Origin of the sequence: Micromonospora psammae (assembly GCF_036902725.1) — a bacterium.
GTDB lineage: Bacteria > Actinomycetota > Actinomycetes > Mycobacteriales > Micromonosporaceae > Micromonospora.
In genome coordinates, this window is record NZ_JBAKHM010000002.1 from 394,882 (window position 1) to 451,680 (window position 56,799).

Annotated in this window: 52 protein-coding genes, 1 pseudogene and 1 riboswitch (2 of these 54 cut by a window edge); of the genes and pseudogenes, 35 read left to right on the top strand and 18 right to left on the bottom strand. The window is 72.0% G+C overall.

Annotation, left to right across the window (positions count from 1 at the left end; translation table 11 throughout):
• Nucleotides 1-345 carry the 5' portion of a LysR family transcriptional regulator gene (locus V6U79_RS05190; protein ID WP_334613656.1) on the bottom strand. 546 nt of this gene lie to the left of the window's left edge, so only the first 345 of its 891 coding nucleotides appear in the window; it begins with the start codon at nt 343-345; its stop codon lies off the left edge, out of view.
• Between the two features lie 254 nt (nt 346-599).
• Between V6U79_RS05190 and V6U79_RS05195 the strand changes: the two genes are divergently transcribed.
• Genes V6U79_RS05195 through V6U79_RS05205 form a run of 3 tightly spaced genes read left to right on the top strand, consistent with a single transcriptional unit; the run spans nt 600 to nt 2,423 of the window.
• Nucleotides 600-1,178, top strand: a complete 579-nt coding sequence (locus tag V6U79_RS05195) for a dihydrofolate reductase family protein (protein ID WP_334613658.1) — start codon at nt 600-602, stop codon at nt 1,176-1,178.
• Between the two features lie 14 nt (nt 1,179-1,192).
• The gene (locus V6U79_RS05200; protein ID WP_334532408.1) at nt 1,193-1,594 is read left to right on the top strand and encodes a VOC family protein; all 402 of its coding nucleotides are present in this window, start codon (nt 1,193-1,195) and stop codon (nt 1,592-1,594) included.
• A gap of 1 nt (nt 1,595) precedes the next feature.
• On the top strand, nt 1,596-2,423 hold the full coding sequence (locus tag V6U79_RS05205) for an NAD(P)H-binding protein (RefSeq protein WP_334613661.1): 828 nt from the start codon (nt 1,596-1,598) through the stop codon (nt 2,421-2,423).
• A gap of 183 nt (nt 2,424-2,606) precedes the next feature.
• Here V6U79_RS05205 and V6U79_RS05210 read toward each other — a convergent pair whose 3' ends face one another.
• Nucleotides 2,607-3,524: a RecB family exonuclease gene (locus V6U79_RS05210; RefSeq protein ID WP_334532403.1), complete on the bottom strand. Its 918-nt coding sequence runs from the start codon at nt 3,522-3,524 to the stop codon at nt 2,607-2,609.
• 177 nt (nt 3,525-3,701) lie between these two features.
• Here V6U79_RS05210 and V6U79_RS05215 point away from each other — a divergent pair, with 177 nt between their 5' ends.
• From V6U79_RS05215 to V6U79_RS05225, 3 genes are all read left to right on the top strand, one after another.
• Entirely contained in the window at nt 3,702-4,760 is a 1,059-nt protein-coding gene (locus V6U79_RS05215; protein ID WP_334613844.1) for a site-2 protease family protein, read from the top strand.
• A gap of 44 nt (nt 4,761-4,804) precedes the next feature.
• Nucleotides 4,805-5,779 carry a tRNA (adenine-N1)-methyltransferase gene (locus tag V6U79_RS05220; RefSeq protein WP_334532432.1) on the top strand — a complete coding sequence of 325 codons (975 nt, stop codon included), beginning with the start codon at nt 4,805-4,807 and terminating at the stop codon, nt 5,777-5,779.
• Between the two features lie 81 nt (nt 5,780-5,860).
• Complete coding sequence (locus tag V6U79_RS05225) at nt 5,861-6,442, top strand: hypothetical protein (protein ID WP_334532401.1); 582 nt, start codon at nt 5,861-5,863, stop codon at nt 6,440-6,442.
• A 211-nt stretch (nt 6,443-6,653) separates the two neighbouring features.
• Here the strand turns inward: V6U79_RS05225 and V6U79_RS05230 are convergent, their stop codons facing one another.
• Entirely contained in the window at nt 6,654-6,950 is a 297-nt protein-coding gene (locus V6U79_RS05230) for a ferredoxin (RefSeq protein WP_334532430.1), read from the bottom strand.
• A 178-nt stretch (nt 6,951-7,128) separates the two neighbouring features.
• On the opposite strand from V6U79_RS05230, the gene arc reads away from it, so the two are divergent.
• From arc to prcA, 6 genes are all read left to right on the top strand, one after another.
• Entirely contained in the window at nt 7,129-8,910 is a 1,782-nt protein-coding gene (arc, locus tag V6U79_RS05235) for a proteasome ATPase (protein ID WP_334532399.1), read from the top strand.
• Between the two features lie 268 nt (nt 8,911-9,178).
• The gene (gene dop / locus V6U79_RS05240) at nt 9,179-10,696 is read left to right on the top strand and encodes a depupylase/deamidase Dop (protein ID WP_442933744.1); all 1,518 of its coding nucleotides are present in this window, start codon (nt 9,179-9,181) and stop codon (nt 10,694-10,696) included.
• Nucleotides 10,697-10,927: 231 nt separating this feature from the next.
• Nucleotides 10,928-11,143, top strand: coding sequence for a ubiquitin-like protein Pup (locus tag V6U79_RS05245; RefSeq protein ID WP_091438891.1), 216 nt, complete (start codon nt 10,928-10,930; stop codon nt 11,141-11,143).
• 211 nt (nt 11,144-11,354) lie between these two features.
• Entirely contained in the window at nt 11,355-11,852 is a 498-nt protein-coding gene (locus V6U79_RS05250) for an endonuclease VII domain-containing protein (RefSeq protein ID WP_334613662.1), read from the top strand.
• Complete coding sequence (gene prcB / locus V6U79_RS05255; RefSeq protein WP_334532388.1) at nt 11,771-12,610, top strand: proteasome subunit beta; 840 nt, start codon at nt 11,771-11,773, stop codon at nt 12,608-12,610. The genes V6U79_RS05250 and prcB overlap by 82 nt, the downstream gene beginning before the upstream one ends.
• A gap of 66 nt (nt 12,611-12,676) precedes the next feature.
• The gene (prcA, locus tag V6U79_RS05260; protein ID WP_334613663.1) at nt 12,677-13,483 is read left to right on the top strand and encodes a proteasome subunit alpha; all 807 of its coding nucleotides are present in this window, start codon (nt 12,677-12,679) and stop codon (nt 13,481-13,483) included.
• A gap of 216 nt (nt 13,484-13,699) precedes the next feature.
• Here prcA and rfbD read toward each other — a convergent pair whose 3' ends face one another.
• A complete protein-coding gene (gene rfbD, locus V6U79_RS05265) occupies nt 13,700-14,587 on the bottom strand; it encodes a dTDP-4-dehydrorhamnose reductase (RefSeq protein WP_334613664.1) in 888 nt (295 codons plus the stop codon).
• Complete coding sequence (gene rfbB, locus V6U79_RS05270) at nt 14,584-15,573, bottom strand: dTDP-glucose 4,6-dehydratase (protein WP_334613666.1); 990 nt, start codon at nt 15,571-15,573, stop codon at nt 14,584-14,586. Before rfbB ends, rfbD begins: the two co-directional genes overlap by 4 nt.
• Before the next feature lie 74 nt (nt 15,574-15,647).
• On the opposite strand from rfbB, the gene rfbA reads away from it, so the two are divergent.
• The 4 genes from rfbA (at nt 15,648) to V6U79_RS05290 (ending at nt 18,826) form a co-directional block, all read left to right on the top strand.
• Nucleotides 15,648-16,529, top strand: coding sequence for a glucose-1-phosphate thymidylyltransferase RfbA (gene rfbA, locus V6U79_RS05275; RefSeq protein ID WP_334532376.1), 882 nt, complete (start codon nt 15,648-15,650; stop codon nt 16,527-16,529).
• Entirely contained in the window at nt 16,526-17,149 is a 624-nt protein-coding gene (locus V6U79_RS05280) for a dTDP-4-dehydrorhamnose 3,5-epimerase family protein (RefSeq protein ID WP_334532373.1), read from the top strand. The genes rfbA and V6U79_RS05280 overlap by 4 nt, the downstream gene beginning before the upstream one ends.
• 68 nt (nt 17,150-17,217) lie before the next feature.
• Nucleotides 17,218-18,576, top strand: a complete 1,359-nt coding sequence (pafA, locus tag V6U79_RS05285) for a Pup--protein ligase (protein WP_334532370.1) — start codon at nt 17,218-17,220, stop codon at nt 18,574-18,576.
• A 58-nt stretch (nt 18,577-18,634) separates the two neighbouring features.
• On the top strand, nt 18,635-18,826 hold the full coding sequence (locus V6U79_RS05290; protein WP_334532367.1) for a hypothetical protein: 192 nt from the start codon (nt 18,635-18,637) through the stop codon (nt 18,824-18,826).
• A 35-nt stretch (nt 18,827-18,861) separates the two neighbouring features.
• Here the strand turns inward: V6U79_RS05290 and V6U79_RS05295 are convergent, their stop codons facing one another.
• Nucleotides 18,862-19,947: a DUF3866 family protein gene (locus V6U79_RS05295; protein ID WP_334532365.1), complete on the bottom strand. Its 1,086-nt coding sequence runs from the start codon at nt 19,945-19,947 to the stop codon at nt 18,862-18,864.
• 225 nt (nt 19,948-20,172) lie between these two features.
• Here V6U79_RS05295 and V6U79_RS05300 point away from each other — a divergent pair, with 225 nt between their 5' ends.
• The 5 genes from V6U79_RS05300 (at nt 20,173) to tatC (ending at nt 23,969) form a co-directional block, all read left to right on the top strand.
• Complete coding sequence (locus tag V6U79_RS05300) at nt 20,173-21,171, top strand: helix-turn-helix transcriptional regulator (protein WP_334613668.1); 999 nt, start codon at nt 20,173-20,175, stop codon at nt 21,169-21,171.
• On the top strand, nt 21,168-22,190 hold the full coding sequence (locus V6U79_RS05305; protein WP_334521706.1) for a helix-turn-helix transcriptional regulator: 1,023 nt from the start codon (nt 21,168-21,170) through the stop codon (nt 22,188-22,190). The genes V6U79_RS05300 and V6U79_RS05305 overlap by 4 nt, the downstream gene beginning before the upstream one ends.
• A 10-nt stretch (nt 22,191-22,200) precedes the next feature.
• On the top strand, nt 22,201-22,449 hold the full coding sequence (locus V6U79_RS05310; protein ID WP_334613670.1) for a hypothetical protein: 249 nt from the start codon (nt 22,201-22,203) through the stop codon (nt 22,447-22,449).
• 213 nt (nt 22,450-22,662) lie between these two features.
• Nucleotides 22,663-22,995: a Sec-independent protein translocase subunit TatA gene (gene tatA, locus V6U79_RS05315; protein WP_334613672.1), complete on the top strand. Its 333-nt coding sequence runs from the start codon at nt 22,663-22,665 to the stop codon at nt 22,993-22,995.
• Between the two features lie 20 nt (nt 22,996-23,015).
• Complete coding sequence (tatC, locus tag V6U79_RS05320; protein WP_334613674.1) at nt 23,016-23,969, top strand: twin-arginine translocase subunit TatC; 954 nt, start codon at nt 23,016-23,018, stop codon at nt 23,967-23,969.
• Nucleotides 23,970-24,069: 100 nt separating this feature from the next.
• Here the strand turns inward: tatC and V6U79_RS05325 are convergent, their stop codons facing one another.
• Nucleotides 24,070-24,840, bottom strand: coding sequence for a DUF4253 domain-containing protein (locus tag V6U79_RS05325; protein WP_334613676.1), 771 nt, complete (start codon nt 24,838-24,840; stop codon nt 24,070-24,072).
• Nucleotides 24,841-24,930: 90 nt separating this feature from the next.
• On the opposite strand from V6U79_RS05325, the gene V6U79_RS05330 reads away from it, so the two are divergent.
• Nucleotides 24,931-25,350 carry a hypothetical protein gene (locus V6U79_RS05330; protein ID WP_334613678.1) on the top strand — a complete coding sequence of 140 codons (420 nt, stop codon included), beginning with the start codon at nt 24,931-24,933 and terminating at the stop codon, nt 25,348-25,350.
• A 21-nt stretch (nt 25,351-25,371) separates the two neighbouring features.
• Here the strand turns inward: V6U79_RS05330 and V6U79_RS05335 are convergent, their stop codons facing one another.
• The 4 genes from V6U79_RS05335 to V6U79_RS05350 form a co-directional block, all read right to left on the bottom strand.
• Entirely contained in the window at nt 25,372-26,118 is a 747-nt protein-coding gene (locus V6U79_RS05335) for an amino acid ABC transporter ATP-binding protein (protein WP_334613679.1), read from the bottom strand.
• Entirely contained in the window at nt 26,115-26,912 is a 798-nt protein-coding gene (locus tag V6U79_RS05340; RefSeq protein WP_334613681.1) for an amino acid ABC transporter permease, read from the bottom strand. Before V6U79_RS05340 ends, V6U79_RS05335 begins: the two co-directional genes overlap by 4 nt.
• A 43-nt stretch (nt 26,913-26,955) precedes the next feature.
• Entirely contained in the window at nt 26,956-27,810 is an 855-nt protein-coding gene (locus V6U79_RS05345; RefSeq protein WP_334613683.1) for an ABC transporter substrate-binding protein, read from the bottom strand.
• Between the two features lie 104 nt (nt 27,811-27,914).
• On the bottom strand, nt 27,915-28,061 hold the full coding sequence (locus V6U79_RS05350) for a hypothetical protein (RefSeq protein ID WP_334613685.1): 147 nt from the start codon (nt 28,059-28,061) through the stop codon (nt 27,915-27,917).
• A 33-nt stretch (nt 28,062-28,094) separates the two neighbouring features.
• A riboswitch (SAM riboswitch) is annotated at nt 28,095-28,205 on the bottom strand.
• 190 nt (nt 28,206-28,395) lie between these two features.
• Here V6U79_RS05350 and V6U79_RS05355 point away from each other — a divergent pair.
• The gene (locus V6U79_RS05355; RefSeq protein WP_334613686.1) at nt 28,396-29,862 is read left to right on the top strand and encodes a pyridoxal phosphate-dependent decarboxylase family protein; all 1,467 of its coding nucleotides are present in this window, start codon (nt 28,396-28,398) and stop codon (nt 29,860-29,862) included.
• Between the two features lie 88 nt (nt 29,863-29,950).
• A complete protein-coding gene (locus tag V6U79_RS05360) occupies nt 29,951-30,604 on the top strand; it encodes a fasciclin domain-containing protein (protein ID WP_334613687.1) in 654 nt (217 codons plus the stop codon).
• Between the two features lie 176 nt (nt 30,605-30,780).
• Here the strand turns inward: V6U79_RS05360 and V6U79_RS05365 are convergent, their stop codons facing one another.
• Nucleotides 30,781-32,010, bottom strand: a complete 1,230-nt coding sequence (locus tag V6U79_RS05365) for a trypsin-like serine peptidase (protein ID WP_334613690.1) — start codon at nt 32,008-32,010, stop codon at nt 30,781-30,783.
• 296 nt (nt 32,011-32,306) lie between these two features.
• Between V6U79_RS05365 and V6U79_RS05370 the strand changes: the two genes are divergently transcribed.
• The 5 genes from V6U79_RS05370 (at nt 32,307) to V6U79_RS05390 (ending at nt 42,228) form a co-directional block, all read left to right on the top strand.
• Nucleotides 32,307-37,922, top strand: coding sequence for a DUF6443 domain-containing protein (locus V6U79_RS05370; RefSeq protein ID WP_334613692.1), 5,616 nt, complete (start codon nt 32,307-32,309; stop codon nt 37,920-37,922).
• A gap of 1,217 nt (nt 37,923-39,139) precedes the next feature.
• Nucleotides 39,140-40,435, top strand: coding sequence for an RHS repeat-associated core domain-containing protein (locus V6U79_RS05375; protein ID WP_334613846.1), 1,296 nt, complete (start codon nt 39,140-39,142; stop codon nt 40,433-40,435).
• Nucleotides 40,436-40,450: 15 nt separating this feature from the next.
• A complete protein-coding gene (locus V6U79_RS05380) occupies nt 40,451-41,011 on the top strand; it encodes a phage tail protein (RefSeq protein ID WP_334613694.1) in 561 nt (186 codons plus the stop codon).
• 7 nt (nt 41,012-41,018) lie between these two features.
• A complete protein-coding gene (locus V6U79_RS05385) occupies nt 41,019-41,624 on the top strand; it encodes a phage tail protein (protein ID WP_334613696.1) in 606 nt (201 codons plus the stop codon).
• Nucleotides 41,625-41,634: 10 nt separating this feature from the next.
• Entirely contained in the window at nt 41,635-42,228 is a 594-nt protein-coding gene (locus V6U79_RS05390; protein WP_334613698.1) for a tail fiber protein, read from the top strand.
• Between the two features lie 135 nt (nt 42,229-42,363).
• Here the strand turns inward: V6U79_RS05390 and V6U79_RS05395 are convergent, their stop codons facing one another.
• Entirely contained in the window at nt 42,364-43,353 is a 990-nt protein-coding gene (locus tag V6U79_RS05395; protein ID WP_334613700.1) for a sigma-70 family RNA polymerase sigma factor, read from the bottom strand.
• Nucleotides 43,354-43,457: 104 nt separating this feature from the next.
• On the opposite strand from V6U79_RS05395, the gene V6U79_RS05400 reads away from it, so the two are divergent.
• On the top strand, nt 43,458-44,087 hold the full coding sequence (locus tag V6U79_RS05400) for a maleylpyruvate isomerase family mycothiol-dependent enzyme (RefSeq protein WP_334613702.1): 630 nt from the start codon (nt 43,458-43,460) through the stop codon (nt 44,085-44,087).
• Nucleotides 44,088-44,201: 114 nt separating this feature from the next.
• The gene (locus V6U79_RS05405; RefSeq protein WP_334613704.1) at nt 44,202-44,738 is read left to right on the top strand and encodes an RNA 2'-phosphotransferase; all 537 of its coding nucleotides are present in this window, start codon (nt 44,202-44,204) and stop codon (nt 44,736-44,738) included.
• Here V6U79_RS05405 and V6U79_RS05410 read toward each other — a convergent pair.
• From V6U79_RS05410 to V6U79_RS05420, 3 genes are all read right to left on the bottom strand, one after another.
• Nucleotides 44,726-44,929: a hypothetical protein gene (locus V6U79_RS05410; protein WP_334613706.1), complete on the bottom strand. Its 204-nt coding sequence runs from the start codon at nt 44,927-44,929 to the stop codon at nt 44,726-44,728. The genes V6U79_RS05405 and V6U79_RS05410 overlap by 13 nt on opposite strands.
• A gap of 42 nt (nt 44,930-44,971) precedes the next feature.
• A complete protein-coding gene (locus V6U79_RS05415; RefSeq protein ID WP_334613708.1) occupies nt 44,972-46,204 on the bottom strand; it encodes an RNA-guided endonuclease InsQ/TnpB family protein in 1,233 nt (410 codons plus the stop codon).
• Nucleotides 46,205-46,467: 263 nt separating this feature from the next.
• Complete coding sequence (locus V6U79_RS05420) at nt 46,468-46,848, bottom strand: STAS domain-containing protein (RefSeq protein ID WP_334613710.1); 381 nt, start codon at nt 46,846-46,848, stop codon at nt 46,468-46,470.
• 258 nt (nt 46,849-47,106) lie between these two features.
• Between V6U79_RS05420 and V6U79_RS05425 the strand changes: the two genes are divergently transcribed.
• Entirely contained in the window at nt 47,107-47,817 is a 711-nt protein-coding gene (locus tag V6U79_RS05425) for a GAF and ANTAR domain-containing protein (RefSeq protein ID WP_334613712.1), read from the top strand.
• Between the two features lie 9 nt (nt 47,818-47,826).
• Here V6U79_RS05425 and V6U79_RS05430 read toward each other — a convergent pair whose 3' ends face one another.
• A complete protein-coding gene (locus tag V6U79_RS05430; protein ID WP_334613715.1) occupies nt 47,827-48,606 on the bottom strand; it encodes a GAF and ANTAR domain-containing protein in 780 nt (259 codons plus the stop codon).
• A gap of 492 nt (nt 48,607-49,098) precedes the next feature.
• Here V6U79_RS05430 and V6U79_RS05435 point away from each other — a divergent pair, with 492 nt between their 5' ends.
• Nucleotides 49,099-49,932, top strand: coding sequence for a SigB/SigF/SigG family RNA polymerase sigma factor (locus V6U79_RS05435; protein ID WP_442933277.1), 834 nt, complete (start codon nt 49,099-49,101; stop codon nt 49,930-49,932).
• Nucleotides 49,933-50,204: 272 nt separating this feature from the next.
• Nucleotides 50,205-54,668, top strand: coding sequence for a HAMP domain-containing hybrid sensor histidine kinase/response regulator (locus tag V6U79_RS05440; protein WP_334613847.1), 4,464 nt, complete (start codon nt 50,205-50,207; stop codon nt 54,666-54,668).
• A gap of 32 nt (nt 54,669-54,700) precedes the next feature.
• Here V6U79_RS05440 and V6U79_RS29760 read toward each other — a convergent pair.
• A pseudogene (locus V6U79_RS29760) lies at nt 54,701-55,158 on the bottom strand (kynureninase/PvdN C-terminal domain-containing protein).
• 620 nt (nt 55,159-55,778) lie between these two features.
• On the opposite strand from V6U79_RS29760, the gene V6U79_RS05450 reads away from it, so the two are divergent.
• Nucleotides 55,779-56,799 carry the 5' portion of a tryptophan dimethylallyltransferase family protein gene (locus V6U79_RS05450; protein ID WP_334613717.1) on the top strand. 107 nt of this gene lie beyond the right edge of the window, so 1,021 of the gene's 1,128 nt are visible here — the first part of the coding sequence; its start codon is at nt 55,779-55,781; its stop codon lies off the right edge, out of view.

A 56,799-nucleotide genomic window follows, 5' to 3' on the forward strand; every position in this document is an offset into this window, starting at 1 on the left:
CCGAGCGCGGAACAGGCTGGTGACATCGGTGATGGCCTGGGCCAGCGCACCCATGGTGCCCAACGTGAGCGTCCCTTCCATGCCCCGCGCCGTGTCGGCGGCGGTCTCGATCGCGGTGAGGATGCCCTGGTAGCTGACGGCAAGATCGTCACGTAGCCGGGCGCCGATCGGGGTCAGCGTCACTCGGCGGCTGGTGCGCTCGAACAGGGCGGCACCCACCCGGCGCTCCTGCTTCGCTATCGACTGACTGACCCGGGCCTGGGACAGGTGCATCCGCGCGGCGGTGCGCCCGAAGTGCAGCTCCTCGGCCAGCGTCAGGAAGATCTCGATGTCACGCAGTTCCACAGCGCTCTCCTGTGTCCGACGGCCAGACAATGCCCACCGATAACCCAGCGATTATCGAGCCTTTCTGGATCTTGGGTTGTTGCGGGCCTGCGCCCGGGTGATGGTGATCAGCGAACCGTACGACCGGTTCCGTGACCCGATCAAGGACCTCCAGAAGCGGACGTCGCATCCGCCGGCTCGCGTGCCCTGTCTCGGCCGCGCGGCCCACCGCAGGCTCCCTGGCCCGTGTCTCGTCCACCCAGAGAAGGAGCGCGATGCGCCACCGCAAACTCGTCTACTACGTCGCGTCGACCCTCGACGGCTACATCGCCGGCCCTGAGGGGCAGTACGACAGCTTCCTCCACGAGGGCGATCACATGTCGGCGCTCGCGGCGGAGCTCCCGGAGACGATTCCGGTGCACCTCCGGGAACACTTCGGGCTGGTCGACAGCGCGAACCGGCGGTTCGACACGGTGGTGATGGGCCGTGGCACCTACGAGCCGACGCTGAGCGTAGGCACCACCAGCTCGTACCCGCACCTGCGCCAATACGTCGTGTCCCGGTCGCTGACCATCGACGACCCGACGGTGCGGGTCGTCGCGGAAAACCCGGTCGGCCTGGTCCGCCAGCTCAAACAGGAAGACGGCACGGACATCTGGCTGTGCGGCGGCGGTCACCTCGCGGGCCAACTGCTCGGCGAGATCGACGAGCTGATCATCAAACGGCACCCGATCGTCGCCGGCGCGGGGATCCCGCTGTTCACCGGCCGGTACCAGCCGACCCGGTTCACCCCCGCCGCGATCCGGGAGTTCGACAGCGGGGTCACCGTCCTGACCTACACCGCTCAGGCATGACAAGGAGCACGCGCGTGCAGATCACCGCAACCACCCTCTCCCTCACCGTCGACAAGGTGGCGGAATCGAGCGCCTTCTTCACCACCCACCTCGGGTTCACCGAGCGCATGGCCGCCGACGGTTTCGCCTCCCTCGGTCACCCCGACGCGGCCGTCGACATCGTGCTCCTGAGTCGCGGGACGCACGTGCTGCCCGAAGGGTTCCGCGACCAGCACGCCAGCGGAGTCATCGTCGCCTTCACCGTCACCGACCTTGCCGCCGAGGAGAGTCGCCTCCGTGCGGCAGGAGTCCCCATCACCATGCCGCTACGGGAAGAGCCGTGGGGAGAACGCCTGTTCCAGGTCACCGACCCGAGCGGTGTCACCGTCCAGTTCGTCGAGTGGTCGTCCCCCAGCCCGCAACAGCAGGAGTCCTGACATGAGCGGCAACACCATGACCCTGGTCCTGGGTGGGACCGGCAAGACCGGCCGTCGGATCGTCGATCGGCTGACCGCGCACGGGGTGCCGGTGCGGGTTGGCTCCCGCGCCGGCGCGCCCCCGTTCGACTGGGCGGACCGGGCCACGTGGGCCGCCGTGCTGTCGGACGTCGACGCGGTGTACGTCTCCTACTTTCCGGATCTCGCGGTCGCCGGCGCGACCGACGACATCCGGGCCTTCACCGAGCTCGCGGTGTCGACCGGGGTCCGGCGCCTTGTCCTGCTCTCCGGCCGGGGTGAGGAGGAGGCGCAAGCCTCCGAGAAGGTGGTTCAGGACGCCGGAGCCGAATGGACCATCATCCGGGCGAGTTGGTTCAGCCAGAACTTCAGCGAGAGCTATCTGCTGGAGCCGGTGCTGGCCGGCGAGGTCGTCCTACCTACCACGGGGGTGGCCGAACCCTTCGTCGACGCCGACGACATCGCCGACGTCGCGGTCGCGGCGCTCACCGAGACGGGGCACGCCAGTCAGGTGTACGAGTTGACCGGGCCACGCCTGCTGACCTTCGCGGACGCGGTCGGGGAGATCGCCGCCGCAACCGGGCGCCCGATTCGGTTCGTGCCGGTCAGCGCGACGGACTACGCTGCCGCGCTGACCTCGGCCGGTGTGCCCGGCGACGTCGTCTCGTTCCTGACGTACCTGTTCACCACGGTGCTCGACGGACGCAACGCCCAGCTTGCTGACGGAGTGCAGCGGGCTCTGGGCAGACCACCTCGCGACTTCGCCGACTACTGCCGGGACGTCGCGGCCAGCGGGCTCTGGACCGGCTGAGTCCGTGCCGCTCCACCGCCGGTCCCGGCGTCGGCGGCGGGCTGGCGCCGGCTGCCCCAGCACGCTGGGGCAGCCGGCCGTCACCATCCAGGGCAGCCGCCGAAGCAGCACGACCGGTTCCACCCTTGGTGCCTGCGCCGGCGGTGGCGGGTCACCCGTGGCGCGGGTCGGCACGGCGGTGGGTCACTCGTCGGCGCCGGGGGCGGCGGGACCGGAGCGGGCGTCGCGCAGCGGGTCGGCCGACGCCGAGCGGTCCGGGAACGGCGGCGGGGTTCCGCCGAAGCTGGGGCAGTGCGCCTGGTGGCTGCACCAGTCGCAGAGCCGGCTCGGCCGGGGACGGAAATCCTGCCGCTGGGTGGCCTGCTCGATCGCCTGCCAGAGCGCCACCACGGTGCGCTCGAAGCGCAGCAGCTCCTCGGCGTCCGGGGAGTAGTCCAGAACCTCGGCGTCCTTGAGGTAGAGCAGCCGCAGCACCCGCGGCACCACGCCCCTGGTCCGCCAGAGCACCAGCGCGTAGAACTTCAGCTGGAACAGCGCCCGGGCCTCGAACGCCTCCCGCGGGGCGCCGCCGGTCTTGTAGTCGACCACCCGCAGCGCGCCGTCCGGCGCGACGTCGAGCCGGTCGAGGTAGCCCCGGATGAGCAGCTGCTCGTCGACGACCGCGGAGATCAGGCTCTCCCGCTCGGCCGGCTCCAGCCGCCGCGGGTCCTCCACCGCGAAGTAGCCCTCCAGCAACGCCGCGGCGGACCGCAGGAATTCGGCGGTGCCGGCCTCATCGGCCGGGTCGAACAGGGCCGCCAGCTCCGGCTGCTCGGTGACCAGCCGGTCCCACTGCGGGGCGACCAGCGCGCCGGCCGCGTCCGGGGTGCGCCCGGTCGCCGGCAGGTCGAACAGCCGCTCCAGCACGGCGTGCACCAGGGTGCCCCGGGCCTGCTCCACGCTGGGCCGCTCGGGCAGCCGGTCGATGCTGCGGAAGCGGTAGAGCAGCGGGCAGGTCTTGAAGTCCGCCGCCCGGGACGGCGACAGCGACGCCCGGACGGTGGCGGGCAGCGCCGCCGCCGCGGGAGGGGCCTGCTGGTCGATCACCGGTTCCGCCGTCATGCCCCGAAGGTTAGGCCACCGGTGTGACAGGGTCGTGATCGGCGCTCCAGGGCATGATCGGCACGGCGTAGCATCGGCCCGGTGAACTCCCGCACCCGTACGCGGCACCGGCCCGGGCGACGTCCCGGCCTCACCGTGGGCCGGGTGTTCGGGGTGCCGGTGCACCTCAACGTGTCGATGCTGCTGCTGACCCTCCTGGTCACCGTGTCGTACGCGGAGTTCGCCCGCCGGCAGCTCGACCTGCCCCAGCTCGGCGGCTACCTGATCGGTGCCGGCTTCGTCGTGTCGCTGCTCGGTTCGGTGCTGCTGCACGAGCTGGGCCACGCGCTGACCGCGCGCCGCCACGGCATCGGTGTGCGCGGGATCACCCTGGAACTGCTCGGCGGCTACACCGAGATGGAGTCCGACGCGCCCACCCCCCGGGTCGAGTTGCAGGTCTCGCTGGCCGGGCCGGCGGTCTCTGCCGTGCTCGGCGTGCTCGCCGTCGGCGCCACCCTGGCCCTGCCCGACCGCACCCTGGCCCACCAGCTCGCCCTCCAACTGGCGCTGAGCAACGTCATCGTCGCGCTGTTCAACCTGCTGCCCGGGCTGCCGCTGGACGGGGGCCGGGCGCTGCGGGCCCTGGTCTGGGGGATCAGCCGGGACCGGCACCGCGGCACCGAGGTCGCCGGCTGGGCGGGACGCGCCGTCGCCGTGGGCACCGCCGCGCTGGCCGTGGCGCTCACCGTCGAACGGGTCCTCATCCCGCTGGCGCTGCCGCTCTTCCTGCTGGTCGCCGTGACCATGTGGCGCGGTGCCGGCCAGTCCATCCGCTACGCCCGGATCAGCCGCCGCTTCCCGCTGGTGGACCTGCGCCGGCTGGCCCGCCCGATCGTCGCGGTGCCCGCCGGCACCCCGCTGGCCGAGGCGCAGCGTCGCGGCGCCGGGCAGGGGCCGCCGGACGCGGCCGTCACCGTGGTCGACGGCGCCGGCCGGCCGGTCGCCCTCGTCGACCCGGTCCGGGCGGAGCGGGTGCCCGCCGAACGCCGGCCCTGGGTGGCGGTGGACACCGTCGCCCGGCCCCTGAGCGAGCTGCCCACCCTCGCCGTCGAGCTCGACGGCGAGCGGGTGGTGGAGGCCGTGCAGACCCACCCGGGCGCACAGTACGTCGTGACCGCAGGCGAAGATGTCATCGGCGTTCTGCACATCGGGGATCTCGCGCAGGTCCTCGAACCCACACGGAAGTTGAACAAGTGACCGCAGCACATCCCTCCGCCGTTCCGGCCGACCCCGGCACACCGGTGCCCGCCGCCATCCCGGAGCTGCCTCCGGTGCACCGGGGGCCGTTCCGCCCTGGCGACCGGGTGCAGCTGACCGACCCCAAGGGGCGGATGCACACGGTCGTCCTGGAGCCCGGCAAGGAGTTCCACACCCACCGCGGCATCCTGCAGCACGACGCGCTGATCGGGCAGCCCGACGGTAGCGTGGTCACCACCTCCGGCGGCGGCACGGCGTTCCTCGCGCTGCGGCCGCTGCTGTCGGACTACGTGCTCTCCATGCCCCGCGGCGCGCAGGTGATCTACCCGAAGGACTCGGCGCAGATCGTCGCGATGGGCGACATCTTCCCCGGTGCGAAGGTGCTGGAGGCCGGCGCCGGCTCGGGCGCGCTCAGCTGTTCCCTGCTGCGCGCCGTCGGCACCGGCGGCGAGCTGCACTCCTACGAGGTGCGCGACGACTTCGCGCAGATCGCCAAGCGGAACGTGGAGGCGTTCTTCGGCGCCCCGCACCCGGCCTGGAAGCTGCACGTCGGCGACGTCGCCGACTGCCCGGAGACCGGCTTCGACCGGATCATCCTGGACATGCTCACCCCCTGGGAGACCCTCGACATGGTCGAGCGGGCGTTGCTGCCCGGTGGGGTCTTCATCGGGTACGTGGCCACCACCCCGCAGCTGTCCGAGCTGGTGGAGGCGCTGCGCGAGCGGGGCGGCTGGACCGAGCCGCGGGCCTGGGAGTCGCTGGTGCGCGACTGGCACGCCGAGGGCCTCGCGGTCCGCCCGGACCACCGGATGATCGCGCACACCGCGTTCCTGGTCTCCGCGCGTAAGCTCGCCCCGGGCGTCACCGCGCCGCCGCGGCGCCGCAAGCCCAGCAAGGGCGCCGAGGCGTACGCGGAGCGCAAGCAGGCGCTGCGCGAGGCGGCGGCGGCCCGCGAGGCCGCGGCAGCCCGAGCCGCCGAGGTGGAACCGACCGCGGTGGGCGGAACGGACGCGTCGTGACGGGGGAGCGGGGCGGCTGGGAGTGAACGGGCGGATTCCGCCGGCCGGTGCGGGTCGGCGGCGCGACCTGGGGGAGAGGGCATGAGTCGGCCGGGTTTCGGCGGCGGCGGTGGCGGCGACCTGCCGGCCGTGTTCCCGGACTGGTCGCCCTACCAGGACCTCGAATCGGCCGCGCGGGCCTACCTGCGCGACCCGGACGTCGCCCTGGAGGCGCTCGGCGGGGTGCTGCGCGGCGCCTCGGTGCTCGGGTTCACCCTGGAACGCTTCGTCAACGAGGTGAACGGGGTCTGGCAGGAGGTCGTCGTCTGCGACGGCAGCCGGCTGGTGCTCTGGCACGGTGAGGACGTGCCGCCGGGGGAGGGGCCGCCCGGGGCGATGACCTCGTCGCTGCGGGTGGTGCCGGTCTCCACGGTCACCGAGGTCGGCTGCCGGCGGCGGCTGACCCGCGCCGACAACGGCGAGATCCGGGTCGACAGCATCGACGTGTACCTGCTGCTCACCTCACTGGACGAGGCGCCACCCGGCGACGAGGTCGTCGGCGCGCCCCGGCACGACGCGCTGCGCTTCGGCAAGACCCTCGACGACGGCGGGGCGGGGCAGATCGCCCGGCTGGAGGAGTTCGCCCGGCTGGTCGCGTCGGTGGTCGGCCGCCCGATGCTCTGAGCGGCCGCGACACGTGGTGCGGGCCGTGGACGACGTCGTCGTCCGCGGCCCTGTCGTCGGTCGTCGCCGTGGTTCGTCGCCCCCGTGCGTCGTCGCGGCCGGCGGCTCGGTCCTCGGCCGGGACGGCTCAGTCCTCGGCCGGGACGGCTCAGTCCTCGGCCGGGACGGCTCAGTCCTCGGCCGGGACGGCTCGGTCCTCGGCCGGGACGGCTCAGTCCTCCTCGGCCTCCGGGCCGGCCACCTCGACGCCGTCGCTGCCACGCACCACGTGGATGCACTCGCCCGGGCACTCCTTCGCGGAGTCGATCACCTCGAGACGCAGGTGCTCGGGCACGTCGACCCGGCTGCCCGGGGCGAGCAGCAGCTCGCCGTCGGCGCCCTTGACGTACGCCAGGCCGTCGACGTCGAACTCGAAGACCTCCGGCGCGTACTGCACGCAGAGCCCGTCGCCGGTGCAGAGCTCCTGGTCCACCCAGACCTGCAGCTGGTCGGTCGCGACCTCGGCCACCGGTGCACCCCCCATGTTCTCCCGTCCCACGCCCCGACGGTACCCGAACGCCGGTACCCGCCCCGGAGGCGGCCCTTTGCGATCAAGGTTCGGTGACGAGGGCGTTGCGTGGGACCGAATCGGCCTCATAGCGGCTAGTGTTAGGGCAGAACGTTCAAGCCCCCCGGGGAGGTGGGACGTGGCACGCAGCGACGACGCGGACTCGCGCGCCGCACGGTGGGAGAAGGAGGCCCACGATCTCTCCACGCAGGTCGCGTTCCTTCAAGAGGAACTCGCTCTGGTGCGGCGCAAGTTGACCGAAAGCCCCCGACACGTCCGGCAGCTCGAAGAGCGGCTGGCGGCCACCCAGGCACAGTTGGCGCGGCTCACCGAGAACAACGACCGGCTCGTGAGCACCCTCAAGGAAGCTCGCGCGCAGATCGTGACGCTCAAGGAGGAGATCGACCGCCTCGCGCAGCCGCCCAGCGGCTACGGGGTCTTCCTCGCGCGACACGACGACGGCACGGTGGACATCTTCACCGGCGGACGAAAGCTCCGGGTCGCCGTCTCACCCTCGTTGGACGCCACGGAGTTGCGGCGGGGCCAGGAGGTCCTGCTCAACGACGCGCTCAACATCGTCGACGCGTTCGGCTACGAGCGGGTCGGCGAGGTGGTGATGCTCAAGGAGATCCTGGTCGGCCCCGACGACGGTCCGGGTGACCGGGCGCTGGTGGTCAGCCACTCCGACGAGGAGCGGATCGTGCACCTGGCCGACACCCTGATCGGCGCGCCGATCCGGGCCGGCGACTCGCTCATGATCGAGCCCCGCTCGGCGTACGCGTACGAGCGGATCCCGAAGAGCGAGGTCGAGGAGCTGGTCCTGGAGGAGGTGCCCGACGTCGACTACACCGACATCGGTGGCCTCCAGTCGCAGATCGAGCAGATCCGCGACGCGGTGGAGCTGCCCTTCCTGCACGCCGACCTGTTCCGCGAGCACCAGCTCCGCCCGCCGAAGGGCATCCTGCTCTACGGGCCGCCCGGCTGCGGCAAGACGCTGATCGCCAAGGCGGTGGCGAACTCGCTGGCCAAGAAGATCGCCGAGCGGGAGGGCAAGGAGAAGCACACCAGCTTCTTCCTCAACATCAAGGGCCCGGAGCTGCTCAACAAGTACGTCGGCGAGACCGAGCGGCACATCCGGCTGATCTTCCAGCGGGCCCGGGAGAAGGCGGGCGAGGGCACTCCCGTCATCGTCTTCTTCGACGAGATGGACTCGATCTTCCGTACCCGTGGCTCCGGTGTCTCCTCCGACGTGGAGAACACCATCGTCCCCCAGCTGCTCAGCGAGATCGACGGCGTGGAGGGGCTGGAGAACGTCATCGTGATCGGCGCCTCCAACCGGGAGGACATGATCGACCCGGCCATCCTGCGACCCGGCCGGCTCGACGTGAAGATCAAGATCGAGCGGCCGGACGCCGAGGCGGCCAAGGACATCTTCTCCAAGTACATCCTCTCCGGGCTGCCCCTGCACCCGGACGACCTGGCCGAGCACGGCGGCGACCCTCAGGCCACCGTGGCGGCGATGATCGACGCGGTCGTGCTGCGGATGTACTCCGAGACCGAGGAGAACCGCTTCCTCGAGGTGACCTACGCCAACGGCGACAAGGAAGTCCTCTACTTCAAGGACTTCAACTCCGGGGCGATGATCCAGAACATCGTCGACCGCGGCAAGAAGATGGCCATCAAGGAGTTCCTCACCTCCGGACGCAAGGGGCTGCGGTTGCAGCACCTGCTCGACGCCTGCGTCGACGAGTTCCGGGAGAACGAGGACCTGCCCAACACCACCAACCCCGACGACTGGGCCCGGATCTCCGGCAAGAAGGGCGAGCGGATCGTCTACATCCGTACGCTCGTCTCCGGCGGCAAGGGCGCGGAGGCCGGACGGTCCATCGAGACCGCCAGCAACACCGGTCAGTACCTCTGACCCGACAGCGTTCGGGGGCGTCCGCCACGGCGGGCGCCCCCGTTCCGTACGCCCCGGCACACCGCGTCGGCCGGTCGCCCGGGCCTCCACTTCGGGCAGCGGCCCGACCGGCGCCGACCAGGCCGGCACCGGCCGGCCGCGCACCCCGGCGGGCGACGACACGATCACGGATCGCGCCCGCCCGCCGCGCCTGCGTCCTGCACCGGCCGGGGGCGGACTACGCTCGACGTGACGGGGGACCGGTCGGGCGAGTGGAGCGGGTGGGTCGATGAGCGTTAGACGGATCATGGGCACCGAGGTCGAGTACGGCATCTCCGTGCCCGGCCAGGCCGGGGCCAACCCGATGGTCACCTCGTCGCAGGTGGTCAACGCGTACGGGGCGCGCCCGGAGCTCAACCGTGGCGGCCGGGCCCGCTGGGACTACGAGGAGGAGTCTCCGCTGCGCGACGCGCGCGGCTTCACCTACTCGGGCGCCGCCTACGACCCGGCGGAGGCGCTGGCCGACGAGGACCTCGGCCTGGCCAACGTGATACTCACCAACGGGGCACGGCTCTACGTGGACCACGCCCACCCCGAATACTCCACTCCCGAGGTGACCAACCCGCTGGACGTGGTCCGTTGGGACAAAGCGGGGGAGCGGGTGATGGCCGAGGCGTCCCGCCGGGCCGCCACCATCCCCGGCACCCACCCGATCCACCTCTACAAGAACAACACCGACAACAAGGGCGCCAGCTACGGCGCGCACGAGAACTACCTGATGCGGCGGCAGACCCCGTTCGCCGACATCGTCACGTACCTGACGCCGTTCTTCGTCACCCGGCAGATCTTCGCCGGCGCCGGCCGGGTCGGCATCGGCCAGGACGGCGGCCAGAGCGGCTTCCAGATCTCCCAGCGCGCCGACTTCTTCGAGGTCGAGGTCGGGCTGGAGACCACCCTCAAGCGGCCGATCATCAACACCCGCGACGAGCCGCACGCCGACGCCGACAAGTACCGCCGGCTGCACGTCATCATCGGCGACGCGAATCTCTCGGAGATCTCCACCTACCTCAAGGTCGGCACCACCGCGCTGATCCTCACCATGATCGAGGAGAAGGCGCTCGGCGCCGACCTCGGCATCGCCGACCCGGTGGGTGAGCTGCGCGCGGTCAGCCACGACCCGTCGCTGAAGCACCTGATGCGGCTGCGTGACGGGCGGCGGCTGACCGCCCTGGACGTCCAGTGGGCGTACCTGGAGCGGGTGCGGTCCTTCGTGGACGACCGCTACGGCGACGACGTGGACGCGCAGACCGTGGACGTGCTGGACCGCTGGGAGAGCGTGCTGGACCGGCTCGGCCGGGACGCCTTCCTCTGCGCCGACGAACTGGACTGGGTGGCCAAGCTGCGGCTGCTGGAGGGCTACCGGGAGCGGGAGAAGCTCGGCTGGGGTTCGCACAAGCTCCAACTGGTCGACCTCCAGTACTCCGACGTCCGGCCGGAGAAGGGCCTCTACCACCGGCTGGTCTCCCGCGGGGCGATGAAGACCCTGCTGACCGACGAGCAGACCCGCACCGCGATGACCGAGCCGCCGGAGGACACCCGGGCCTACTTCCGTGGTCGCTGCCTCGGCCAGTACGCCTCCGAGGTCGTCGCGGCCAGCTGGGACTCGGTCATCTTCGACGTCGGCCGGGAGTCGCTGGTCCGGGTGCCGATGATGGAACCGGAACGGGGCACCCGCAAGCACGTCGGCGCGCTCTTCGACCGCTGCGCGAGCGCCAAGGATCTGCTGGAGATGCTGACCGGGCACTGAGTGCCGGTAATGCCTACGGCACCGTCGCGCCGCGGCATGGTGTACCGGTCCGGGTGGCCGCAGCGTACCGCCGCGGCCGACCGGCGGTACGCCATGCCGGGGTGCTCCGATGGCGCCACCCGGCGTGGTGCGACTGCTCCCGTCCGCCTGTGGCGAACACGGCTGACGCGGGCGCTTCCTGTCGCCCCAACGGGGTAGATTTCATGCCAGGCGATCGTGGAGGAGGCAGTCATGGCCACTCGTGACAGCGGTGGGCAGTCGCAGTCGGGCAAGTCCCGGCAGGGCGAGGAGACCGAGGACGTCACCACCGAGGCGAACCCGGAGGTCGCCGAGCGGCACGCCGAAATCACCGAGGACGTCGATGACCTGCTCGACGAGATCGACTCCGTCCTCGAGGAGAACGCCGAGGAATTTGTCCGGGGCTATGTACAGAAAGGGGGCCAATAGGGCATAGTGGGCTAATTCGGACATGCCCCGCCCTTTGGATGATCGGGATGGCCTCCGCCGCTGCCGCGAGTGCGGTGAATGGAAGCCACTCGATCAGTTCTGCGCGAACAGCAGGCGGCCCGACGGTCGCGGCAGCTACTGCAAACCCTGCTTCAACGTCCGCTCCAAGGTGAGCTACGCCAAACGCCTGAGGGCGCAACAGGGTAGGGAGGTGCGCCAGCTGCCGCTGGTGCCGGCGGGACAGCGCCGATGCCCGGACTGCGGCGCCATCAAGCCCCTTGACGACTTTCCGCGGAACCGCTCCGGCCGAGGAGGCTACGGCCGATACTGCAAGCCCTGCCACAACGCAAAGGGCAAGGAGACGGCGCAGCGGCTCTATGGCGGGACCCGCGAATACCACCTGCGGCGGCGGTACGGCATAGGAGAGAAGGAGTTCCAGGAACTCCTGGCCGAGCAGGGCGGGGTCTGCGCGATCTGCGGCGGCGCGGACCCGCAACATCTGGACCACGATCATCGCACCGGATGGGTGCGCGGGATACTCTGCTTCAACTGCAACGGTGGTCTTGGCCAGTTCCGTGACAGTCCCACGAGGCTGGCCAGGGCGATCACGTACCTGAGAGGAACCACGTGGCAGCGGGTTTTGATCCATCCGGGCGTCTACCAGATGTGTTCACCAACGCGGGGACGTCCTCCTTCACGGCCTTTCTGAGCCGGGTGGCCCCCGAGATGCTGCCCGGCCGACGGCCGCTGCCGCCGGGCATGGCCGCCGACCTGGCTCCGCACGCCACCACCATCGTGGCCATCTCGGCCGCCGGCGGTGTGGTGATGGCCGGCGACCGGCGGGCCACCATGGGCAACCTGATCGCTCAGCGGGACATCGAGAAGGTGCACCCGGCCGACGCGTACTCGCTGGTCGGCATCGCGGGCACCGCCGGCATCGGCATCGAGCTGATGCGACTGTTCCAGGTGGAGCTGGAGCACTACGAGAAGATCGAGGGCGCGATGCTCTCGCTCGACGGCAAGGCCAACCGGCTCGCCTCGATGATCCGCGGCAACCTCGGCGCGGCGATGCAGGGCCTCGCGGTGATCCCGCTCTTCGCCGGCTTCGACCTGGCGGCCAGCGATCCGGCGAAGGCCGGGCGGATCTTCAGCTTCGACGTGACCGGTGGACCGTACGAGGAGACCGGCTACGACGCGATCGGCTCCGGTTCGATCTTCGCCCGGTCCGCGTTGAAGAAGCGGTTCCGCGCCGGGCTCTCCATCGACGACGCGGTCCGCCTCGCCGTCGAGGCGCTCTACGACGCCGCCGACGACGACACCGCCACCGGCGGCCCGGACCTCACCCGTCGGATCTACCCGGTGGTGATGACGGCGACGGCCGAGGGCACGCACCGGCTCACCGACGCCGAGACGGCGGCCGTCGCCGAAGGGGTCGTCGCCGGTCGGATGGAGAACCCGGGCGGCTGATCCCGCTTCCCGCTCCCGCCCACCAGTCAGCAGTACTCAGCACAGCGCCGAAGGAGAACCGCCGCCGTGGCCATGCAGTTCTACGCCTCGCCCGAGCAGATCATGCGCGACCGCTCCGAGCTGGCCCGCAAGGGCGTCGCCCGGGGCCGCAGCGCGGTGGTCCTGAGCTACTCCGGTGGGGTGCTCTTCGTCGCGGAGAACCTCTCCAGCGCCCTGCACAAGGTCAGTGAGATCTACGACCGGATCGGCTTCGCCGCGGTCGGCCGGTACAACGAGTTCGAGAACCTGCGCCGGGCCGGGGTGCGGATGGCCGACCTGAACGGGCTGAGCTACGACCGGCGGGACGTGACCGGGCGGGCCCTGGCCAACGCGTTCGCGCAGACCCTGGGCTCGATCTTCACCGAGCAGTCCAAGCCGTTCGAGGTGGAGATCTGCGTCTCCCAGGTCGGCGCCACCGCCGAGGACGACGAGCTGTACCGGATCACCTACGACGGCTCGGTGAACGACGAGCCGGGCCGGATGGCGATGGGCGGGCAGGCCGAGGCGATCACGGGGGTACTCAAGTCCGACCACCGCCCGGACATGTCGCTCAGCGAGGCCGTCAAGGTCGCCGTACGGGCGCTGAGCAGCGTCGGCGGCGAGGGTGGCGCGGCCCGGACCATCGCGGCCAACCAGCTCGAGGTGGCGGTGCTGGACCGGCATCGGGTCGGGCGCACCTTCCGCCGCGTCACCGGGGCGGCGTTGACCGGGCTGCTCGAGGGGGACGCCTCGGCCGACGTCGCGCCGGAGGACGGGCGGGCGAACACGCCGACGGTGCCGACGGAGGAGTCGCGCAAGCCGACCAGCTCCGCCGGCTCCGCCGACCTGGAGTGACCGGTGGGCCCACGGCCCGCAGGAATGATGTCCGCTTCGCGGGGTCGGGAGTTCTCCCGGCCCCGCGGTCCGTCTCGGCCGGGGTAGGCCCCGGCCGGGCGGGGTGGACGAGTGGTGGGGCGGCTTCGGGTGACCGTCGTGGGACACCGGTGCGTCCCGGCCGCCTTGCCTGAGGAGCCCGAGGCTGACGCCGGAGGCGAGCAGATCAGGGCCGCTTCACGCGGCATTCCACCGGGTGGGCGGGACGGTGGAGTCGAAGGCGTCGGTCAGGCTGTCGTGCCAGTTCGGCAGCGGGGGCAGACCGGCGACGGCCCAGCGGTCGTGCCCCAGCACGGTGCAGGTCGGTCGGGTGGCCGGACGCGGGAACCGGTCACTGGTGGTGGGTCGGATCCGTTCCGGGTCGAGCCCGGCCAGGGTGAAGGCCGCGCGGGCCAGGCCGTACCAGGTGGTCGCGCCGGAACAGGTGCCGTGGTAGACGCCGGCGGGGGCTCGGCCGGCCAGCGCCGCGTCGGCGAGCGCGACCAGCTGGGCGGCGAGGGCGTACGACCAGGTGGGCTGGCCCTGCTGGTCGTCGACCACGTCGAGGTGCTCGCGCTGGCCGGCCAGGCGGAGCATGGTGGTGACGAAGTTCGGGCCGTGCGCGCCGTAGAGCCAGGCGGTGCGGACGACGTACCCGGTGTCGGGCAGCAGCCGGGCGACGGCGCGTTCGCCGGCGAGCTTGCTGCGCCCGTACGCGTTGACCGGGTCGGTCGGCGCGTCCTCCGGGTACGGGGTGGTCGCGTCGCCGCGGAAGACGTAGTCGGTGGAGACGTGCAGCAGCCGCGCGCCGGTCTCGGCGCCGGCCGCGGCGAGGTTCGCCACCCCGTCGCCGTTGACCCGGGTGGCGGCCGCCTCGGCCGCCTCGGCGCCGTCGACGTCGGTCCACGCCGCGGCGTTGACCAGGACGTCGTGCCCGGCGACGGCGGCGCGGACCGCGTCGGCGTCGGTGATGTCCAGCTCGTCGCGGGTGAGCGCGGTCACCTTCAGGTCGCGTCGACTGCCGAGGACGGCGAGCAGGTCTGCGCCGAGCATGCCGCCCGCGCCGGTCACGAGGATCCGGGTCACGCGCCCGGCTTCGCCTTCAGCGGTTCCCACCAGGCCCGGTTCTCCCGGTACCAGCGCACCGTCTCGGCCAGGCCCCGGTCCAGGTCGATGCTCGGCGCGTACCCCAGCTCGGCGCTGATCTTGCCGATGTCCAGCGAGTAGCGGCGGTCGTGGCCCTTGCGGTCGGCGACCGGGACGACCCGGTCCCAGCCGGCGCCGCACGCCTCGAGCAGCCGGCCGGTCAGCTCCCTGTTGCTCAGCTCGCTGCCGCCGCCGATGTGGTAGACCTCGCCGGCGCGTCCCTTCTGCTGGACCAGCGCGATGCCCCGGCAGTGGTCGTGCACGTGCAACCAGTCCCGGACGTTGCCACCGTCGCCGTAGAGCGGCACGGTGCCGCCGTCGAGCAGGTTGGTCACGAACAGCGGGATGATCTTCTCCGGGAACTGGTACGGCCCGTAGTTGTTGGAGCAGCGGGTGACGACGACGTCCATGCCGTGGGTGCGGTGGTAGGCCAGCGCGAGCAGGTCCGAGCCGGCCTTGGAGGCCGAGTACGGGGAGTTCGGTGCCAGCGGTGAGGTCTCCGTCCAGGAACCCTCGTCGATCGAGCCGTAGACCTCGTCGGTGGAGACGTGCACGAACCGGCCGGTGCCGTGCCGCAGGGCGGCGTCGAGCAGGGTCTGGGTGCCGAGCACGTTGGTGGTGACGAAGGGCGCGGCGCCGGCGATCGAGCGGTCGACGTGCGACTCGGCGGCGAAGTGCACGACCACGTCGTGCCCGGCGACGACCTCGTCGACGAGCGCCGGGTCGCAGATGTCGCCCTGCACGAGGCGCAGCCGGGGGTCCTGCCGGACCGGCGCGAGGTTGGCCAGGTTACCGGAGTAGGTGAGCTTGTCCAGCACGGTGACCGCGGTGGGCTCGCCGGAGGCGTCGCCGCCGGGCACACCCAGCAGCATCCGCACGTACTGCGACCCGATGAATCCGGCTCCGCCGGTGACGAGAACCCTCACGGGTCCGGAAGTGTACGCGAAGTGCGGACCCTCGGTCGGTGTCCGGTTTGGACGGCTACCGGTACGCTCCCCCGGTGCGCGGAATCCTTCTCGCTGGTGGCACCGGGACCCGGCTGTGGCCGATCACCCGCGCCGTGTCCAAGCAGCTGATGCCGGTCTTCGACAAGCCGATGATCTACTACCCGCTGTCGACCCTGGTGCTGTCCGGAGTGCGGGAGATCCTGGTGATCACGACGCCGGAGGACCAGGACCAGTTCGTCCGGTTGCTCGGCGACGGCAGTCAGTTCGGGCTGCGCCTTCAGTACGCCAGCCAGGCCCGCCCGGAGGGCATCGCGCAGGCCTTCGTGCTGGGCGCGGACTTCATCGGCGACCAGTCGGTGGCGCTGATCCTGGGGGACAACATCTTCCACGGCGTCGGTCTGGGCCGGCAGTTGGCCGGCAACGCCGATCTGTCCGGCGGTCGGGTCTTCGCGTACCCGGTGGCCAATCCGGAGGCGTACGGGGTCGTCGACTTCGACGCCGACGGTCGGGTGCTCTCGATCGAGGAGAAGCCGGCGAGGCCGAAGTCGCGCTACGCGGTCCCCGGCTTGTACTTCTACGACAACCGGGTGGTGGAGATCGCCGGCAAGCTCACCCCGAGCGCCCGCGGCGAGCTGGAGATCACCGCGGTGAACGAGGCGTACCGGGAGATCGGCGAGTTGTCGGTGACCGTGCTGGACCGGGGGACCGCGTGGCTGGACACCGGCACCTTCACCTCGATGATGCAGGCCGCCGAGTTCGTCCGGGTGATCGAGGAGCGGCAGGGCATGAAGATCGGCTGCGTCGAGGAGGTGGCCTGGCGGGCCGGCCTGATCGACGACGCGCAGCTGGCCGCCCTGGCCGAGCCGCTGACCAGGAGCGGCTACGGCGAATACCTGCTCAGCCTGCTGGCCGCCCGGCGTGGTGGGGCGCGGTGAAGATCCGTCAGCTCTCCGTCGAGGGCGCCTGGGAGATCACCCCGCAGCAGCACGGCGACCCGCGCGGGCTGTTCGTGGAGTGGTACCGCTTCGACGCGCTCGCCGAGGCGGTCGGCCACCCGCTGCGCCTGGCCCAGGGCAACCTCTCCGTCTCCGCGCGCGGCGTGGTGCGCGGCATCCACTTCGCCGACGTCCCGCCCGGCCAGGCCAAGTACGTCACCTGCGTGCGGGGCGCGGTGCTCGACGTGACCGTCGACCTGCGGGTCGGCTCGCCGACCTTCGGCCGCTGGGAGGGCGTCCGGCTCGATGACGTCGACCGGCGGGCGGTCTACCTCAGCGAGGGTCTGGGGCACGGCTTCTGCGCGCTGACCGACGACGCGACGCTGAGCTACCTCTGCTCCGCCACCTACAATCCGGCCGCCGAGCACGCGGTGCACCCGCTCGACGCGGAGCTGGCCATCGAGTGGCCGGCCGACGGGCCCCGGCTCTCCGCCCGGGACGCCGCCGCGCCCACCCTGGCGCAGGTCCGCGATTCGGGGCTGCTCCCCGACTACCGGGCCTGCCGTTCGTTCGTGGCGGGGCTGCGGCCGGACGGAATGTCGTACTCGGACGGGATTTGATCGACCGGAGAGCACGACCTGTGGTGTGACAGTGACGAACCGGGCCCCCGGGCGGCTAATGTCACATCATGGAGCGGCGAATCTTCGGCCTCGAGACCGAGTACGGCGTCACCTGTACGTACCGCGGGCAGCGGCGGCTGTCCCCCGATGAGGTCGCCCGGTACCTCTTCCGCCGGGTCGTGTCGTGGGGCCGGTCGAGCAACGTGTTCCTTCGCAACGGGGCCCGGCTCTACCTGGATGTGGGCTCCCACCCGGAGTACGCCACCCCGGAGTGCGACTCGGTCACCGACCTGGTGGCCCACGACCGCGCCGGTGAGCGGATCCTGGAGGGCCTGCTCATCGACGCCGAGAAGCGGCTGCACGACGAGGGCATCGCGGGCGAGATCTACCTGTTCAAGAACAACACCGACTCGGCCGGCAACTCGTACGGCTGCCACGAGAACTACCTGGTCTCCCGGCACGGCGAGTTCGGCCGGCTCGCCGACGTGCTCATTCCGTTCCTGGTGACCCGGCAGTTGATCTGCGGGGCGGGGAAGGTGCTGCAGACCCCGCGCGGGGCGGTCTACTGCCTTTCCCAGCGCGCCGAGCACATCTGGGAGGGCGTCTCCTCGGCGACCACCCGCAGCCGGCCGATCATCAACACCCGCGACGAGCCGCACGCCGACGCCGAGCGTTACCGCCGGCTGCACGTGATCGTCGGCGACTCCAACATGAACGAGGTCACCACGCTGCTCAAGGTCGGCAGCGCCGACATCGTGCTGCGGATGATCGAGGCCGGGGTGGTGATGCGGGACCTGTCGCTGGAGAACCCGATCCGGGCCATCCGCGAGGTGTCGCACGACATCACCGGCCGGCGCAAGGTGCGGCTGGCCTCCGGCAAGGAGGTCAGCGCGCTGGACATCCAGCAGGAATACCTGGCCAAGGCGACCGAGTTCGTGGAGCGCCGGGGCGGCGACCAGACCGCCAAGCGGGTGGTGGAGCTCTGGGGCCGGGTGCTGGCCGCGGTGGAGAGCGGCGACCTCGACCCGGTGTCGCGGGAGATCGACTGGGTGACGAAGCTGCGGCTGATCGAGCGCTACCAGCGCAAGCACGACCTGCCGCTGTCGCACCCGCGGGTCGCCCAGATGGACCTGGCGTACCACGACCTGCGCCGGGGCCGCGGCCTGTACGGGCTGCTGGAGCGGCGCGGGCAGGTGGACCGGGTGGCCACCGACCCGGAGATCTTCGAGGCGAAGGAGACGCCGCCGCAGACCACCCGGGCCCGGCTGCGCGGCGAGTTCATCCGGCACGCCCAGGAGAAGCGCCGCGACTTCACCGTGGACTGGGTGCACCTGAAGCTCAACGACCAGGCGCAGCGCACCGTGCTCTGCAAGGACCCGTTCCGCGCCTACGACGAGCGGGTGGAACGGCTGATCGCCAGCATGTGAGCGGAGCGGCGGCCGGTGCCCGGCACCGGCCGCCGACCCACCGGTACGCTGCGTCGCGATGAACACGTCACCCTCTGACCGCGACCGCGGCACCGAGAAGCTGAACTGGGTCGAGCGCCGCCGGGAGAAGATCCGCGCCGAGGTCGAGCGCAACCGGCGCGGCGAGTACACCGTGCCGACCTGGGTGCTCGTGGTCGCGTTGGTGGCCATCGTCGCCGGCTGGTTGGCGCTGATCTTCCTGGTCGGCTGAGCCCGCGCCGCCGAGACGGCACTGCCCTGGGGCGCTCAGCCGGCCAGGCGGGCCGCGTGCCGGCCGGCGGCGGCCGCCGCCAGGAAGTAGGCGTGGTCGGCGTCCAGGCCCCGGCCCATGGTGGAGAGCGTCACCGGCAGGGCCCGCAGCGCCGCGTCCAGTCCGTCGGTGGCCACCCGGACGATGGTGTGCCGCCGGGCCAGCGGGGACAGGGCGGCGTCCACCGCGGCGGCCAGCGCCGGGTCGAGGCCGTCGGGCACCACCAGCTCCGCCGGGGCGAGGGCGACCCTGCCGTACGAGGTGAGGCTGTGGTGGGACACGCCGCGGTGCCGGGGGCGGGGGTCGGCGTCGGAGATCCGCAGCGAGCCCACCGGCCGGCCGGCGAGGGTGGCGACCGCGTTGACCGCCTCGCCGACGGCGACCCCGGAGAAGCCCCAGCGGGTGCCGGTGCCCAGGTTGCCGGGGCCCTGGGCGACGATCGCGACGTCGGCGCGCAGCACGTGTCGGGCGGCGAGCAGGCCGGTGTGCAGGGTGGTGGCCTCCAGGTCACCGCCGAACGCCTGCCCGACGCTGACGGTCCCCACGAGGCGCTCGCGCAGCCCGTCGAGGGTGCGCGAGAACCAGGCCGGCAGGGCGCCACCGTCGGTGAGCAGGTACGCCACCCGGGCGTCCGGCGCGTCGGCGTGGATGCCGGCGAGGATCGCGGGCAGCGCCGAGTGCAGGTCGGCGGTGACCACGGGCAGGCCGTCCAGGCTCTCCGCCCGGGCGAGCAGGTCGTGATGCGGGGACGCCTCCTCGTCCACCCCGAGCATGATCGGTTGCAGCGGGGTGTACCGGGCCTTGACCAGGTGCCCGGCGTCGCGGGTGTCGCCGGCCTGCGGCGGGTCCGCCGGCAGCCGGTCGGGCAGCGCCACCACCAGGGCGTAGCCGCCGGTGCCGAGGCCCATCAGCAGCGCGCCGGCGTTGAGCAGCACCCGGTCCCCGGGCACCGGGTCGCCGACCAGGTCCGGGTACGCCAGCGCGCGCATCGTGCCGCCGTCGGAGAGTTCGACGTCCAGCTCCACCGCGCCGGCCCACCGCCGCCGTACCGCCGTGACCGTTCCCGACCGCCATCGCACCATGCCGGGCACGCTAGCGGCGGGCGGGCCGACCGCCGCGCGCGGGTCGGGCGGCCGGCGCGTGGGTCGCCGCCGGTGGCGGGGGACCGGCGGTCGGCGGGCCGGTCGGCGGTGCGCCGGCCGGCGGAGGATCGCGGCGGAGGGGCCCGGTCGGTGCCCGGTGACGAAGCCGGCCCGCCGCGCCGCGCGGGTGCACGGGCGCGCCGGGTGGGCTGCTAGCGTTCACCTGTGTCGCGGAGCCGTACCGAACGCCTGGTCAACCTGGTGATCTGCCTGCTGTCCACGCGACGGTTCCTCACCGCCGCGCAGATCGCCGCGACCGTGCCCGGTTACGAGCACGATCCGGACGACGCCAAGGAGCACGAGGCGTTCCAGCGCAAGTTCGAGCGGGACAAGGCCGAGCTGCGTGAGCTGGGCGTGCCCCTGGAGACCGGTACGGCCAGCGTCTTCGACGCCGAGCCCGGCTACCGGATCGCCCACCGCGAGTACGCGCTGCCGGACATCCCTCTCGAACCGGACGAGGCCGCCGCGGTGGGCATCGCCGCGCGGCTCTGGCGGCACGCCGGCCTGGCCGCGGCCGCCTCCTCCGGGCTGGCCAAGCTGCGCGCCGCGGGTGTCGACGTGGACCCGCAGGCCACCCTCGGGTTGGAGCCGATGGTCACCGTCGACCCGGCGTTCGCGCCGCTGACCGCCGCCGCGCGGGACCGCCGCGAGGTCGGTTTCGACTACCGGGTGCCCGACCGGGACGCGCCGAGCCGCCGCCGCCTCCAGCCGTGGGGTGTGGTCTGCTGGCGCGGCCGGTGGTACGTGGTCGGGCACGACCTGGACCGCGAGGCCGCCCGCTGCTTCCGGCTGTCCCGCGTGGTCGGCACGGTCCGGGTGACCGGCGAGCCGGGTGGGTACGCCCCGCCGGAGGGCGTCGACCTGATCAGCCACGTGGCCCGCTGGTCCGGGCCGGTCGAGCGGACCGGCCGGGCCACCGTGCTGGCCGCGCCCGGCCGCGCCGCCGGCCTGCGCCGCTGGGCCGTGCGGACCCTGCCCGGCCCCGACGGCGACCGGCTGGTCCTGCCCTACGCCGATCCGGACCACCTCGCCGGCCAGCTCGTCGGATACGGCCCGGACGTGCGGGTGCTCGACCCGCCGGAGGTACGCGACGCGGTGATCCAACGGCTCAAGGAGATCGCCGCCCGGCACGACGACCTGGCCGTGACCGGGGGTGCCCGGTGACCCGGCCGGCCGCGCGGGGCGGCTCCCGCACCTCCGCCGACCGGCTCGCCCGGCTGCTGAACCTGGTGCCCTACCTGCTGGCCCGTCCCGGCATCGAGATCGCCGAGGCGGCCGGTGACCTCGGCGTCACCGAACGGCAGCTCCGGGAGGACCTGGAGCTGCTCTGGGTGTGCGGGCTGCCCGGGTACGGCCCGGGTGACCTGATCGACATGGCGTTCGACGGCGACCGGGTGACGATCACCTACGACGCCGGCATCGACCGTCCGCTGCGGCTCACCCCGGACGAGGCGCTCGCCCTGGTGGTGGCGCTGCGGATGCTCGCCGAGACCCCCGGGGTCGCCAACCGGGAGGCCGTCGAGCGGGCCCTGGCGAAGATCGAGAACGCGGCCGGTGACCTGGTCGGCGCGCCGGTGGAGGTCCGGCTGCCCGGCGAGACGCGCCGGGTGCGGGAGTTGCGCGCGGCCGTGGAGCGGCGCCGGGCGCTGCGGATAACCTATTACACCGCCGCCCGGGACGAGAGCACCGAGCGGACCATCGACCCGCTGCGGATGCTGATGGTCGACGGCCGGGCGTACGTGGAGGCCTGGTGCCGCCGGGTCGAGGCGGTCCGGCTGTTCCGGGCCGACCGGATCGACGCGGTCGTCGAACTGGACGAGCCGGCCGTCGTGCCGCCGCAGGCGCGCCCGCACGACCTCACCGCCGGGGTGTTCCGGCCCTCGTCCGATCTGCCGCTGATCACCCTGCGGATCGGCCGGGGCGAGCGGTGGATCACCGAGTACTACCCGTGCGAGCGGATCGAGGTCGACGGGGACCACTGGCTGGTCTCGCTGCGGGTGACCGACCTCGGCTGGGCCCGCCGCTTCGTGCTGGGGCTCGGACCGGACGTCACCGTGGTCGCGCCGGCCGAGCTGGCCGATCAGGTACGCGCCCAGGCCGCCGCCGCGTTGGAGGCGTACGCGACGCCGGTGCCCGGCGCGGCGCCGTCGGCCGACCCGGCGGTGGCGGCGGTCACCCAGTAGGCTGACCGCCGTGGTGAAGTGGATCGTTCTCGCGGTGGTGCTGTTCGCGCTCGTCGTGCTGGCCCTGGCGGTCCGGCCGGTGCTGGCGCGGCTGCCCCGGCTGCGTCGGGCGGCGCTGGCGCTCCAGCGGCGTCAGGCCGACGCGGAGGCGCTGCGCGAGGCGGCCGAGGCGCTCTCCGAGCGGGCGGAGACGCTCCAGCGGCAGGTCGAGACCACCACCCAACGGGTGGAACTGATCAAGGCCAAGCAGGACAGCTGATCGACCTCGGTCGGTAGACCGCTCGCCGGTTGCGCGATCGGTGCCCCTTTCGCGCACCGATGAACGCCCGTAGGTGGTTGACGGGACACGCGAGGGTGGTCAAGACTTCACCGGCCGGGACCCACCAGCGTGGCCCGGCGGGTGGCAATGGCCCTCGACGGACGTACGATGGGCTGCGACCCACCCCTCGACACAGAGCGACTGGAGCTTCCCATGGGTGCCCTCAAGCCGTGGCACATCGCCGTACTCGTGGTCGTGCTGATCCTGCTCTTCGGCGCGAAGCGGCTCCCCGACGCGGCCCGCTCGCTGGGCCGTTCGCTGCGGATCATCAAGGCGGAGACCAAGAGCCTGCAGGACGACGACCGCGACCTGGCCGAGAAGGCCGACGCGCAGGCCGGCTACCAGCCGCTGCCGCCGTACGCCGGTCAGCAGCCGCCGCAGCAGCAGCCCTACGCCCAGCCGCAGCAGCAGTACGCCCCGCAGCAGGCTCCGCAGCAGCCGGTCGCCCCGCCGGTCGACCCGGTGCAGCGCGTCCGCGACAACTGACCTGAAGGGGCCCGAGCACCGTGGCCTTCGCGCTTCGCAAGCGCGGTCCGAGCGAGTTCGAACGGGCCGCCGACGGGTCCATGACGCTCATGGAGCATGTCCGTGAGCTGCGTACCCGTCTCTTCCGCGCCTCGCTGGCGATCGTCGGCGGGCTGATCGGGGGGTTCTGGCTCGCCCAGCCGGCGTTCAACCTGCTGAAGGAGCCGTACTGCCGGCTGCCGGGCGCCACCGACGCCCTCGGCAAGTGTCAGCAGTTCCTGCTGCTCTCGCCGGCGGACGGCTTCATCCTCAAGTTGAAGCTGGCGCTCTGGATCGGTCTGATCATCGGCGCGCCGGTTTGGCTGTACCAGCTCTGGGCGTTCATCGCGCCGGGCCTGCACCGGCACGAGCGCAAGTGGGCCTACGTCTTCGTCTCCATCGCGGCGCCGTTGTTCGCCGGCGGCGCGGTGCTGGCCTACCTCGTGGTGGACAAGGGCCTGGCCTTCCTGTTGGAGGCCGGTGTCACAGGCACCTCCACCCAGCTCGAGGTCACCCGGTACATCTCGTTCGTCACCAACATGATCCTGCTGTTCGGGGTGGCGTTCGAGTTCCCGCTGATCCTGCTGATGCTCAACTTCACCGGGGTGGCCAGCGCGAAGCGCCTGCTCAGCTGGTGGCGCGCGGTGATCTTCATCTGCTTCGCCTTCGCCGCCGTCGCGACCCCGGACCCGGGCCCGTTCGGCATGACGCTGCTGGCCCTCTCCCTGTCCCTGCTCTACTTCGTCGCGGTCGGGGTGGCGTTCCTCAACGACAAGCGGCGGGGCCGGGGCAAGGAGGTCTACGCCGGCGTCGCCGACGACGAGGTGTCACCGCTGCAACTCGACGACGAACCGGTCGTGGCGACCCCGGCGGTCGAGTTCTCCGGGCCGGTCGGTGCCCCGGCGCCGGTGGCCGCGCCCGCCCCGATCGACCGGCGCTACGACGACATGACCTGACCGGGCTGGTCCCGGGTCTCCGACGCCGTCCCCGTTCGCCCGGGGGCGGCGTCGTGGCGTTTGCGGGCCCGGCGTGGGCATCTGGTCATCCGGTCGGCGTTCAGTCCCACCAGAACGCCCAGCCCCGGGTGCCCAACAGGGCCTCCGCGTACTCGCCGAGCGTCGAATGGTTGCCCTGCCAGACATTGTCGGGGCAGAACGCGAGGTGTTCGGCGGCCACCAGCAGCGTGTCCTCGGTGGTGATCGGGGGAGCGGCGACGCTGACGTACAGGGTGGCGGGGCCGAGCGCGACGACCCGGGCGCCGAACCGGGACTGCCAGTCGCGCAGCACGGCGGTGAACCGGGCGGTGTCGTTGTCGTGGTTGACCGGCCCGGTCCAGGCGAGGGCGGTCAGCGTGTCCGCGCCGGTGGGTGCGGGTACGAGGGCGAGCCGGGTCTCGTCGTCCCGCAGCTGCTCGGCGAACCAGTCGGCGATCTCGTCGGCCGGGTCGTGATGCACCTGCGGCGGGGCGGTGCCCGGCCAGGTCGTGCCCACCGGGTCGAGGAAGCGGCGGTGGGACGAGTCGTCCTCGTCCTCCTCGGGCAGGAGCTGGTGCCACCACCGGCTGAGCACCGTCGCCGCGTCGTGGTCGTCCGGCGACGAAATTCCCGGGTGGTCGTCCATGAACAGGGACGACGGGTCCGCGAGACCGGTGTCTGGGACGGTGAGCAGGGGCCACAGCCCGGTCTGGCGATGATCGGCCCGCCGTCGGGCCCACTGCCCGGCTCGGGCCGGCGCGGTGCTCAGCCAGTAGCGGGCGCGGTCACCGGCGGTGGGCGTGATCAGCCGGCCCGCGGGAAGGTCGGCCGGCAGGGGGTGCGTCCAGGACATGCCGGCGACTGTAGTGATCACCTGTGACGCTCCCCGACGCAGTCGTCAGGGCGACTTGACGTCAGGGCGACTTGACGGCATGCTCGGGTCATGCACACACCCGACAGCATCGAACGTCAGTTCACCCTCCTGACCGCCGCCGCCCGCTACGAGGAGCTGCGCGTGCGGGACGCCCTCGCGCCGGCCGGTCGGGACGGGTCCGACGCAGACGAGCCGGACGCGGTATCGCTGAGCGCGCCCGAGGCGCTGGAGCTGCTCGCCCTCAGCGAGGTGATCGCGCGCAAGGCCGGGTACGGCCGGCAGTTGGCGGTGCGCACGGCGCGAGCCACCGGCGCCTCCTGGTCGCAGATCGGCGCGGCGCTGGGCACCAGCAAGCAGTCCGCCTGGGAAGCGCATGCCCGGTGGATCGAGGACCAGGCCGAGCAGCAGCGCCGCATCGGGGATGACGACGCCTGGGCCGAGGCCGCCCGGGACCTCGCCGGCCAGCCCGACGAGGTCCGGAACGCCTGAGGGCCGGCGGTCGACCCGGGCTCAGAGCACCTGCGACAGGAAGCGGCGCAGCCGCGGGTGCTCCGGCGCCTCGAAGACCGCGGCGGGTTCGCCGGCCTCGAGCACCACGCCGTGGTCCATGAAGGCGACGGTGTCGGCGACGGAGCGGGCGAAACCCATCTCGTGGGTCACCACCACCATGGTCATCCCGCCCGCCGCCAGGTCCGCCATCACCCCGAGCACGCCCTTGACCAACTCCGGGTCCAGCGCGGAGGTGGCCTCGTCGAAGAGCATCACCTGCGGTTGCAGCGCCAGCGCGCGGGCGATCGCCACCCGCTGCTGCTGCCCGCCGGAGAGCTGCGCCGGCCGGGCGTCGGCCTTCGCGGTCAGCCCGACCAGCTCGAGTTGCGCCCGGGCGACCTGGACGGCCTCGTCCTCGGAGAGCTTCTTGATCTTGCGCAACGCCAGGGTGATGTTGCGCAGCACGCTCATGTGCGGGAAGAGGTTGAACTGCTGGAACACCATGCCCACCCGCTGGCGCAGCGCGTCGGGGTCGTCGCGCAGCACGCTGCGGCCGTCCAGCAGCACGTCGCCCGAGTCCGGCTCGATCAGCCGGTTGATGGTGCGCAGCAGGGTGGACTTGCCGGAGCCGGACGGGCCGATCACGCAGGCGGTGCCGCCCCGGGCGACGTCCAGGTCGGCGCCGCGCAGCACCTTGTGCGCGCCGAAGGCCAGGTGCACGTCGCGGACGCCGAGGCTGACCGAGGTGGTGGTGGCGGTGGCCGTCATCGCGGGTCCTCCCGGGTCGGGTGCTTCGGTGGCAGGGCGGTCTCGCCGGCCAGGACCGGCCCGCCGTCGTCCTCGGGGGGCACGGCCGCGGCGCGGCCCTGCCGCAGGCGTCGGTCGATCCAGTTCACGGCGTGGGTGAGCGGCACCGTCAGCGCCAGGTAGAACAGGCCGGCCAGCAGCAGCGCGGACTGGTTGCCGGTGTTCGCCGCGTAGTCCTGCCCGATCCGGAACAGTTCCCGCTGGCTGGCCAGCAGACCGAGGAAGTAGACCAGGCTGGAGTCCTTGATCAGGGCGATCAGCTGGTTGACCCAGGCGGGCAGCACCCGGCGTACGCCCTGCGGGACGATCACCAGGCGCATCGCCTCTCCCCAGGAGAAGCCGAGCGCCCGGGCCCCCTCCAGCTGGGCGGCCTCCACGCTCTGGATACCGGCCCGGAAGATCTCACCGATGTAGGCGGCGGCGATCAGCGACAGCGCCAGGATGCCCAGCGGGTACGGGTTGGGCCCCCAGACCTCCATGCCCAGCGGCGCCAGGCCGACGCCGATCAGCAGGATGGTCGCCGCGGCCGGCAGGCCGCGGAAGATGTCCGTGTAGACCCGCGCCGGCCAGCGCAACCAGCGGCTACGAGAGATGCCGGCGATGGCCAGCAGCATGCCGAACACCGAGCCGAGCAGGGCGGCGGTGACCGCCAGGATCAACGTGTTGGGCAACCCGACGGTCAGCATCTCGGGCAGCGCCTCGCGCATCGAGTCGCCGTCGAAGAAGGTCTCCCACAGCGTGCTCCACGTGTCCATCAGGCCATCACCGTCCACCCCGCTCGCTGGTCATCCGTACCGGTCAGGAGGCGGCCGACGCCGACGGCGCGACCACCGTGCCGCTGCCCGGGGTGAAGTCCGCCGGGATCGGCCGGCCCGGGTAGTACCGTGCCTGGAGCTTCGTCCAGGTGCCGTCGGCGATGACCTCGTCGAGGCCCTTGTTCAGCGCCTCGCGCAGCTTGTCGTTGCCCTTGGCGAACGCGTACGCGGTCGGGGCGGGGCTGAGCTCCTTGGCCGCCACCTCGATCTTGCCGTTGCTGTCGGCGGCCGACTTCTCGCCGATCTCGGCCGGGGCGATCCACGCGTCGGCGGTGCCGGCCTTGAGCTGGTTGATCGCGGCGTTGTAGTCGGGCACCCGCACCGGGTCCAGACCCTTGCCGGTGGCGTAGTCGTCCTGCACCGTGCCCTGCACGACCACGACCCGCTTGCCGGCGAGCTGGTCGAAGCCGCTGATCGGGGAGCCGGCGGGCACGTCGAGGCCGAAGTAGCCGAAGTCGTAGCCGTTGCCGAAGTCCACGGTCTTCTTCCGGGCCTCGGTGATGGTGATCGACGAGCTGCCCACGTCGAACTTGCGGTTGTTGACCTGGGAGAGCAGCGCGGAGAAGTCGGTGCCGACGAACTCCACCTTCAGGCCGACCTTCGCGGCGGCGGCGGTGAGCAGGTCGTTGTCGAAGCCGGTGAACTTGCCCTCCTTCAGGTACACGTTCGGCGGCGCGTCGGTGAGCGTGCCGGCGCGCAGCACACCCGGCTGGAGCAGGCCGTACGGGTTGGCGGCGGCCGGGGCGGAGTCGTCGGCGCAGGCGGTCAGCGCGGTGGCGGCCAGCACGGCGGCGGCGCCCAGCGCGGCCACCTTGGACAGGGCAGGAAGGAATCGCACAGGTGTCTCCGGGTTGATCGGCGGCGGGCGCGCAGGCACGCCGGGAGACGGCGCGCCCACGCAGGGGGCGCACCGCTGAAGTGGTACGGGGAAGAGAGGTTCGGCTACTGCGCGGCGGGGCGGCGACAGCCGTCGCTGCAGACCCGCATCAGGTCGACGTGCCGCCGCCGGACCAGCGCGACGCCGGTCGGTCGCACCGAAGACGCGTCGGGGGCGCCGGCGACGGGCGGAGCGAGACGATGAGCAGACATGGTTCTCCCTCGGTCGGAAATGACCTGGGAACCAGGCCACGCTTGCACCGACGACTACCGGTGCCTGGTCCTCACCCGGAGCACCCCACCGTGGAGGAGGGTTGCCGGCCAGCGAGCCGGGGCTTGACGCTGGCGCTCATGACCTGGACAGAAGGCTAGCAGCAACCCCGGCCGGATCGTCCAGCCGTTATGACGGCCCTCACGTCCGCCCCTGACCGGCCGGCCGTGGGAGGTCCACGACGACGGAATTGGCCGCCGCGCGGCGGCGCCCCGGGATGCCAGGGTGGGATGCCGTGCGCCGCCGGCGTCCGGCCGCCCGCCCGAGGAGGACCCGATGACCGATCCGCTGCGGGACACCGGCGGGGACGACGCGTTGCGCCAGGTGTACGAGGCGGCCGGGCCGTACCTGTCGTCGCTGGCGGACCGCCCGGTGCTCGATCCCGCCAGCCTGGCCCTGCTGGTCCAGCTGTGGGAGCCGGCCGGCGGCGGGCCGCTGCCCGAGCACGGCGACGGCGCGGCGGCCGCGCTGGACCGGCTGCTGCGCGTCGGCGCGGCCGCCGCCACCGGATCGGCCGGTCCCCGCTTCTTCCACTTCGTCATCGGCGGGGTCACCCCGGCCGCCCTCGCGGCCGACTGGACGGCCGCGCTGCTCGACCAGAATGCCGCGTTCCGCGCCTCCTCACGGCTGGCCAGCGAGGTGGAGACCATCGCGCTGACCTGGCTGCGGGAGCTGTTCGGGCTGCCCACGACCTTCGGTGGCGCACTGGTCGCCAGCGCCACCTTCGCCAACGTCACCGGCCTGGCCGCCGCCACCCACTGGTGGGGCGAACGGCACGGCGTGGACGTCGCCGCCGACGGGCTGGCCGGGCTGCCCCGCATGCCCGTGCTCTCCGGCGGCTACCTGCACCCCAGCGACCGCAAGGCGTTGCAGCTGCTCGGGCACGGCCGCGACGCCGTCGAGGTGCACTCCCGCGACGCGGCCGGCCGGGTCGACCTGGCGGCCCTGGACCGGCGCCTCGGCGAACTCGCCGCCCCCGCCGTGGTGATCGCCATCGCCGGTGAGGTGGACACCGGGGACTTCGACCCGGTGGCGGAGCTGGCCGACATCGCCGAGCGGCACGGCGCCTGGCTGCACGTCGACGGCGCGTTCGGGATCTTCGCCGCGCTGTCGCCGCGGACCGCCGGGCTGGTCGCCGGCATGGAGCGCGCCGACTCGATCGCCGGGGACGGACACAAGTGGCTCAACGTGCCGTACGAGAGCGGCTTCGCCTTCCTGCGGGACCCGGCGCGTCTACCGGCGGCGTTCGGCATGCCCGGGGCGGCGTACCTGCCCGGGCAGGGCAGCGCCCTGCCGACGCCGGGGGAGGGCGCGGACTACGCCCTGCTCGGTCCGGAGTCGTCCCGCCGGGCCCGGTCGCTGCCGATCTGGGCCACCCTGGCGGCGTACGGCCGGCAGGGGTACCGGAGCATGGTGGAGCGTCACCTGGACCTGGCCCAGCGCCTGGCCCGCCAGGTGGACGAGGCGCCCGAGCTGGAGCGGCTGGCCGAGGTGCCGCTCTGCGTGGTCTGTTTCCGGGCCCGCCCCGCCGGTCTGGCCGAGGAGGCGCTCGACGAGGTCAACCGGCGGCTCGGCGCGGCGCTGCTCGCCGACGGCCGGGTCTACGTCGGCACCACCGTCCACGCCGGACGGATCGCGCTGCGGCCGGCGATCGTCAACTGGCGCACCACCGAGGCCGACGTGGACCTGCTGGTCGACGTGGTCCGCGAACTCACCGCGAAGGTGGTCGCCGAACTGGGCTGAGAACGGTGCATCCGCCGGGCGGGGTCGGTGCGAAGCAATGGTCGTGACGACAGTCACGGATCTGGACGCACCGACGAAGGGTTCGCCGATGAAGATCACTCGACTCGCCGCCCGCCTGGCGGTGGGCGCCATGGCCACCGTGCTGGCCACCGCCGCCGTGGCGGTACCGGCCGCCCAGGCCAAGGGCAAGGAGCTGGGTACGAGGAGCCTGGCCGCGGTCCTCACCAAGGACACCGGGGGTTTCGACCACAACTCCCGGGACTTCGACGTGCTCACCGCGGCCGTGCTGGCCGTGCTGGAGGCCAAGCCGAACTCCCCGGTGAAGGTGCTCGCCGACGGCAGCGTCGCGCTGACCGCCTTCGTCCCCACCGACGCGGCCTTCCGGGAGCTGGTCCGCGACCTCACCGGCGCGCACCGGCTGCCGGGTGAGAAGGCGGCCTTCACCGCCGTCGCCGGGCTGGGCATCGACACCGTGGAGAACGTGCTGCTCTACCACGTGGTGCCGGGCGCCACGATCGACCGTCGCGCGGCCCTGAAGGCCGACGGCGCGAAGCTCACCACCGCGCTCGGCCCGACGGTCGAGGTGGACGTGCGCAGCTTCTGGTTCCACAAGCAGGTGCGGCTCATCGACGTCGACACCGACGACCGCAACCCGCGGGTCGTGGCGTACGACATCAACAAGGGCAACCGGCAGATCGCTCACGCGGTCGACCGGGTCCTGCGCCCGATCGACCTGCCCTGACCCGGCACTGACGCCACGGCGCCCGGCTGCTGCCGGGCGCCGTGCGCGTCGAGGTGTGGAGGCAGGCGGCTCTTCGCGTCGTCCACAACTCAGCGCTGAGTGCCGGCGGGCCACGGAGGCGGGCGAGGACGCCGCCGGAGCGCGAGGCGCGCTCCGGCGGCCCCTCGTCGTGCTCGTCAGCCGTTGTCGATCAGGCTGGCGATCTCGTTGTAGATCAGGTGTGCCTTCGCGCCCTGGTTCGACGGGCAGCCGCCGAGGTGGTGCAGGGCGACAACCCGGTGGTTGGCGTCGAGTACCGGCGAGCCTGAGTTGCCGCCAGAGGTGTCACAGCTGTAGCTGATGTTCCAGGTGTTGTAGCTCGCGTTTCGCACGGTGCACGTCGCGCCACCCTGGGTGTTTTCGTAGATCGACAGCCGCTTGGGGCTGCCGTCGCCGTGCCCCGGGATGTAGATCCGCGTGCCGGTGGTGGTGGCGGTCGTTGCCAGGTACAGCGTGCCGAACCCTTGGATGCTGGTGAAGTTGTTCACTGAGTACAGGGTGTAGTCGAGTTCGCCCGAGCCGCCGGTGCTCACCTTGTAGAGGGTCGCGCCGCTCACCTTGGTGCCGGGACCGGGGTTCGCGCCGCCGCAGGTGGCGCACTGGTAGTTGAACTGCATCTCGCTACCGCTGACGGTGGACTGCGTCGACATGCAGTGCTTGTTCGTCAGCATGCGGTTCGAGTTGCCGACCCGCCAGGTGGTGCAGAGCCCACCGCCACTGATCAGCAGCCGCGCGACCGCCGTGCCGCGGGCGTACTCGTTGGGGTGGCTGTTCTGGTAGCAGACCACGTCGCGGCGAGCGTCGGTGCTGCAGACGGACTGCGTGGAGAGGTTGTGCTGGGTGATCTCCATGCGGTCGTAGCCGCGCCAGAATCGGTCGATGGTGGCGGCGTTGCGACGGGAGGCGCGGTTGCTGTGCAGCGTCACCACGGCGGTGTCACCCTCCACCGACATGGCCCAGAAGCCCGGCCGCCCGTCGGTGGTGTAGTCGGAGCCGGTCGCCCGGTTCAGGTGGCGGTCGTACCGGTAGCTCTCCTCGCCGTCAGGGCTCGACACGGTGACGTAGTCGCCCTGGGCCAGCCGCAGTGAGCTGAAGTGCACCTTGACGTATGCGGCACCGGGATGCCGGATGATCTGCGTCCGGCCGTCCCGGGCGTAGGACAGCGAGCCTTTGACGGTGCGGAGCTCGCCTACTGTGGGGATGCCCTCCGCCGAGAACTGATCCGACTCGGGTGCCCGTGCGGAGTGTGGTGCGACAGGTTGACCTGAGTACGCCTCGGCGGCGGGTGCCGACAGCAGGCTCAGCCCAAGTGTGCAGGCGCCGAGCGTGACCGCCGCCGTTCGCAGGCGGCGCAGGGGTCGTTTCATTGTCGCTCCTCCCCAGGAACCAGCACCTGGACGTGCTTTCCGCCTTCATACCCGAGGGTAAAGATATATGCAAGTATATCTATGTACGGCTGACCCGGACGATCACGCGCCTCGCCGAGGTGGAGGTCGCCCGCGCCCGCTCCGACGCCAGGGGAAGCGACACCCCCGGCCACCTCGCCATTTGTCCTGTTCATCCCCCCACGCGATGCAACAGCCTTATTGTCGGATACGCGGCGCCGGGTTCGGGCGACACGAGCGCAGCCGGCTGTCGGGCGATGCGGACGGGGGTGGCCGCGATGGGCATGGCGCAAGCAGCGGCCGCGCCAGGGGTACGGACGTCGCAGCTGCTCGTCGGTGGTGACGTCGCCGACCTGGTGAACATGTTCCGCGGGGAGGTGAACCTGCCCCTCGACCTGGTCTCGCTGACCGGCCGCGGCGGCTTGGACGTCACCGTCACCGCCTTTTACGGCAGCGGAGTGCACCATGGGGTGCAGCGGTCCAACCTCACCTCACCCACCGGCGTGCTCGGCCTGGGCTGGTCCCTGCCGTACGAACGCGTCGTCGTCGAGTCCCAGACCAGCGGCACGACGGTTGACGACGTGTTCTACCTGGTCACCGGCGGTGCTCCGCGACAACTCGTGCTGGTGGGCGTCGACGGGCCGGCGCAACGTTTCCAACTTGTCGACCAGCCGTTCTGGCAGATCACGTACCACCCCGACCCCACCTGTCCGGAATCCGAGTACTGGACCATCGTCCGGGAGGACGGCAGCACCTGGACGTACGGGCTGGGAGCGGTGCAGCGCGGCGTGCGGTGGGGCAACTGGATCGGCCCGTCCACGCTCCCGGGCGGGGTGAGTTTTCCGCTGGCGTGGAACCTCCTGCGGATCCGCTCGCTGGCCGGCGACACCGTGTCGTTCGAGTACGACATCGACGACGTGCCGATCGGGGCGAGCCCGCAGGCGCGCTGCACCCGCTCATGCCGGCTCCGCCGGATCGTCGATGTGTTCGGGCAGCGCGTCGACTTCCGTTACCTGCCCAAGGAGCCGTGCGAGACCCCGTCCCCGCACGTGCCGCCGCACGGCGGCCAGAACGCCTACCAGTTCCAGTTGGAGGACCACTACCTCGACCAGATCGTCGTGTGCGACAGCGCCGGCGGCACCGTGCTGACTACACGGCTGCGCTACGCGCTGCGCAACCACTCCCGGCACGCCGACGACAGCCGCTACCTCAAGCGTTATCTCATCGCCGTCGGGCAGGAACTGCACAGCGGCGGGGCCCTGCCGGAGCTGGAGTTCGACTACCACGGCGCCGACAGCACGAACCCGGGCGCGATGTCCGGCGCGCGCACGCCGCAGGGCGGGCAGGCGGGATACGACTACCGCGCCGCCGAGCTGCCCAACACCGCGCTGCGGGTCGCGATCCAACGACCGGCCGCCGGGGGGACGCCACGGGTCTGGCACGGCCCCAGCTACACGGTCCTCACGTGGGACAACAGCGCCACCGGTCAGATCACCACCGGCGCGTACTCCTGGAACGGCAGCTGGTCCGCGCAGCAGGACACCCGGCAGTGGGCGGCGACGCCCGCAACCCTGCGGGTGCTCACCACCGACGGGTTCTTCGCCGTCTGGTACCAGGACGCGCGCAGTAGTCAGTACCGGGTCCACCTGGTCCGCGCGGAGCCGTTCCGCTTCGGCGAGTGGGAACGCGACACGTACCCGGTCACGCTCGATGAGCCGATGACCGGGCCGGCGGTCAGTGTCGGCGGCGGTTTCGTCGCCGTCGCGGACGCCGAGGCCGGGCAGCTGAAGATCGTCACCTGGGATCCGGTCGAGCGGCGCTGGGTCGAGCAGGGCTTCGGGTTGAGCGGAGTGGACCGCGTGGCGCTGGCCGGCGGCGCAGGCGTCTGTGTCGCCGCCACCTACGCCGAGCAGAGCCGAACGCTGAGCACCGCCGTCTATCACTGCGACGCGGAGCGGCACTGGCGACACGGCGACACCGTCAGCGAGACCGTCGACATCGACTGGACGGCCCGCTCGACCGAGCGACTGCTCGCCATCGGCGCGTCCTTCGCCGTGCTCGGCTTCGTGACCGCCCTCGACGACACCGCCGCGACTGTCCGGTACGCCAGCCGGTTGATCACCTGGTCCACGGCGTACCGCTTCGGGCAGGTACTGAAGGCCGACGGGAGCCAACCGCTGGACGCCCGCAACCCGGTCGGGTACGCGGCGGTGAACGGGTCGACCGCCGCCAACGGCGGGCACCTGTTCCGCTTCGACGGCGCCCGCTGGCAGCAGGTCACCGCGACCCGCCCCACCGCCGGCCCGCGCTACACCTACCACTACGCCGCCGACACCGCCTACGCCATCACCGTCCAGGACAGCGGCCAGTGGACGGCCGAGCTCTACGAGTACGACCCCTACCGCAACACGTGGCGCACGCCCACCCGGACCAACGGCACCACCCCCGGGCTGCCCACCCTCGCCGAGGGCTACCGCACGGTCGGCCGCGACCTGCTCTGGCGCACACCCGAGGGCGCCTGGAGCACCGTGTACACCCTGCCGGCCGACGCGGATTTGGCGACCCTGACCAACGCCGCGCCGGGCTACCTGACCTACCAGGACCGCAGCGGCTCCGCTCACCTGGTCACGCTCGTCGACGCCGCGGTGGGGGAGTCGGTCGCGCTGCCCGGCGAACGGGTGGTGGTCCCCGACCCGCAGCCCGGACAGATCCTCACCGGCCCGGAGACCGTGGTCACCTACCGCGGCCCCGACTTCGACCACGCCACCGGCCTCGCCCTGTACCGCGTCGTCGGCGGCCGGACCGCCACCCGGCTGGTGGCCCACCCGGTGGTCCGCGTCGGCAGCGACACCGGCTACCAGGCCCCGCACACGACGCTGGACTACGACCTCGCCACCGCGACCTACGACCCGTACGGACTGGTCACCCAGTACGTGACCGTTCGGGCCACGCCCGGCGATGGCGGCCAGGGCTGCGTCGAACGAGTCTTCTTCAACGGGCTCAGCCCCAGCGTCCCCGGTGTGCTCTACCCGGTATCCGACCAGTACAGCAACGCTCGGGCGTACTTCAGCAAACTCAACGGGCAACTGTTCCGCACCCGCGCCTTCGACGCCGACGGCCGCCAGGTCAGCGAGAGCGTCAGCTATCCCTACACCTACTCCGGTCAGGACAGCGACCGCCGCGTCGTCGGCGCCTACACCAGAGTGCGCCGGCAGACCCAGGCGACCGCGGGGGAGCTCTTCACCGCCGACACCGACCGCGCCGAAACCCGCCGGCACGGTGTGCGGGCCGCGTTACGCACGCACTTCACCGCACACGGGATACCGCTGACCGACCCGGTGACGGTGCACGAGGAACAGCCCGAGCGGCGCTGGCGGCTCACCGACGCCAACGGCACGAACTACCAGGTGGTCGCCGACGGGACCCGGCTCACCGTGTACGGGTGGCTGGTCGACGCCACCGAACACGAGTACAACGAACACGGGCAGCCGTGCCGCGAGACCAGCGACAACGTCGACGACCAGGGGGTACGGCGGCGGCTGCGCCGCGACACCTCCTACGCCTGGCAGACCTACCCGGGTCTGCGCGAGCTCAACTGCCTCGTTCCGACCGGCCAGGTCACCACCACCGACGTCACGGCGGACGTGGTCACCGCCAGCGAGGTAACCACCTACCGCAACGAGTGGGGCCCCTGGGCAGCCGCGCGAGGCTACCAGTGGCTCGGCGTCGATGATCCGACCTTCCCGTCCTGGGGCTCGGCGACCGAACCCGGACCGGGCTGGCTCTGCGCCCGCCAGGTCCTCGACGTCACCGAGCGGGCCCAACCGTTGGCGGCGCTGGACGCCAGCGGGCACGTCGCCGCCGCCATCTACGACCGCGGGCGCCGCTTCGCGGTCGCCACCACGGCCAACGCCGACCCCCGCCACGGCGAGGTCTGCTGGTACGGCTTCGAGGAGTACGAGGACGACGGCGGCTGGACGCTCACCCCCGCCGGCCTCGACCCGACCGGGTACATCACCGAGGGGCCGGCGCACTCCGGGTCACGACGGCTGGCCGTCCCCGGTGACCCCGACTGCGCCATCGGCATCACCAACGAGTTCACCCCGGCCCGCGGCGACCGGCCCTATCAACTGTCGTGCTGGGTCTGCACCCAGCCCGGGTTCGTCGACGACCCGGATCTCACCGCGTTGCGGACGACCGTCCGCGACCAGCAGGGCCGCACGGCCGAGATCGTGCTGTCCGTCCCCGCCACCGACGGCCGGTGGCGCTGGCTGCACCAGCTGATCGACCCGCAGGCGCTCGTCCTGGGCGCCATCGCGTCGGTGACCTTCACCCTCACCAGCCGCCAGGACCAGCGGTACCTCCTCGTCGACGACCTCGCGTTCGCCCCGGTCGCCGCCGGCCTGCAGGCCTCGGTGTACTCCCCGGACGGGCAGGAACTGCGCGCCACGGTGGACCTGCTCAGCGACACCCGCCGTATCGGCTACGACCTGCTGGGTCGACCCGTCCTGGACGTCGGCGTCGAGGACTGGCCGTTGTCGGCCACCGCCGAGTACGTCTGGCGCTGCGGACGGGACACCTTCGACCCCGCGCGGCCGAACGCCACCCTGGTGGCGTCGCTGCGCGGTCCCGGCACCTTCACCGACTTCCGGCAGGGCGACCAGTGGCGCGCGCAGTGGCGCGCCGACGCCGGCTGGCAGCAGGAACCGGGCCTGCTGCGCTACGCGCAGGACGGCACCGGGACCCTCACCCGCACCGGGACGCCCGAGGGCAGCTACCTGCTGCGTCTCGCCCTGGCCGCCGACCCGGCCGTGCGGCGACCGGTGCGGCTCACCCTCGGCGACTGGTGCGTCCGCTGGGCCGACGGCTGCTGGACGCTGCACCAGCCCGACGGTGAGACGGCGGCCTCGGTGGCGGCGGGACCCGGCACCGACCTGATGCTCATCGTCTGGCCCCACCGCATGCTCTGGTACGTCGACGGTGAGCTGCTGCTCCAGCGGGTCAGCCCGGACGGCTTCGCCGGGCCGGTGGCCTTCGCCACCGACGGCCCGCTGGCGCTGCGCTGGATCGCGTTCGGGACCACCCCGGTGGTCGGGATCTGCTTCACCGACAACGCCGGCCGCCCCCGGCAACTGCACCGCGTCGACGACACCCGCGTGCGGATGTCGGCAACCGGCTACGACGCCGCTGGCCGGGCGGCGATCACCACCAAGACCGTCGAACTCGACGGTGAGCCGATCGGCTACCGACCCGGCCTGATGACCGACCTGGACCCCGAAACCGGGGCGATGGGCGACTGCGAGCTGACCCGCGCCTACCCCGACGACGGCGGCTACCCGTTCTCCCGCACCCGCTTCGAACCCTCGCCACTGGGCCGAACCGTCGAATCCGGACGGCCCGGACGGGCGTTCGCCATCGTCGAATCGACCCCCGTCGCACAACGGCACACCGCCCGTACCGAATACCGCCTGAACACCCAGCAGCCGCTCCTGCCAAAGCTGCCCGCCGGGCAGTACCCGCTCGAGGTCGGCACCGACCCCGACGGCCGGGTGATGCGGCTGTGGCGCGACCGGTTGGGTCGGACCGTCGCCGCCGCCCAGGGCGACCTGACCGGCGACCCGGGAACCTTCGCGCTCGTCCGCAACCACTACGACCCCTACGGCAACCTGGTGCGCCGAGACCAACCCAACGTCACCGACACCCGGTGCCCGACCGGGACCGCTTCGTCGAACGATTCGAGTACGACTTCGTCGGCAACCCCGTGTCGGTCACCGGGCCCGACCTCGACGGCACCGTCAACCACGTCTACGACACCCTCGGCCGGCTGCGGTTCAGTCAGGGCCCGCAGGCCGCCAGCGAGGGCTACCTCAGCTATCAGCGGTACGACAGCCTGAGCCGGCTCGTGGAGCAGGGCACCTGCGTCGCGGCATGGAATCGCGACGAGCTGCAACGACATGCCGATGACCCCATCTGGTTGCCCGCCCCCGGCACCTGGCTGGCCCGCTACCGCTACGACGGCGACGGCACCGACCCGCTGCTGTACGGCCGGCTGTGGCAGGCCTGCTCCGGCCCCGCCACCGGCGACGCGGCACGCACCCGCAGCACCTACACCTACGACCGGCGGGGCCTGGTCACCACCCGCACGATCCACGTCGCCTCCTACGACGACGACGCTCCGCACACCGTCGCGTTCGAGCACGACGTCACGGGTGCGGTCACCGCCATCACGTACGACGCCCAGCTCGGGGCGAACGCGTTCACCGCCCGACTCGCCACCGACGGCTTCAACAACCTGGTCTCGGTCACCGGCGAGCACGCCGGGCAGGACACCGAACTGGCCCGGTTCACGTACACCCCCGGTGGTGCCCTGGCCACCGAGGTGTTCGCCCCCGGGACGCCGGCGGAGCTGACCCGCGCCTACCGCTACGTCCCACCCGGATGGCTGACCCGCGTCGAGGACCGCTACCTGACCGAGACCGCCGACTACACCAGCGGCGGATACGACGACGCCGGCTACCACGACGGCCGCGCCGCCCGCGTCGGCACCCGCTTCACCGGCGTACGCCAGGACGGCTTCGTGCCCGACGTCACCGTCCGCTACGGCTACGACCCGCTGGGCCGCCTCGCCGTGGCCGACTGCAGCGCGGGGGAGCGGTTCGGCATGAGCGGACTGACCTACGACGCTAACGGCAACCTGACCACCCGCACCGCCGCCGGCGTGTCCCAGCGCCTGCGCTACCGCGCCGGCACCAACCGGCTGTGCGACATCCAGGACGACGACGTGGAGACCGACCCGTTCGGCTACGACCGGGACGGCAACGTCACCGACGCGCCACCACTGCACGTGCAGGACCTGCGCTACGACCCGGCCTCCGCGCTCCCCACCAGCCTGACCGGGGCCGCCGGAGCGCTTCGCCTGACCCGCGACGCCGACGGCACCCTGCTCCTGCGCACCACCCCCGACCGGCAACGGCTCTGCGTCCCGGGCCCTGACGCGGCTCCGCTGGCGCTGCACCACGTCGACCCGGACGGGACCCGCCGGGCCGGCTACCTGATCCCGGGACCCGGCGGCACCATCGCCGTCTGGTCACCGCAGGGCACCGCGTACGTCATGCGCGGCCGGCTCGGCTCCACCCGAGGCGTCTACGACACGACCGGCCTCATCGGCGCGTTCACCTACCTGCCCACCGGCGGATTCCTCGGCACCCCACTGGACTGCGGCGCGAGCGCCATCTACCCGTACCTGTTCACCGGCGCCGAGCGCGACCCGGGCACCGGCCTCTACCTCTTCCCGCAGCGCCTCTACGACCCGGACACCGGGCGGTTTCTGAGCGTGGACCCGGCCGGGCAGTATCCGAGCCCCTACCTGTACGCCGGCGGGGATCCCGTCAACGGGTACGACCCCAGCGGCGGGTTCGCCTGGTCCTGGCCGGCATTCGGCGCGGTCCTCGGAGGCGTCGCCGTCACCCTGGCCGGATTCGCGCTCACCATCGGAACCGCCGGCCTCGCCTGGCCGCTCATGGTGGGCGGCACCCTGCTCGGTGGCCTTCTCATCGGCGGCGGGATCGCCAGCGCCGCCTACGGACTGGGCCACGCCAACGCCGAAGGAGCGCAGGCCACCTGGAAGGAGTGGGGCATCTCGGTGGGCCTGGGAGCGGCGTTCGGCCTGGCGGCCGCCGGGCTGGGATTCGTGTCGGCGGCGGTCACCACCAGCGTGGCGGCGTCGCTCGGCATCGAGACATTCATCGGCACCGGACTCGGCGCCCTCGACGGATTCATCAGCAACGGCGTCTCCAACCACATCCAGGGCCAGGATTTCGCCGCCGGCGCCGGCCTGTCGACCGCGCTGGGAGCGCTCGGCGGCGCCGTCGGCGGAGCCATCGGCGGTGTCCTGGGCCGCGGCAACATGCTGCTCACGAGGAGAACGCTGAGCGCCGGGCGTCGGGCACAGGCCGCCGGCGAAGCAGGTGCCGCCTACGTCATGAACTACGACCAGGGCAGCGTCTGGCACGCGCAGATCGGCACCCGCACACCGGGCGCGGCCACCACCAGGATCAGCGACCTGAACGCCGACCTCGGCACCCTCAAGTCGACGTTCCGCGGCGGGCAGCGCACCACGATCAACGTCCGAGAGGGGCGCTACGAGCCCATGAGCAAAAACGACATCCCCCGCCTCTACGTACGCCGCATCCACCTGCCCGGACAGAACGCGCAGGCCGCCGAGGCGTTCGCGCAGGAAAGCGCGAATGTGGCGGGTCGTTTCTCGGTCTTCACCAACAACTGCACCACCTACGCCAACGGCGTGCTCCGGGAGGCGGGCCTGCACCCGCCGCTGTGGGTGCGTTCTCCCACGCTGCTGCAGCTGTGGGCCACGACCATCGGCGAGCGGATGCCGAACCAAGTGTGAGAAGAGGACTCCTGGATGCCAGCTGACCCGTCACCGGTGCCCATCGGCACCATCACCGCCTTCGCCGGCCGGCTCGACGTCTCGTGGCTGCGGCCGCAGGGCTGGCTCTACTGCGACGGCGCCGAACTGGATGAGGCGGACTATCCCGCTCTGCACGCCGTGATCGGCGGCAATTACGGCGCGGGCAACGGCAGATTCCGCCTCCCGGACCTGCGCGGGCGTTTCGCCCGGGGCGTCGACCTCGGCGCCGGCCGGGATCCCTACGCCAACACCCGCGCCCCTTCCGGGCGCGGCGGGCTCGCCGGCAACAATCCCGGTTCCGCCCAGGACTGGTACACCGCCCTGCCGGGCACCACGTTCGCGGTCGACGGCGGCGGCGACCACACGCACCCCGTCGAGCACATGCCGACCGACAAGACGGGAGCAGCGGTAGCCGGCAGCCACTACGGGATCTGGCAGGACAGCCGGTGGATCTGGGACACCGGCGCGCACACCCACTCCGTCAACGGCGGCGGCGACGCCGAGACCCGCCCCATCAACAAGTACGTCTACTTCGTCATCAAGTTCGACGGATGAGGTGACCATGACAACCACTTCACAGACAGCACCGGCCGGGGTGGTCGGCGTCGCCGGTGTGCTCGTCGGCACCGTCGTCGGCTACGGCGCCGTCGTCTCCGGCAACGATCCCGCCCCACCGGGGTGGCTGCTGTGCGACGGCAGCGCCGTGTCCCGAACCACTTACGCCTGCCTCTACAGCGTCCTCGGCGACATCCACGGCAGCGGGGACGGCACCAGCACCTTCAACCTGCCCGACTACCGGGGCCGGTTCCAACGCGGCGTCGACGACGGCACCGGCCGCGACCCCGACGCCGGCACCCGCACCCCGGCGAACCCCGGAGGGCTCAGCGGCGACCGCGTCGGCTCGGTCCAGCCCAGGGCCACCGGCCTACCAGCCAGCGGCTCCTTCGCCAGCAACCACAGCGAGGACCACCACCACTGGGTGCCGAACCTGCCGGACGACAACTCCCACCCCTGGGCCGCCGGGTCGCACTACGCCGACTGGAACGACGGCAGCCGCAACACCAGCAACAACGGTTGGCACAGCCACGGGCTCAGCGGCGGCGACCAGGACAGCTGTCCGGTGAACCTCTACCAGAACTACCTGATCTTCTACGGCACCCGTTCTTGAGGAGCACCAGATGAGCGAGCAGGACCTGCCCGTCGTGCCGACAGGCCACTTCGTCATCGGGACGGTGCTGGCCTACGGCGCCGGCAACCCACTCGACCAGTACGGGCTGGAGGAGCAGGGTTGGATGTACTGCGACGGGCGGCTGATCGGCCGCGCCGACTACCCCGATCTCTTCGCGGTGATCGGCACCCTGCACGGCGGTGGGGACGGCACGACCACGTTCAACCTGCCCGACTACCGCGGCTACCTGCTGCGCGGCGTCGACGACGGCGCGGGACGCGACCCCGACGCGGCCAAACGGAGCGAGCCGGCACCCGGCGGTGCCGCCGGCGACCGCTGCGGCTCCACGCAGAAACACGCCACCGGCCGGCCTAGGCAGGCGTTCACCCTGGACAGCGACGGCGGGCACAGCCACGAGGTCTACGGCGTGCCCCAGGACAAGTCGTCCACCCCCGTGGCCGGATCACGCCGGGCCATCTGGAACGACGGCGGCGGGAACACCGGCTCTGCCGGCTCACACCAGCACTTCATCACCTCCGGCGGGGACGCGGAGACGCGTCCCGACAACGCGTACGTCAACTTCATCATCCGCTACCGCACGTGACAGCCCGGCTCTCCCAGCCAGCTGAGCCGGCGCATCAAGCCGCAGGTGGCTGTCGAGGTCCGCGGCGAGCGTGTGCCAGGAGTTCTCCATGCGCGCCACGATCATGGTGCCGTGGGCGGCATCGCCGCCGGAGCGTCACACCGCCGGCGCCGGGTCGGTGGAGTGGGTCGGCGAGCCGAACAGCGGCAGCAGCCGGTCCGCGTCGAGGTAGGTGGTGATCCCGCGTACCTGCCGGCCGGACAGCTCCAGGATGACCAGCCCGAACGGTCGGTGGATGCCGTCGGGACCCGGCCGGATCTGCCAGAACGCCGGTGACCCGTTCGCCGCGGTGGGCACCAGCCGCGACCCCGCGCACGAGGCCGCCGGATCGGACAGGGCCTGCGCGATCCGCTCACGGCCCCGCAGCCACCAGCGGAACGGCGGCATCGACATGGTGGCGTCCGCGTGGAGCAGGGCCACCAGGGACGGCACGTCATGGCGCTCGAAGGCGGAGCAGTAGCGGGTCAGCAGCTCGCGCTGGGCCGCCTCGGTGGGCGGGAACGCCTCCCCGGGCGTCGGGCCGACCGCCCGCAGGGTGGACCGGGCCCGCTGCAACGCGCTGTTCACCGACGCGACGCTGACCTCCAGCAGACACGCCACCTCGTCGGCCCGCCAACAGAGGACGTCGCGCAGGATCAGCACGGCCCGTTGCCGGGGCGGCAGGTGTTGCAGAGCGGCGACGAACGCCAGTCGGATCGTCTCGCGTCGCAGCGCCACCTCCGCCGGGTCGCCGTACCCGGCCAGCACCCGGTCGTCGGGGATCGGCTGGACCCAGACGTGTTCCGGCGCCGGCGCGCCGATGGCCGCACCGCTCTCCGCGGCGGGGCCGAGGTCCATCGCCCGCGCCCGGCGTTGCGGGCTGCGCAGCATGTCCAGGCAGACGTTCGTCGCGATGCGGTAGACCCAGGTCCGCAGCGACCCGCGCGCCGGGTCGTGACGGTCCGACGCGCGCCAGGCCCGGGTGAACGTCTCCTGCACGGCGTCCTCGGCCTCGAAGCCGGAGCCGAGCATCCGGTAGCAGAAGCCGGTCAGCTCGGTGCGCAGCATCTCCACCGGGACGTCGTGGCCGGCCGGTCTCTCCCGCACCCGCCGACCATACGCCGGCCCAGCGATGAGTTTTCCGCCTCCGGTCCGTATCCCCTCCAAGGACCCCGTGGACGGGGTCGCGGACCGGACGGAAGGAACCCCGGATGACCGACGACGAGCTCCGCGCCGCGGTGGCGGCGGAACGGACGGAACAGGCCGAGCTGCTGGCGGCGTTGGCACCGGAGCGGTGGGACGCGCCGACGCTCTGTGACGGGTGGCGGGTGCGGGAGGTGATCGCCCACACCACGATGCCGTTCCGGACCTCGCTCGGGCGGACGCTGGTGGAACTGGCCAGGGCGCGGGGGAACGTCCACCGGATGGCCGACCGCACCGCCCGCCGCGACGCCGCCGCACTGTCGGCCGGGCAGTTGCTCGCGGCGGTGCGGGAGAACATCGGCCACCGGTGGACGCCGCCGGGTGGAGGTGTCCACGGGGCGCTGTCGCACGACGTCATCCACGGCCTCGACATCACCGTCGGTCTCGGGCTGGACCGCCGCGTCCCGCCGGAACGGGTCGCCACGGTGCTGGCCGGCATGTCGCCCCGGAACGTCGCGTTCTTCGGTACGGACCTGACCGGCGTCCAGCTCCGGGCGACCGACCTGGACTGGAGCCACGGCGAGGGCGTACCCGTGCGGGGTCTCGCCCAGGATCTGCTGCTGGTGATCTGCGGGCGCCGGCTCCCGCCTGGCCGGCTCGACGGCCCGGCGGCGACCCGTTTCACCCGACCGGGATGACGCCGGGTGCCGTGGCGGAAGGGCGGCGCCTCGACCCGGCCGCCGGGCCCGGTGCCTCCGGGCGCGGCGACAATCCCGTCGCCGCCACGCACAACCGTGGTCGACAATGATCCGATGGACCATCGGGCGCTGACGCGGCTGAGCAAGCGGATGTCCCTGGCGCTGCGGCACCAGCCCGGCCGGTTCGGTCTGACCCTGGACCGGGCCGGCTGGGTCGCCGTCGACGAGCTGCTCGCCGCCCTGCGGATCGGGCGGGCCGACCTCGACGCGGTCGTCGCCGGCAACGACAAGCAACGCTTCGCCGTCGAGCGCCGACCCGACGGGGTGGAGCGGATCCGGGCCAACCAGGGCCACTCCGTACCGGTGGACCTCGGGCTGGCCCCGACGCCCCCGCCGGAGCGGCTCTACCACGGCACCGCCGCCGCGGCGCTCGACTCGATCCGGGCCACCGGGCTGCAGCGGGGCGGCCGGCACCACGTACACCTGTCGGTGGACGTGGAGACGGCCCGGCGCGTCGGCGCCCGCCGCGGCGGCGCGGTGGTGGTGTTGACCGTCGACGCGGCGGGGATGGCCCGCGACGGGCACGTCTTCCACCGCAGCGCCAACGGCGTCTGGCTGACCGAGGCGGTGCCGGCGGCCTACCTGAGCTGAGCCCCTGCCGGGCGGGCCCGGCGCCGCGCCGCGGTGGCCACCACCCGCACCCCGCTGCGGGCCGCGCCGACCAGCGCGAGCAGCGAGGGTACGACGGCGATCGCCAGCGCCGCCGCTCCCTGCCAGGCCGCCGGGTTGGTCAGCCCGTCGGCGCGGATCGGATCCAGGCACCACGCCAGCAGGTGCGGCACGCTGAGGGGGCACGAAGTACACCAGTTGACGTCCTCTCCGCCTTAAGGGGCGGAGATTGCCTCCACGTTGCGCGTGGACCGCGCGGCGTCCGGGTGGATTCCTGCTTCTCGGCGCGGTGCCGGCACGGGTGCCGGTCTTACCTGCGCTCCACAGGCGTTTAGGCTCTCCCAGCGTCCCTGGGCGAGCACGTTGATCGCCGCGTTGACGTCCCGGTCGTGCACCACGCCGCAGGGGCAGGTCCATGACCGGACGTTCAGCGGTTTGGGTCCGTCGAGCCGGCCACATGTCGAGCAGGTCCGGGACGTGGGCGCGAACCGGTCGATCCTGGCGAAGGTGCGCCCGTGCCGGGCGGCCTTGTACTCCAACATTGCGGTGAACGACGCCCAGCCGGCGTCGTGCACGGACTTCGCCAGCCGGGTCCGGCCCAGACCGACGACGCACAGGTCCTCGACGTACACCGCTTGGTTGTCGCGGATGATTTGAGTCGAGAGCTTGTGCTGCCAGTCCCGCCGGCTGTCGGCCACCCGCGCATGCGCCTTGGCGACCTTCACGACCGCCTTCTTGCGGTTGTTGCTGCCCTGCTGCTTGCGGGACAGGTCCTGCTGCAACCGGCGCAGTTTGCGGGCCGCCCGGCGCAGGAACTTCGGTGCCGCGATCTTCGTACCGTTGGACAGGACCGCGAAGTGGGTCAGCCCCAGGTCGATACCCACCTCGGACTCGACCGGCGACAAGGGCTCGTCGGCGGCCTGCACGACGAACGAGGCGAAGTACCGGCCCGCCGCGTCTTTGATCACCGTCACCGACGACGGATCCGCCGGAAGACTGCGCGACCAACGCATGTTCAGGTCGCCGACCTTCGGCAGCCGCAACCGTCCGTTGTCCAGCACCTTGAACCGGGAGTTCTTCGTGAACCGAATGGCCTGCCGGTTGTCCTTGCGGGACCGGAACCGGGGTGGGGCAACCTTGCGACCCTTGCGCTGGCCAGCCAGTGAGGCGAGGAAGTTCCGGTAGGCGATGTTCAGGTCCGCGAGGGCCTGCTGGAGAACAACCGCCGACACCTCGCCAAGCCACACCCGCTCCGGCGTAGCTTTCGCCTGCGTGATGACCCGCTTCGACAACTCACCGTCAGACAGGTAGGCCTCGCCCGCCTCGTGGGCCTGCTCACGTGCGCGCAGCCCATCGTTGAACACCACCCGCGCACACCCGAACGCCCGAGCCAGCGCATCCTGCTCACTGGGCGTCGGATAGACGCGGTAGTTGTACCGAAGCTGCACACCGGACAAATTACCATCGGTCTATGGCTGAGGCTGAGGGCATCCGGACCGGCAGGCACTGCGTTTTCGTTCTGCATGCTGATCTGGTCTTCGTGACGAAGTTCCGGCACAAGGTCCTCGCCGACCGGCACCTCCCGTGAGTGGAAGAGATCATGCGTGCGGTGTACGCCGACTCAGCTAACGGACGGCGTGACACCGCCCCGTGTGCGATGGCGAGCCCATCGGGCACGGGTGCGCGGCACGCCGGTCCCGGCTGCGCCGCCTCAGTCGGCCGCGCGGACCGGCCCGGCCCCCGCCGTCGGTTCCGCGGCGGGCAGGGTGCAGCCGGTGAGCTGGAGCAGGCGGGTCAGGCAGGGCGGTAGCTGCCGCAGAACCAGGCGGCCGCCACCCCGGCGGACCAGCGCCCGTGCCTCGGTGAGGGCGGTCAGCCCGTGCAGGTCCACGAAGTCGACCCGGGACAGGTCCAGCACCACCAGCGGCGCGCCCTCGTCACCGAGGCGCCGGGCCACGTCGACCAGGAGCGGCGCGCTGCCCATGTCGATCTCGCCGCGGACCCCGACGACCGTGGCGCGGCCCTCGTGGCTCCAGCGCAGGGTCATCGCGGGCGCGATCGTCGTAGGGTCGTGCGACGCTGTGCCCGACATCACGCCCCCTCGCGGGATCACCGGGACTCCTGGCACCGTCGTGCGGTGCCGGCCGTGGGCGCGTGTCTTGACCCGGCCCTGACGTTACCCCTGCCGGAGCCGCTCGTGCACGGGTCGGACGATGCGGGTTCACGCGTGGTCCAGCGGCACCGACCGGCACTGCCGGGGGCGGGCGGTAGGGTGCGAGGTGCCGTGCCGCCCCGGGTGACCGGCCCGGGCGTGCCTCCTTCCTGTCCGCCCCGTCTTGAAGGGCCTTCCATGGCACAGGCTCCGCTGCACCCGCAGGACGCGCTGGCCGCGCTCGGCCGCATCCGGCTCGACACCGCCGGCGTCGACGACGTGCTGAACACCGTCGCCGACCTGGCCCGGCGGAGCATCCCGGCAGCGGCCGAGGTCTCCGTGACGCTGCTGCGGGACGGGACCGCGCAGAGCGTGGCCGTCACTGGCGAGCTGGCGTTGCGCCTGGACGAATGGCAGTACGAGCAGGGCCGGGGCCCCTGCCTGGACGCCTCTGTCAGCGGCGACGCGCTCAGCGTGCCCGACACGGCGGGGGAGGACCGCTGGCCGGACTGGGGCTCGCGGGCGGCCGAGGCGGGGGTCGGCAGCTCCCTGTCGATCGGCCTGCCGATCCAGGAGGCCGTGGTCGGCACCCTGAACGTGTACGGCAGGGCGCCGCGCTCCTTCGACGGGGATTCGATCGGCCTGGCGAAGACCTTCGCCGCGTACGCCGCCGCGGCGCTGTCCAACGCCCACCTGTACTCCGACACCGCCACCCTGGCGGAGCAGATGCGGGCGGCGATGGAGACCCGCGCGGTCATCGAGCAGGCCAAGGGCATCGTCATGGGCGAGCGCCGGTGCGGCCCGGAGGAGGCCTTCTCGCTGCTGGCGAAGATCTCCCAGGACACCGGCCACAAGCTGCGCGACGTGGCCGCCGCGCTGGTCACGCGCGCCACCGGGGAATCCCGCTGACCCGTGCCGTCAGCCGGGCGTGGCTGCCGACTGGTCGGGGCTGGGTGCTGACTGGGCGGGGGTGGGCGTCGCCTGGCGCGGCGCGGCGGCGCCGACGGTGACCTGCCGGACCAGCGACTCGGCGACCTCCCGGACCTTGCGGTTGGAGTTCTGCGACACCTTGGCCAGGATGGCGAACGCCTCGTCGGCGGTGCACCGCCGTTGACCCATGATGATCCCCTTCGCCTGCTCGATGACCGCCCGGCTGCGCATGGCCGCCTGCATCTGCTGGGCCATGGTGGCGACGCCGTCGTAGAGGTGCGCGTTGGCCAGGGCGACCGCGGCGTGATCGGCGAAGGTCTGCGCCGCCTCGGCCATCTCGTCGAAGGCGCGCGCCCGGGCGCCGTAGACGTTCAACGCGCCGACCACGGCCTCCTGGATCGGCAGCCCGATCGACATGGAGCTGCCCGCCCCGGCGGCGTGGGCCCGGGCGGCCCACTCCGGCCAGCGGCTCTCCTCGGCCATGTCGGGCACGACCATCACGGTGCCCGTGGTGGCCGCGTCCAGGCACGGCCCGCGGCCCTGCTCGTACTGCCACTCGTCCAGACGCAGCGCCAGCTCGCCGGTGTACGCGGCGGTGTGCGCCTCGGCGCCGTGGACCAGGGTCACCGAGACCTCCTCGGCGCCGGGGATGCTGTCCCGGGCGATCTCGGCGATCCGGGACAGCACGGCGTCGAGGGGTGTGTCGCCGTGGCGGATCGTGCCCAGTTGGAGGGCGGCCTCGGTGAGGTCGAGTGGTGACTGCGGCATGGCGGCTGACGTCCTTGCGAACCGGCGCGATCGTTCCGGCGGGGCCGGGCAAGCGCATGACGGGACGGCCCGTGCCCCGTCTGTGCCGGGTGCGGCTGCGGGGGGACCGGATACCAGCGCCGCTGCTTGACGCTCGCCCACGACTCCACGGAGGGGTCGGATGCGGATCACCACTTTACCGGCCCCGCCGCCGTGGCGCCCGGGGGCACCGCGACAGATCCGACGCCGTCGGGCGCGCGGGCGTCCGCCCGGCGGCGACCCGTACGGCCGACGCGGACGGTGCGGCGGGACCGCGCCGGCCGCCCGCCGGTGTCACGGTGGGGGAGCGGGCGTTCCCGCCGTCGAAGACTCGCCGATGGGGTTGATCATGCTATTAATCCCTTTCGTCCATCGTCCTTTCGGTTGATGCGCGACAACTGTTGGTCTAGGGTGGGCTCATCTGCGGGTGGCGCCTCCGGGGGCCGTTCCGCGACGCGGCACAGGAAGGGCAGCATGATCCCCACGACCAGCACCACCCGTACGACCACCTCGCCGGCCGTCGACGTGGCGGTTACTGCCGCCCCGGCGCCCAGCACCGAGTCCCGGGCCAGCGAGCTGATGAACGCCCTGGCCGCCATGCCGGCGCACCACCCCGACCGGCCCGCGCTGCGCAACGAGGTGATCGAGGCGTGGCTGCCGCTGGCCCACCACCTCGCCGCCCGCTACAGCGGGCGTGGTGAGCCGAACGGCGATCTCGCCCAGACGGCGGCCCTCGGCCTGATCAAGGCGGTGGACCGCTTCGACGCCGCCCGTGGTGTCGACTTCGCCGGCTTCGCCATCCCGACGATCCTCGGTGAGATCAAGCGCCACTTCCGCGACCGCACCTGGAACATCCGGGTCCCCCGGCGGCTCCAGGAGCTGCGGCTGCGCATCTCCGAGGCGAACGGCACCCTCACCCAGACGCTGAACCGGGCCCCCACGGTGGCCGACGTCGCGGAGTACCTGGGCGTCACCGAGGAAGAGGTTCTCGAAGGTCTCGAGGGCGCGCGGGCCTACAACGCGGTGTCGCTCTCCACCCCCATCGGTGACGGCGAGGGCGCCAAGGAGCTGGCCGACACCCTCGGCGGGGAGGACAGCGAGTTCGAGCTGGCGGAGCTGCGCGTCGCCCTCGGTCCGGCGCTGGCCACCCTGGACGAGCGGGAACAGAAGATCCTGACGCTCCGCTTCTACGGCAACCTCACCCAGAGCGAGATCGCCGCCCAGGTCGGCGTCTCCCAGATGCACGTCTCCCGGCTGCTCGCCCGGGCGCTGACCAAGCTGCGGGGCCAGCTGGTCGACGCCCGCTGACCGTCCCGCGGGGCCCCGCCTCACGCTCCGACACCCGCCCCGGACTCCGGCGGCGGGTGTCGCCGTATCGCCAGCTCAGGCCGGTCCCTGCCGGTCCACCGGCGAGAGGCCGGCCGGTCGCCGCCGATGCTGCGGTTCCACCGACCGGTGTGCATACTTGCGCGGTTGATGTTGTACCGGCGGGTAGGCCCTCCGGTGGCTGCGCATAGGTGGTTCTGGTGCTCGAGAACACGGCGACCCGACGGTCCGGGGCGAGCGGTACCGGCTCACCGATGGCCGACCCGGGGTTGCGGCAGTTGCTGGCGGGTCTGACCGCCGTTCGCGACGGTGACTTCGGCACCCGGCTGCCGGAGGACGCCGACGGCCTGCTGGGGGAGATCGCCACCGTCTTCAACGGCATGGTCGACCAGCTGTCGCTGTTCACCTCAGAGGTGACCCGGGTCGCCCGGGAGGTCGGCACCGAGGGGCAGCTGGGCGGTCAGGCCGAGGTGCCCGGCGTGTCGGGCACCTGGAAGGACCTCACCGACTCGGTCAACGCGATGGCGGGCAACCTCACCGACCAGGTCCGCGACATCGCGGAGGTGGCCACCGCGGTGGCCCGGGGCGACCTGTCGCAGAAGATCACCGTGGACGTCCGGGGCGAGATCCTGGAGCTGAAGGTGACCATCAACACGATGGTGGACCAGTTGTCCAGCTTCGCCGACGAGGTGACCCGGGTGGCGCGTGAGGTGGGCAGCGAGGGCCGCCTCGGTGGTCAGGCCGAGGTGCCGGGCGTGGCGGGCACCTGGCGGGACCTGACCGACTCGGTGAACTTCATGGCCGGCAATCTGACCAGCCAGGTCCGCAACATCGCGCAGGTCACCACCGCGGTCGCCCAGGGCGACCTGTCGCAGAAGATCACTGTGGACGCGCGCGGCGAGATCCTGGAGCTCAAGAGCACCATCAACACGATGGTGGACCAGCTGTCCAGCTTCGCCGCCGAGGTGACCCGGGTCGCGCGGGAGGTGGGCACCGACGGGCGACTCGGCGGGCAGGCCCAGGTCACCGGGGTCGCCGGCACCTGGCGCGACCTGACCGACTCGGTGAACTCGATGGCCGGCAACCTCACCGACCAGGTCCGCAGCATCGCGCAGGTGGCCACCGCGGTGGCCCGGGGTGACCTGTCGCAGAAGATCACCGTCACCGCGCACGGGGAGATCCTGGAGCTGAAGAGCACCATCAACACGATGGTGGACCAGCTCTCCTCCTTCGCCGACGAGGTGACCCGGGTCGCCCGGGAGGTGGGCACCGAGGGTCGGCTCGGCGGTCAGGCCGACGTCAAGGGCGTCTCCGGCACCTGGAAGGACCTCACCGAGTCGGTCAACGTCATGGCCGACAACCTCACTGCCCAGGTGCGCAGCATCGCCGAGGTGACCACCGCCGTCGCCAAGGGCGACCTGACCCAGAAGATCCGGGTCGACGCCCGGGGGGAGATTCTGGCGCTCAAGGAGACCATCAACACGATGGTCGACCAGCTCTCCGCGTTCGCCGACGAGGTGACCCGGGTGGCCCGGGAGGTCGGCACCGAGGGCCGCCTCGGTGGGCAGGCGCGGGTGCTCAACGTCGGTGGCACCTGGAAGGACCTGACCGACAACGTCAACGAGATGGCCAACAACCTGACCAACCAGGTGCGCTCGATCGCCCTGGTCGCCACCGCCGTGGCCCAGGGCGACCTGAGCCGGCAGATCACCGTGGAGGCGAAGGGCGAGGTTGCGGTGCTCGCCCAGACCATCAACACGATGGTCGGCACGCTCGGGGCCTTCGCCGACGAGGTGACCCGGGTGGCCCGGGAGGTCGGCACCGAGGGCCGCCTGGGCGGTCAGGCGCGGGTGCCCAACGTGGCCGGCACCTGGAAGGACCTGACCGACAACGTCAACTCGATGGCGAACAACCTCACCGGCCAGGTCCGCAACATCGCGCAGGTCACCACCGCGGTCGCCCAGGGCGACCTGACCAAGAAGATCGACGTGGACGCCCGCGGGGAGATCCTGGAGCTCAAGACCACCATCAACACGATGGTGGACCAGCTGTCCAGCTTCGCCGCCGAGGTCACCCGGGTGGCGCGTGAGGTGGGCAGCGAGGGCCGCCTCGGCGGTCAGGCCGAGGTCGAGGGCGTCTCCGGTACGTGGAAGCGGCTGACCGAGAACGTCAACGAGCTGGCCGGCAACCTGACCCGGCAGGTCCGCGCGATCGCCGAGGTGACCAGCGCCGTCGCCACCGGCGACCTGACCCGGTCCATCACCGTGGACGCCCCGGGCGAGGTCGGCGAGCTCAAGGACAACATCAACTCGATGGTGGAGTCGCTGCGCGAGACCACCCGCACCAACCAGGAACAGGACTGGCTCAAGACCAACCTGGCCCGGATCTCCGGGCTCATGCAGGGCCACCGCGACCTCGAGGTGGTCGCCGGCCTGGTGATGAACGAGCTGGCCCCGCTGGTCTCGGCGCAGCTGGGCACCTTCCTGCTGGTCGACGACACGGCCGACGGGGCGGCCCTGCGGGTCGTCGGCGGGTACGGCCACGACGCCGCGCGCCGCCGCTACGCCCTCGGCGACTCGCTGGTGGGACAGGCGGCGGTGAGCAAGCGGCCGATCGTGGTGGACGCGGTGCCGGCCGACTACGTCACCGTCTCCTCCAGCCTCGGCGCCGCCGTGCCGCTGCACCTGGTGGTGCTGCCGATCCTCTTCGAGGACCAGGTCCTCGGCGTCATCGAGCTGGCCAGCATGAGCCGCTTCACCGAGATCCAGCGGGACTTCCTCGACCAGCTGACCGAGACCATCGGCGTCAACGTCAACACGATCGTCGCCAACGCCCGTACCGACGTGCTGCTCACCGAGTCCCAGCGCCTCGCCGGGGAGCTGCAGGCCCGCTCCGAGGAGTTGCAGGCCCGGTCGGAGGAGTTGCAGCGCTCCAACGCCGAGCTGGAGGACAAGGCGGCGCTGCTGGCCCGGCAGAATCACGACATCGAGACGAAGAACTCCGAGATCGAGCAGGCCCGCCAGGAGCTGGAGGCGCGGGCGCAGCAGCTCGCGCTGGCGTCGAAGTACAAGTCGGAGTTCCTGGCCAACATGAGCCACGAGCTGCGCACCCCGCTGAACTCGCTGCTCATCCTCGCCCAGATGCTCGCGCAGAACCCGGCGCGGAACCTCTCCGCGAAGCAGGTCGAGTACGCCACGGTCATCCACTCGGCGGGCACCGACCTGTTGCAGCTGATCAACGACATCCTGGACCTGTCCAAGGTCGAGGCCGGCAAGATGGACATCAACCCGGAGACGTTCGAGCTGTCCGCCCTGCGCGACTACGTCGACGCCACGTTCCGCCCGTTGACCACGCCGCGCGGGCTGGCACTGGACATCGTCACCGGTCCGGACGTGCCGACGGAGCTGCACACCGACGAGCAGCGGCTGCGGCAGGTGCTGCGCAACCTGGTCTCCAACGCGGTGAAGTTCACCGAGGCGGGTCGGGTGCAGCTGCGCATCGAGCGCGCCCGGGCCGATGAGCTGCCGGACACCTTCGCCGCGCACGACGAGGTGATCGCCTTCCGGGTCGTCGACACCGGCATCGGCATCGCCGAGCAGCACCTCACCGCGATCTTCGACGCCTTCCAGCAGGCCGACGGCACCACGAGCCGCCGCTACGGCGGCACCGGCCTGGGCCTGTCCATCAGCCGCGAGATCGCCCACCTGCTCGGTGGCCGGATCACCGCGCAGAGCGTCCTGGGCCAGGGCAGCACCTTCACCCTCTACCTGCCCGCCACCGGCGGCGCCGGTGGGACGCCGGTCGCCGGGGAGGCGAGCGCGCTGCTCGCCCTCACCGGCCCGCTCGCCGTCGCGTCGGCGCCGCGCCCGTCCTGGCGTACGGGGCAGCGGCGGTTGCTGGTGGTGGAGCACCACGAGATGGGTCTGCTCACCCTGCTGGCGCAGGGCGTCACGCTGGGGTTGACCGAGCCGTCGGTGGAGGTGGCGACCGCGGTGGACGTCGCGTCGGCCGTGGAGGCCCTCACGTCGCGCCGCCACCACCTGCTCGTCCTGCACCTGGAGATGCTCGACGACAGCGGCCACGAGCTGCTCAGGTCGCTGCACGACGACGAGGAGCTGCGCGGGATCCCGGTGCTGGCCTACCACGGCCAGCCGCTGAGCCCCGGGCAGGAGACGCTGTTGCAGGCGCTGGGCGGCGACCGGCCGCTGGAGGTCCTGCGCAGCCTCGACGACCTGCGTGAGCGCATCGCGCTGCACCTGTCGGCGGAGGTCCCGGAGCAGGTCGTGCCCTTCACGCCGTCGACCGCCGACGTCGCGCCGCTCGGGGATCCCGTCACCATGGCGCTGACCGGTCGCAAGGTCCTCGTGGTCGACGACGACGCCCGCAACGTCTTCGCCCTCACCAACATCCTCGAACTGCACGGCCTCGACGTCGTCTACGCCGAGAACGGCCGCAAGGGCGTCGAGACGCTGATGCGCCACGACGACATCGACCTGGTGCTGATGGACGTGATGATGCCGGAGATGGACGGATACGCGGCCACCGCCGCGATCCGCGCCATGCCCCGCTACGCCGACCTGCCGATCATCGCGGTCACCGCCAAGGCGATGCACGGCGACCGGGAGAAGAGCATCTCCTCCGGGGCCAGCGACTACGTCACCAAGCCGGTGGACGCTGACGACCTGCTGCACTGCATCCACCGGTGGTTGAACTCCTGACCCGACCCGGGCTCCGCCGCGCGGCGGAGCCCTCAGGTGACCCGGGAGGCGTCGCCCGACATCCGCTCGTAGGACCGGCGCGCGGCGATGTCGCGGAGCCGGTCCATCGCGTCCCACACGTCCACGAAGCGGGTGTAGAGCGCGGCCGGGCCGAGCCGCAGCCGGTCCGGCACGCGGTGGTCGCCGACCACCCGACCCTCGGTGGCCAGCGCGCGGGAGAGCCGCAGCGCCCCGGGTGGTGCAGCGAGACGTGCCCGCCGCGGCGCCGCGCGTCCCGGGGCGAGGCGACGGTGAAGCCGTACGGCGTGAGCCCGGCGTCGGCCAGCGTGACGATCGCGTCGCCGAGGCGCCGGCTCTTGTCCCGTACCCGCGCGATGCCCGCCTCGGCGAGGACGTCCAGCGCCGGGTCCAGCGCCGCCATGGACAGGATCGGCGGGGTGCCCACCTGGAACCGGTCCAGCTGCGGCGCCGGATCGTGGTCGGGGCCCATCCGGAACTGGTCCCGCTGGCCGAACCAGCCCTGGATCGGCTGCCGCAGCCGGGTGCGCAACCACAGGATGAGCGCGGTCGTGGACCGGCCCAGGAAAAATGTGACGGTCGGTGGGGAGGATCCTCGCCGTCGACCGGGATGGTGCGACGATCGCCAGCCGCGTTCAGGTCAGGCGACGGAGCTGACGTCCGCCGGGGAGACACTCACCTGCCCCGTCGGTCGCCAGGTAGAGCGGTCTGTCCTAAGTACTCACCGTGACGCCAGTGCCCAGGCTCCCTGGTCGCCTCACGCAATGAGGAAGTGCTGTTCCGCGCCACCACCGGGACGATTTCAGTCCTGAGTGGTTACTCAGCGAAACCGTCGATTCGCTTGTGACAATTGTCTCACTCGACAGGGCTCGGCTTGGTGATCACTATGTGGACTCATGGTCGTTGCCCGCACCGACTGTCCCGCTGGCAGAGCTGCGGCGGAACTACCGGAGCGGGCATCCAGCGAAAGGGTCGAGCGGCGGTACGGATGGCTTTTCGGCAACAGACGGTAACGCATCTTCGATGCGGCGGAATGTCGCCGTGCCGTTCACGCGGAACGACCTTACCGATGAATGTGAGATGGGAGAGCGAATGGGCGGCGAGTCCCTTCTCGAGCACCTGAACGGTCAACTGACTCGCTTGTGCGAGGTCGTCGGAACTGATTCGGGCATACCTTCGGAGATGCTCGCGAATCTTCTCGGATCCGCTGGCTCGCGATCGTTGGACGGCCCGCCGGCGTGGCCGTCGAACGTCGCGGACGATCACACCCCGGTGGAGTTCTCCATCGCCTTCAACGAGGGAGAGCCACCCACGTTGAGGGTTCTGGGTGAGGCGCTGGGGTCACCCCCGGGGGCGCTGGCGAACCTGTCGGCCGCGTACGACTTCATCGACGCGCAGGCCCACCGCCTCCAACTGTCGACCGCCCGGTTGGACCCGGTGCGGGACCTGTTCGCCACCGACGACCCCCAGGGAGAGTTCGCGCTCTGGTTCTCGCAGGTGTTTCGCAGCGGTCGGAGGCCTGAACTCAAGGTCTACCTCAATCCCGAGCTCCACGGTATCCAGCGGGCGCCTGAGCTGGTGGCCGAGGCGCTGCGCCGGCTCGGGCTCGGCGAGTCGTACCAGACCTTGCTGGACCACGGTGTTCGCCCGGGGAAACTGGGGCGCAAGGATCGGCTGACGTTCTTCGCGTTGGACCTGCACGACACGCCGCAGGCGCGCGTCAAGGTCTATCTGACGCACCACGACGCCGGGGTACGGGACGTGGTCCGGGCGGCGAGCGCGGTCGACGGCATCGACGGGGCGGAGCTCGCCGAGTTCTGCGAGGCGGCCGGTGGGGGCAGGGGCCCGTTCAGCGGCCGGCCCCTCGTGGGCAGCTACACCTTCACCGAGGGTGTGAAGAAGCCGGTCGGGTACAGCGTCTACGTGCCGATCCGTAGCTACGTCCGGGACGACGAGGAGGCCCGTGCCCGGGTGCTCGGGTTGCTGGCACGCTACGGTTTCGACGGCGCGCAGTTCGACCGGGCGATCAGCGCCGTCACGCGGCGATCGCTCCGCGACGGTGTCGGGCTGATCGCACACGTCTCGCTGCGGCTCGGCCCACCGCGGCCAGGTG

Coding starts and splice junctions, on each gene's coding strand:
- V6U79_RS05195 (WP_334613658.1), top strand. CDS start 600: ATGCGCCACCGCAAACTCGTCTACTACGTCGCGTCGACCCTCGACGGC.
- V6U79_RS05205 (WP_334613661.1), top strand. CDS start 1,596: ATGAGCGGCAACACCATGACCCTGGTCCTGGGTGGGACCGGCAAGACC.
- V6U79_RS05210 (WP_334532403.1), bottom strand. CDS start 3,524: ATGACGGCGGAACCGGTGATCGACCAGCAGGCCCCTCCCGCGGCGGCG.
- V6U79_RS05215 (WP_334613844.1), top strand. CDS start 3,702: ATGCTGCTGCTGACCCTCCTGGTCACCGTGTCGTACGCGGAGTTCGCC.
- V6U79_RS05225 (WP_334532401.1), top strand. CDS start 5,861: ATGAGTCGGCCGGGTTTCGGCGGCGGCGGTGGCGGCGACCTGCCGGCC.
- dop (WP_442933744.1), top strand. CDS start 9,179: ATGAGCGTTAGACGGATCATGGGCACCGAGGTCGAGTACGGCATCTCC.
- V6U79_RS05245 (WP_091438891.1), top strand. CDS start 10,928: ATGGCCACTCGTGACAGCGGTGGGCAGTCGCAGTCGGGCAAGTCCCGG.
- pafA (WP_334532370.1), top strand. CDS start 17,218: ATGGAGCGGCGAATCTTCGGCCTCGAGACCGAGTACGGCGTCACCTGT.
- V6U79_RS05290 (WP_334532367.1), top strand. CDS start 18,635: ATGAACACGTCACCCTCTGACCGCGACCGCGGCACCGAGAAGCTGAAC.
- V6U79_RS05295 (WP_334532365.1), bottom strand. CDS start 19,947: ATGGTGCGATGGCGGTCGGGAACGGTCACGGCGGTACGGCGGCGGTGG.
- tatA (WP_334613672.1), top strand. CDS start 22,663: ATGGGTGCCCTCAAGCCGTGGCACATCGCCGTACTCGTGGTCGTGCTG.
- V6U79_RS05325 (WP_334613676.1), bottom strand. CDS start 24,840: ATGTCCTGGACGCACCCCCTGCCGGCCGACCTTCCCGCGGGCCGGCTG.
- V6U79_RS05330 (WP_334613678.1), top strand. CDS start 24,931: ATGCACACACCCGACAGCATCGAACGTCAGTTCACCCTCCTGACCGCC.
- V6U79_RS05335 (WP_334613679.1), bottom strand. CDS start 26,118: ATGACGGCCACCGCCACCACCACCTCGGTCAGCCTCGGCGTCCGCGAC.
- V6U79_RS05340 (WP_334613681.1), bottom strand. CDS start 26,912: ATGGACACGTGGAGCACGCTGTGGGAGACCTTCTTCGACGGCGACTCG.
- V6U79_RS05350 (WP_334613685.1), bottom strand. CDS start 28,061: ATGTCTGCTCATCGTCTCGCTCCGCCCGTCGCCGGCGCCCCCGACGCG.
- V6U79_RS05355 (WP_334613686.1), top strand. CDS start 28,396: ATGACCGATCCGCTGCGGGACACCGGCGGGGACGACGCGTTGCGCCAG.
- V6U79_RS05360 (WP_334613687.1), top strand. CDS start 29,951: ATGAAGATCACTCGACTCGCCGCCCGCCTGGCGGTGGGCGCCATGGCC.
- V6U79_RS05365 (WP_334613690.1), bottom strand. CDS start 32,010: ATGAAACGACCCCTGCGCCGCCTGCGAACGGCGGCGGTCACGCTCGGC.
- V6U79_RS05370 (WP_334613692.1), top strand. CDS start 32,307: ATGGGCATGGCGCAAGCAGCGGCCGCGCCAGGGGTACGGACGTCGCAG.
- V6U79_RS05375 (WP_334613846.1), top strand. CDS start 39,140: ATGCGCGGCCGGCTCGGCTCCACCCGAGGCGTCTACGACACGACCGGC.
- V6U79_RS05380 (WP_334613694.1), top strand. CDS start 40,451: ATGCCAGCTGACCCGTCACCGGTGCCCATCGGCACCATCACCGCCTTC.
- V6U79_RS05385 (WP_334613696.1), top strand. CDS start 41,019: ATGACAACCACTTCACAGACAGCACCGGCCGGGGTGGTCGGCGTCGCC.
- V6U79_RS05390 (WP_334613698.1), top strand. CDS start 41,635: ATGAGCGAGCAGGACCTGCCCGTCGTGCCGACAGGCCACTTCGTCATC.
- V6U79_RS05400 (WP_334613702.1), top strand. CDS start 43,458: ATGACCGACGACGAGCTCCGCGCCGCGGTGGCGGCGGAACGGACGGAA.
- V6U79_RS05405 (WP_334613704.1), top strand. CDS start 44,202: ATGGACCATCGGGCGCTGACGCGGCTGAGCAAGCGGATGTCCCTGGCG.
- V6U79_RS05420 (WP_334613710.1), bottom strand. CDS start 46,848: ATGTCGGGCACAGCGTCGCACGACCCTACGACGATCGCGCCCGCGATG.
- V6U79_RS05425 (WP_334613712.1), top strand. CDS start 47,107: ATGGCACAGGCTCCGCTGCACCCGCAGGACGCGCTGGCCGCGCTCGGC.
- V6U79_RS05430 (WP_334613715.1), bottom strand. CDS start 48,606: ATGCCGCAGTCACCACTCGACCTCACCGAGGCCGCCCTCCAACTGGGC.
- V6U79_RS05435 (WP_442933277.1), top strand. CDS start 49,099: ATGATCCCCACGACCAGCACCACCCGTACGACCACCTCGCCGGCCGTC.
- V6U79_RS05440 (WP_334613847.1), top strand. CDS start 50,205: ATGGCCGACCCGGGGTTGCGGCAGTTGCTGGCGGGTCTGACCGCCGTT.